Genomic DNA, 56,423 nt, shown 5'->3' with positions numbered 1-56,423 from the left:
ACGATCTTCGGCGGGGTCGGCGCACTCGTGGTGCTGGCGTTGGTGTTCGGATCGTTCCTGGCGGTCATGCCGATCGTCGTCGCGGCGGCGTCGATCCTCACCACGTTCCTCATCCTGTGGGGTCTCACGGCGGTCACCGACGTGTCCTTCATCGTGCAGTACCTGTTGGCGCTCATCGGTCTCGGCGTCGCGATCGACTACTCGTTGCTCATCGTCACGCGATGGCGGGAAGCGCGCGGAGACGGCCTCGACGACGTCGCCGCCGTCCGGTTCGCCATCGTCACCGCCGGGCGGTCGGTGCTGTTCTCCGGGCTCACCGTCGCGGTCAGCCTGGCCGCCCTCATCGCCCTGCCCGTGCCGTTCCTGCGGTCGATCGGGTTCACCGGCCTGCTGATCCCGCTCATCAGTGTCGCGACGTCGCTGACGCTGTTGCCTGCTCTGTTGGTCCTCGCCGGTCGACGGCTCGAGTGGCCGCACCGGCGCACGACGAGCCCCGACAGCCGGCTGTGGCGCGTCGTCGGCACGGCGGTCGTGCGGCGACGGTGGCTCGCGGCGATCGCCGCCACCGCGGTCCTCGTCGCGCTCGCCGCACCGCTGTCGGGCCTGAACCTGGCCGACCCGACGAACGACTCCCTGGCCTCGCGCGGCGGACCGGCGGCCACGGCGTTCACCGCGATCCGGGACTCCGGGCTCGGTCAGGGCATCACCGCACCCGTCGAGGTGGTCACCACCTCGCCGCAGCAGCTCGAGACCGCACTCCGGCCGGTGCCCGGGGTGGCGGCCGTCATCGCCCCCGCGCAGTGGACGCGCGGCGAGCAGCACGTCGTCGACGTGTGGACCCGGGACGACGTCTCGACGTCCGCGGGTGCGCAGGTGGCGGCTGATGTGCGCTCGGCGGCGCAGCGAACCGGGGCGTCCGTGGGCGGACTCGCCGCACAGAACGACGACTTCATCTCGGCTGTCTACGGGAACGCCTGGTGGATCATCGGTCTCATCGTCCTGGTGACCTTCGCGCTCCTCGCCCGCGCGCTGCGATCGGTCATCCTGCCGCTGAAGGCGTTGCTGCTCAACGTGATCTCTCTGGCCGCGGCCTACGGGATCACGGTGTTCATCTGGCAGGACGGGTTCCTGACCGAGGTCCTCTTCGGTCAGGAGCCGTCGGGGTCGATCACGGTCTGGATCCCGATCGCGGTGTTCGCGTTCCTCTTCGGCCTGTCGATGGACTACGAGGTATTCCTGCTGGGGCGTATCCGTGAGGAGTACGACGCGGGGGCCGACACCGACTCGGCCACCGTCACCGGGGTCACCCGCACCGGACGACTGGTGACCTCGGCTGCGCTGATCCTGTTCCTGGCGTTCATCTCGCTGTCGCGGGTCCCGGCCACCGACGTCAAGATCCTCGCGACGGCGCTGGCCCTGGGGATCATCATCGACGCCACGATCGTGCGCGGGGTCCTCGCGCCCGCCCTCGTCGCCGGGTTCGGACGGGCGAACTGGTGGGCGCCGTGGTCGCACACGGCCCGGGTGACGGCCGTCGACCAGACCGATGCGTCGGAGCCGGAGGGACGTCACCGGCAGGGGAGCGGGAAGGTCGACTTCGAGCAGTGGCGCGACACCACCGGCGACGTGGTGCCGGGTGGGGATCAGACCTCGTGACACGGTCCACCGCCGAACCGACTCCCGTCACGATCTCCTACCCGGGTGGGGAGCCCACCGATGTCTTCGCCACGGCCCTGGACTGTCTGATCCGCGAGACGCGGATGCCGTCGGACGTGGAGTTCCGTGTCCAGGAGGGCACCCGCGCACGGGACGCGGCGCAGTGGCCGGGCTGGGACGCCGAGTGGACCTACACCGAGTCGGCCGGGCTGCGCCTTGTCCTCCGCATCAGATGACGACGGTGTGCGCGACGCACTGTCGGCGTCCGGAAACGGACAACGCCCCATCCGCCGACCGGCGGATGAGGCGCTGTTCCTCGTGGGGTGGATGACGGGACTCGAACCCGCGACAGCCAGGATCACAACCTGGTGCTCTACCAACTGAACTACATCCACCATCGATCCCGGTTGCCCGGAACCAGGGTCACACTCTATCCGCAGTCGCGCGCGCAAGACCAATCGGTTTCGCCCGCGCGTGTCCTCACGCCCCGCCGAGCTCCGCTGCGGCGGTCTCTATGCATCGCCGAGGTCGGTGACGACCTGCTGGATCTGCGTGGAGTCCGGTCCGGGGGCCGGGACGAACACCGTCTGCCGGTAGTACTTCAGCTCGCGGATCGACTCGCGGATGTCGGCGAGAGCGCGGTGGGCGAGGCCCTTCTCCGGCTGTCCGAAGTAGATCTTCGGGTACCACCGGCGCGACAGTTCCTTGATCGAGCTGACGTCGATCATGCGGTAGTGCAGGTAGGCGTCGAGGGTGGGCATGTCCCGGGCGATGAAACCGCGGTCGGTGGCGATGGAGTTGCCGGCCAGCGGCGCCGCACCCGACGACGTCACGTGCTCGCGGATGTAGTCGAGGACCATCTTCTCGGCGTCGGCGATCGAGACCGTCGACTGCCGGACCTCGGTGGTGAGACCGGAGTGCGAGTGCATCTTCTTGACCACATCGGGCATGGCGTCGAGGTCGGCGTCCTCGGCGTGGATCACGACGTCCACGCCGTCGCCGAGGATGTTCAGGTCGCTGTCGGTGACGAGCGCCGCGATCTCGATCAGCTTGTCGGAGTCGAGTCGCAGACCGGTCATCTCGCAGTCGATCCACACCAGTTTGTCCTGCACCCGACAACCTTAGCGGGCCGTTAGTGTTGTCCCCGGTCGAGTTCGTGGCGGGACGAGGGACGGGGCAGCGCGATGACACAGGCAGACGCCGGCGGGGCGCGGACCCCGGCGCAGGAGATCGGTGCCGGCTACGCGTTCGACGGTCCGGCACTGCAGGTCGGCGCGGTCAGCGTCGACGGTGTCGTCGATGCGCAGGCGCAGGTCCGGATCCCGCTGGCGATGATGAACCGACACGGGCTCGTCGCGGGTGCGACCGGCACCGGCAAGACCAAGACCCTGCAGGTCATCGCCGAACAGCTCTCCGCAGCCGGGGTCCCGGTGGTGATGGCCGACATCAAGGGTGATCTGTCCGGGCTGAGCAGGCCGGGGGAGAACAGCGACCGGATCGCGGCGCGGGTCGCCGAGATCGGTGACGACTGGGCACCCGCCGCGGCGCCCGTCGAGTTCCTGTCACTGGGCACCGGCGGCGTGGGCATCCCGGTGCGCGCCACCATCACCTCGTTCGGTCCCATCCTGCTGAGCAAGGTCCTGGGGCTCAACGACACCCAGGAGTCGACGCTCCGGCTGATCTTCCACTGGGCCGACACCCGGGGACTGGCGCTGCTGGACCTCAAGGACCTGCGGGCGGTCATCGCCCACCTCACGAGTGCCGAGGGCAAAGCCGACCTCGCGGAGCTCGGTGGCGTGTCGAAGGCGACGGCCGGGGTCATCCTGCGCGCGTTGACCACCCTCGAGGCCGACGGTGGTGACACGTTCTTCGGCGAGACCGAGATCGACCCCGCCGACCTGCTGCGGACCACGGCCGGGGGCGCCGGTGTGGTGACCCTGTTCGAACTCGGTGACCAGTCCGCGCGGCCCGCGCTCTTCTCCACCTTCCTCATGTGGATCCTGGCCGACCTCTTCGAGTTCCTCCCCGAGATCGGCGACACCGACAAGCCCAAGCTGGTCTTCATCTTCGACGAGGCGCACCTGCTGTTCGCCGACTCGTCGAAGGCGTTCGTCGAACAGGTGGAGCAGACGGTCAAGCTGATCCGGTCCAAGGGCGTCGGGGTCTTCTTCTGCTCGCAGCTGCCCACCGACATCCCGAATCAGGTGCTGTCGCAACTCGGTGCGCGGATCCAGCACGCGCTGCGGGCGTTCACCCCGGACGACCAGAAGGCGCTGTCGAAGACGGTGAAGACCTATCCGACATCGACGGCCTACGACGTCGAGAAGGCGCTGACATCCCTGGGTATCGGCGAGGCCATCGTCACCGTCCTGTCCGAACGCGGCGCGCCGACCCCCGTCGCGTGGACCGTCGTCCGCCCTCCGCGCTCGCTGATGGCGGGCATCGGGGCCGAGGCGATCACCGCCGCCGCGACGGCGAGCCCCCTGCATGCCAGGTACGCCGAGACCATCGACCGGGAATCGGCCTACGAGAAGCTGAACGCCAAGGTGCTCGCTCCCGCGGACACACCTGCGCCCCCTACGGCTCCGGCCCCGCCCACGCCCGCCCCGTCGCAGGCTCCCGCGCCGGCGCCGAAGCCGCCCAGGTCGGAACCCGGTGCAGTACAGGAGATCCTGGGCAACCCGGCGGTGAAGAGCTTCATGCGGTCCGCCGGGAGCGCGCTGGGCCGGGAGATCACCCGGTCGTTGTTCGGGACGGGTCGACGGCGTCGGTAGCCGTCGGCCGGTAGGTCACCGAGCTGGGTCTCAGCCGCCGAGCTTGCGGTAGAAGCCACCGACGATGGGAGCGACGATCGCGCGCGGGGTGTACCCACCGGCCACCGACATCGCCTTCGACAGCGCCCCCGGCACGACGCGCATCTTGTTGCGCGCCAACGCGTCCAGGCTGAGACGGGCGACGCCTGCGCTGTCGTCCCAGAGGAACCCGGGGACCATCTTGTCGACGATGCTCGCGTCCTCCGGTGACGGCTCCTCGGTGCGGACCGGCCCCGGCGCGAGCAGCGTCACGTGGACGCCGGCGGAGGAGACCTCGCCGCGCACCGATTCACTGAACGTGTTCACGAACGCCTTCGACGCCGCATAGGTGGCGTTGTTCGGGATGGGCATGTTCCCCGCCGCGGACCCGACCATGAGGATGCCGCCGGACCCGCGCCGCACCATCTGCGGCAGCACCGCGAGCGTCAGGTCGTGCACCGCGCCGACGTTCAGGCGCACCTGAGCGCGCTCGTAGTCGGCGTCGAGGTCGACGAGCGCACCGAAGGTCGCGATGCCGGCGTTGTTGCACAGGATCGCGATCTCACGTTCGGCGAACTCGGCGCACAACACCTCGACGGCGGCGGGGTCGGACAGGTCGGTCGGCCGGACCTCGACGTCGATGCCGTGGGCCGCCCGAAGCTCGGCGGCTGTGGCCTCGAGGATCTCGCCGCGGCGGGCGACGAGGATCAGGGAGTAGCCGCGACGGGCCAGCTCCCGGGCGAGCGCGTCGCCGATGCCGGACGAGGCGCCCGTGACGACGGCGCGGTTGGACTGCGTCGGTGCGGTCAGTGCCATGGCGCCGATCGTATCGGGGACCTACAGGGCCGCGGCCACCTCGGTGCCCTGCCGGATCGCGCGCTTCGCGTCGAGTTCGGCGGCGAGGTCCGCGCCGCCGATGACGTGCGTGGCGACGCCGGCGACCGTCAGCGGGTCGACGAGATCGCGGACGGACTCCTGGCCGGCACAGACCACCACCGTGTCCACGGCCAGGACGCGGGGGTCCTTCTCCGAGTCGGGGAAGCTCAGGTGCACGCCGTCGTCGTCGATCCGGTCGTAGCGGGCGCCCGAGATCTGCTCGACGCCTTTCATCTTCACGGTCGCGCGGTGCACCCAGCCGGTCGTCTTTCCGAGTGACTTCCCCTGCGAGCCGGTCTTGCGCTGCACGAGGTAGACGGTGCGGGCCGCCGCTGTCGGGCGGGGCTTCGTCACGAATCCCGGGGTGTCGAGATCGTCGGTGACACCCCACTCCTGGTCCCACTCCTTGGCGTCGAGGGTGGGGGAGTCGGTGACGGTGAGGAACTCGGTGAGGTCGAACCCGATGCCGCCGGCGCCGATGACCGCGACCCGGTCCCCGATCTCGCGGTCGCCGAGGACGGCGTCGGCGTAGGTCATGACCGACGGGTGGTCGATCCCGGGGATGCTCGGCATCCGGGGTGTCACACCGGTGGCGATCACCACGTCGTCGAACTTCTCGGCGACGAGCCGGTCCGCGTCGACCCGGGTGTCGAGATGCACCGTGACACCGAGGATCTCGAGCCGGCGGGTGAAGTAGCGGATCGTCTCGGAGAACTCCTCCTTGCCGGGGATCCGGGCTGCGATGGAGAACTGGCCGCCGATGCTCGGTCCGGCCTCGAACAGGGTCACCCGGTGACCGCGTTCGGCCGCCGACACCGCCGCGGCGAGTCCGGCGGGGCCGGCCCCGATCACGGCGACGCGGCGAGCGCTGCGCGTCGGGGACAGCACGAGCACCGTCTCGTGACCCGCGCGCGGGTTGACGAGGCAGGAGACCTTCTTGCCGACGAACGCGTGATCGAGGCAGGCCTGGTTGCAGCCGATGCAGGTGTTGATCTCGTCGGCGCGCCCGGCCTGCGCCTTGGCCGGCAGGTGCGGGTCGGCGAGCAGGGGACGCGCCATCGACACGGCGTCGACGCGTCCACCGCTGAGCACCTCCTCGGCGACCTCGGGGGTGTTGATGCGGTTGGACGCGATCAGCGGGATCGACACCTCGTCGCGGAGCCGTTCGGTGAACCGCACGAACGCGGCGCGCGGGACCGACGTCGCGATGGTCGGGATCTTCGCCTCGTGCCATCCGATGTCGGTGTTGATCGCGTTCACACCGTGCGCCTCGAGGGTGCGGGCCAGCAGGGCGATCTCGTCCCAGGTCTGTCCTCCCTCGACGAGGTCGGCGATGGACTGCCGCATGATGATCGGGAAGTCGGCGCCGACCCGCGACCGGATCTCGTCGACGATCGCGACGACGATCCGCTGCCGGTTCTCCGTCGAGCCACCCCACCGGTCGGTGCGACGGTTGGTGCGGGGACACAGGAAGGTGTTGAGCAGGTACCCCTCGCCACCCATGATCTCGACCGCGTCGTACCCGGCGTCGCGCGCCAGCACGGCCGTGCGCCCGTAGGACCGGATGACGTGGCGGATCATCGCGTCGGTCATCTTGATCGGTCGGAACGGGTGGATGGGCGACTTCTCCCACTCGACGGACCACTTGAACGGGGTGTAGCCGTAGCGGCCCGCGTGCAGGATCTGCATGGCGATGTGGCCGCCCTCGGCGTGCACGGCTGCGGTGGCGCGACGGTGCCGGCGGGCGTCGAACCGGTTCGTGAGCTTGGCCCCGAACGGCAGCAACAGACCGGTGCGCGTCGGCGCGATGCCGCCGGTGATGATGAGCCCGACGCCACCGCGCGCCCGCTCGGCGTAGTACGCGGCGAGGCGCTTGCCGTCGAAGAAGCGTTCCTCGAGGCCGGTGTGCATCGATCCCATGACGATGCGGTTGCGGATGGTCATCCCGCCGATCGCCAAGGGCTCGAACAGGTTCGGGTAGGTGTCGGTCATCGTGGGGCCTCCGCTGTCGGGGTGGTGGGCTGGAGCTGGGGGTTCTGGTTCTGGTCGGCGATCTCCGCCTCGAGGGCGTCGACGACCTCGTCGCACCAGGCGATGAGGCCCTCCTCGATCCGGATGCCACCCCGCAGCACCAGTCGCTGGTGCAGCCGGCGGCCGCGCGTCGCGGACCCCTCGGTGAGGTCGGTCTCGGCGAAGCGTCGATACAGGTCGAGCTGTGCGGCGTGCGCGTCGCGGTGGCGGCGGAACTCCGTGGACAGGGCTGCGAGATCGCCGTGTTCGGCTGCTCGCAGACGCACGCTCAGCTCGTCGCGGAGCCGGGGGACGGGTGCGGGCTCGGAGATCCACGCGCGCAGCGCATCCCGCCCCGAGGCGGACAGCGTGTAGACCTTCTTGTCCGGTCGGCCGTCCTGGGCGACGTCCTCCATGTCCACCAGGCCGTCGGCGTGCAGCTTCTTCAGTGTCCGATAGATCTGCTGGTGCGTGGCCGACCAGAAGTAGCCGATCGAGCGCTCGAACTGCCGGCCGATCTCGTATCCCGTCCCGGGACGTTCGGCGAGCGACACCATGATCGCGTGCTCGAGGGCCATGGACGCACGGTAATACGCAACCGCGCACTGTGCAACAAGGTGCATATGCGGCCGAGTGGACGGGATTTGTACGCTTCCGTCATGACCGACACCGAGCCGCCGGGCCGCGTCGAACCGCCGTTCGCTGCCGACGAGGTCACCACCCTGCGCGCATTCCTCGACTACCAGCGGGCGACCTTCGCGTGGAAGTGCGAGGGACTCGACGCCCATGGCCTCGCCACCACCGTCGCCGCGTCCTCGATGACGCTCGGCGGCATGCTCAAACACCTCGCGTTCGTCGAGACGCAGTGGGTGGTGCAGCGGCTGGTCGGTCGGGACCTCCCCGAGCCCTGGGCGAGCGCGGACTGGGGTGCCGACGCGGACTGGGACTGGCATTCCGCGGCCGATGACAGCCCCGACGATCTGTGGGCGCTGTGGCGGGAGTCGGTCGCCGTCGCGGACGCCGAGCTGACGGCTGTCGTGGACGCCGACGGACTCGAGCGCGTCGCCCGCCGACCGCGCGGTGACGGTGCGCTCGTCAGCGCACGTTGGGTCCTGGTCCATCTCATCGAGGAGTACGCCCGCCACAACGGGCACGCCGACCTCATCCGTGAGGCGATCGACGGTCGCGTCGGGGAGTGATCGCCCCGGGGCGCCGGTGATGTGCCCCCGGCAGGACTCGAACCTGCGACCTAGGGATTAGAAGGCCCTTGCTCTATCCACCTGAGCTACGGAGGCGCGCGGGCAAGTGTAACGACGACGCCGATCGACGCCATCTCCCGCGACACGGGTCCACCTCGCGACTGTGATCACCGTCGCGGGAGCGGATCGGTATCGCAGGAGGCCGGGCCTACGATGGGCGATCATGAGCACGCCTCCCGTCGACACCATCGACCTCCGACGCAGTGCCGCCGGCGCAGTCGCGTGGGCTGTCACGTGGGGCGCCGTGGCTGTCGCAGTCATCGTCACCGCGGTGTCCGCGTCGACGGCGGTCGAGTTGCTCGGCATCCCCGATCCCGGATGGGTGACCACGTACGGCATCGCCGCGGTGCAGGGGATCGGTGAGGTCGCCGCGGCATTGGCCGTCGGATCGGTGCTCTTCGCGGCGTTCTTCGTCCCCCCACAGCGCGACGGTGTCCTCGACGTGGGCGGGTATCGCGCGATGCGATGGGCCGCGGTGTCGGCGTTGGTGTGGGCGGTCGCGTCGGTGCTGATGATCCCGCTGTCGCTCTCGAACGTGTCGGGACTGCCGCTGTCGGAGACGCTGTCGCCCGGCCGGTGGGCCGACGCCCTCGACCAGGTCGCCGACGCCCGCAGCTGGCTGTGGACGGCGGTGTTCGCCGTCCTCGCCGCGATCGTCGCCCGCGTGGGTCTGCGCTGGTGGACCACGCTGGTGGCGCTCGCCATCGCGGTGCTGAGCCTGATGCCCCTCGCGCTGGGCGGCCACTCCTCTGCCGGGGGCGACCACGACCTCGCCACCAACAGCCTCATCCTGCACATCGTGGGGGCGTCGGTCTGGATGGGCGGGCTGTTCGCGGTGCTGGCCTACGCACGCGGGCTCGGGGGCCACACGGCGCTCGCGGTCCAGCGGTTCTCCCGCGTGGCCCTGTGGTGCATCGTCGTCGTCGGGGTGAGCGGCGTCATCAACGCACTGATCCGTGTACACCTCGACGAGCTGTTCACCACGACCTACGGCCGGGTCGTCCTGCTCAAGGTGCTCGCGCTCGTCGTCCTGGGGGCGCTCGGGGCCGTGCACCGTCGTCGGACGGTGACGGCGCTGTCGGCCGACCCCGGCGACCGCGGTGCGTTCATGCGGTTCGCCCTCGTCGAGCTGGGTGTGTTCGCGGCGACGTTCGGTCTCGCCGTCGGGTTGGCGCGCACCCCGCCGCCGGCGCGCGACACCTCGTCGATCTCGGTGACGGCGGTCGAACTCGGGTACGACCTGCCCGGCAAGCCGACGCTGGAGACCATCGCGACCTTCTGGCGCCCCGACCTCATCCTCGGGCTGGCCGCGATCGTCCTCGGCGCCACCTACCTGCGCGGCGTCCTGCGTCTCCGGCGGCGCGGCGACGCGTGGCCGGTGGGGCGGACCGTCTCGTTCACGCTGGGCGCGGTGCTGTTGCTGGTCACCACGTCGTCCGGACTGGGTGCCTACTCGCCGGCGATGTTCAGCATCCACATGATCGCCCACATGCTGCTGTCGATGCTGATCCCGGTGCTCTTCGTGCTCGGCGGCCCCGTCACCCTCGCGCTGCGCGCCCTCACCCCGGCGGGTTCGGCGTCCCCGCCGGGCCCGCGCGAGTGGATCCTCGCGGCGTTGCACAGTCCCGTCTCGCGCTTCCTGACCCACCCCCTGGTGGCGTTCGCCCAGTTCGTCGGCAGCTTCTACATCCTCTACTTCAGCGGCCTGCTCGACGCGGTCGCGACGTACCACGCGGCGCACATCCTGATGAACATCCACTTCCTCGTCAGCGGCTACCTCTTCTACTGGGTCGTCATCGGCATCGACCCGTCACCCCGTGCGGTGCAGCCGCTGATCAAGGTGGCCATGGTGTTCGCGGCGCTGCCCTTCCACGCGTTCTTCGGCGTCATCCTGATGTCGCAGGACACGGTGATCGCACGGGACTGGTTCGGCGAGCTGCGCCTGCCGTGGAACACCGATCTCCTCGCCGACCAGCGCGTCGGTGGCTCCATCGCGTGGGCCGCGGGCGAGGTGCCGCTCGTGATCGTCCTCATCGCCCTGTTCATCCAGTGGACCCGGCACGACCAGCGGGTCGCCCGCCGGCTGGATCGTCGCGCCGACCGCGACGACGACGCCGAACTCACCGAGTACAACGCCATGCTCGCCGGCCTGGCCACCCGAGGTGACGGGTCGCGTGCCCCGGCGCCGGCGTCGTCCACCACCGCCGGTGACGACGAGCGGTGACCTCGTGGCGGTGTTCCCGGAGGCCCCGGGCGGACCGCTAAGCTCGGTGACGACCTCTGCTCCAGTCGACGCGTGCGCCGCGCGCCCGACGCACCGGCCGCAGCGACGACGGCAGACCCTCGAGCACTCGCGCATGACTCGCGCGCACGGAAGGTGAGACCCATGGCCGAATTCATCTACACCATGAAGCTCGCTGTCATCCTGCACACGATCTAGAGAACCGTCAAGGTCGGGCTCGTTTCTGCAGTTCAACCCGCGTGTCTCTCGCCTCGGAGCGGTAGTCGTCTGCGGCGCTGAGAGCGGTCAGATTCGGCAGTGGTGGGGAGGAACGGGGGAGCCTCCCACACCCTGACGCGCTAGTCTCCGAAGCGTGAGCATTCAGAAGCGGACATGGAGCGAGGGCAAGAGGCCCCGCTACATCGCCCGTATACGGGTGGGTGGCAAGCAGCGGTCCAAGTCGTTCGCAACCCTCCGTGAAGCCCGCGACTGGGAGCAGGAACAACAGGGGCGGAAGCCCGCAGGGAGCCGCACCGACAACAAGATCATGTCCGTGGCCGTCGAGTCGTGGTCGGACCAGGCGGACGGGTCCACAGGTGTGGGCCGCAAGCATCTGCACTCGAACCTAGGTCCGCTCGCGGACATGAAGGTCGGGAACGTCGACACCGACGATGTGCGCGCGTGGAGGCGGGTCCTAGTCGAGGGTCGCCCTTGGGCGGATGGTCAACCGTTCAAGTCATCGACCGTCTCCACACTGACTCGTCACCTGAGCGCGTTCTTCAACGACCTTGTCTCTCGCGACCAGATCGCCCGTAATCCGGTTCTGGGTGCACGGTCGGGGGCCGGGAGGGTCGACGGCACAGCGGAGGTTGTGGACCCCGCCAAGTTGATGACGACTGACGAGGTCGGCGCGCTGATCCGGTCTGCTGATGATGACTCGGTGAGCGTCGCCCTGGAACTCATCGCCACTACGGGCCTTCGCCCCAACGAGATGGCTGGCTTACGGGTGAATTCCGTCGATTTCGACGCCGGAACTCTGCACGTGCAGGAGCAGGCGGCGGGACTCTACGGCGACTGGGCATGGAAGCCGCTGAAGTCCGTCAAGGCGCGACGGTCAATACCGCTCCCGTCGTCCACTGTGGCCCGTCTCCGGGAGCACGTCGAGGCCCACCCCGACTATGCGCCCGGAACTCCGCTGTTCCGTACCGAGCGGGGGTATCAGTGGTCCTCGGCGCACTTCTACCGGGCGTTCTCGAAAGCAGCGGACAAGGCCGGGGTGACGGGCCAGTCACCGAAGTCCCTACGTCACTTCTACGCATCCCGACTGATCCGTGCGGGTGAGTCCGTGGCCGTCGTGCAGGCTCGTCTAGGACATGCCTCCCCGATGGTCACGCTGTCGGTCTATACCCATCTGTGGGAGGACGCGGGAGATACGACTAGGGCGGCGGTCGAGGGTCTGTTCTAGATCGGCATCGCGGTCGTCTACTTCTCGACGGTGTCGGAGAACGCGCGCGAAGATCAAGCCGAAGGGCGGCATCGACGCAGGGACCTAGGCGAGAAGAAGTTCGGCTTGCCGACATCAACCATGAGCGCGAGTTCGTGCAGCACGGTCACGAGAACGCAGGGACATCTTCGGCAAGCTCGTCCCGCTGATCAAGAAAGATAGAAGTCGTTCGGGTTCTACTGCGCGACAGCCAGCTAGGGGAAGCTATACCTCGACAAGTTCGACGTTCCCGAGCACAAGGTCAGAAGGGCCGACGACCCGTCCCGTGGTCTCACAAACCTGCCGGTGGTCGGCGTCGAGCAGCACAACACACCCGATCTGATCCGCCTATCTGACGGTCTTCGGGGTGCGTGAATGGCCGTTCGTGACCGTTGATGTGTCGGTTCAACGGCTTATCGTTCTCGTTGGCTCCTAGGAACCGAGGTTGAGCGCCACGACCGCGAGGCGCGCGCTCCCCGTCCAGGACGCCGATCCCCATGAACGTCGGGTACTCGTGTGCCCGCAGGACGAAGGCAAGCAGATGGACAACGAGCAGAAGTTTCTGACCGCTGAGCAGGTCGCGCAGCGTTGGCAGATGGCGGCGCGGACGGTGCGGGAGATGGCTCAGGCGGGGGAGGTGCCGGCGGCGCGGTTTGGTCGCCTGTGGCGGTTCCCGCTGGATCGCCTGGAGAAGTTCGAGCGGGCGGCGATCGCGTGAGCGGCAACAAGCGCAAGAACGGAAACGTCGGCCTACAGCAGTTTGCAACAATTGCCATGAACGACCACGAGGGGGTGAATCGGCATGACCTACATGACATTACGGGAGGCGTCGGTAGCGACCGGCCTCTCGATCGGCACGCTTCGAAACTACATCCGAAGCGGTCGACTCCCGGCCAGTCGTCGCGGCCCGAAGATCCTCGTGGTCTCGACCACCGACGTAGAGAACCTGACAGTTCCGAGGACGTAGACGACCGTTCGGCGGTAGTCGCGGCGCTGGCGGGTGACGCGGACATGGCGCGGTCTCTGGTCTCAGTGGCCGGGGCCGGAACCGCCGTTCTGGAGATCAATTTCGCGGCACGGCCCAACGTGGGGACCGATCGATTACGCGCAGTTGCGGTAGACATTCGTCGCCGTGTCATCACGGGCGAGCTGACTGCCTCTGAGGGTTACCGGGTTCTCCTACGACTCACCGAGAAGGACTGAGGACAGCATGAGCAAGTACCTGCGCACAGGCGTCACGGTGACGTGCCCCGAATGTGGCGCGACAGGTGTCCCGATGGGATGGGGTGCCGGACCCGACGAGTCGGTGAAGCTGTACCGGCATCCGCGTGGTCTGGTGTACCGGGGTGGCACTCGGGGGCTGCCTCGGTGTGAGGGGCCTACGGACCTGTTCTCGGTGCTGCTGCGGGGCGCGGGTCTCGCAGTCGGCGGGGATGTGCGGACGCCTGACGACGGGATGCTGTTCTGATGGCGGCGGTGCAGAACCCGTGGCTGAGGGTGTACCAGAAGGCGTGTCTTGAAGATGCGCTGAACGCTGACTTACCGGCGGTCTGGTTGCGGGTGTTCTACCTGGCCTGCGGGAAGGCGGAGGCCAATCGCCACGCGACGTTCCAGCCGGGGGAGATCGCTGAGACACTGGGCATCTCGCAAAGCCGGGTCTCTGATGCGATCCGAGATGCGAAGAAGTACCGGCATCTGGACGACGACTCGTGTGCGGCGTGTCTCGTCATACCGGCGCGGAAGTTTGGTGGCGGGATCGGGGACCCGTGGAAGCCCTGCCGTGTTCATCAGCGGAAGGCTCGGGCCGAGGTGGACCGACTGATCAAGTCCGTGCAGCACGGCGAGATTCTTCCGGAAATACCGGAAACGGTTTCCGGATAATCCGGAAAGCCAAACTCTCTGACCAGGGCGTTTGATCGCGCCCTTTTAGAATCTCATGTCGGGGGTTGGGTTGCGGATGGTTCTGGGTCTGCGTCGTCCGGGAGTCTGGTGCCTCATCTGAGGGCGCTCTGGGTTGGACGGGTTCCGCCTCCCGTCGCGGGAGCAGCGGCCTGCGGTGGTCGAGCAGCTTGCGCAGAACATGAGCAACGTCGGTGTCGCTGAGGCCATCGGCGTCAGCGAGTGGACAGTGCGCAATGACCTGAAGTCGACAACTTCGAGGGATCTCGATGTTGACCCCGAACGCCGTACGCAAGGCAGGGATGGAAGATCGCGTCCCGCAACGCGTCCCAGTAGCCAGCCGACCGCCACGCCCCGATCCAAGTTCCAGTGCGATGGGGATGACGGATTCGACCAGGGCAGTACGACGAGCAGAGGCGGAGGTCGCCTGGCACCGTCAGGGAGGAGTACGCGTGCTCGTCCGCGAAGCGGCCCCGCCAGAGTCGGTGTGGGACATCTCGTGCGTGGCCTGCGGTGTGGGGCCGGGGCGCTGGTGCAAGAGCCGTGACGCCGTCTGTCGTCCACGCCTTCACAGGTGGACTGCGATCCGCCTCCATCCAGAACGATACCGGAACAGGGTGCTCTGACGCCCTGAGATCGACGCTGGCGCAACGGGAGACGTTGGTTCGACAAGTTTACCCACGAGCGGGGGTTTAGCCGCTCGGAAGCGAAGCCAGGCCCTATTACGCGGGTTTGTGCAGTACAGAGCCGGACCAGTCCGGTATTACCTTACCGGGGACAGGCCGAGGAACGAGAACTGTAGTGACAGAATTCATTTGGTCCGTGATCGCGTGCGCGATCTTGACGGGCAGGGTTCGGCCATGAGCGCGAAAGTCGAGATCGCGGTCTCGGGTAACCACCATCCCGTGAGGGTGTCGCGCTCGTCTCGGCGCGGCGTGGACGGGGTTCTGGTGTGCCAGGGAGCTAGTTGGGTCTGGTTGGACGAGGAAGGGTTCGAGTCGCTGGTCGACGTAGTGGACCTGCTGATGGACGGTGACCCAAGACTGGGTCGAGTCGAGCAGTTCCCGCGCCCCGACGTCGTTCGCCCGAGCCAATGGCAGCGGGCGTGACCGCACCGCGGCCGGTCGGCACTCACCACTCGGGCGACTTCCAGGTCACCGTGGACCTCCGCACGCGGTCGGGCAAGGGCGGGCACGTGAAGGTGATTACTCGCAGCCGGGACGGTGACGAGCGGTTCGTCCGCATCCCCTGGCCCCTCGTGGTGCCCCTCGCGGATGCGTTGGTCGATCGGGCGGAACTACGCGAGCAGCGCCGCGCCTGGCATCAGGCGGAAGCGCAGTGATCGTCTCAACCCCCGCCGGCGACCCTGTCCTAGAGATCGTGCGCGACCGACATCCCGTGATGGGCGTCGTCGTTCGCGTCCGGCAGAACCCTCGATCGTCGGTCCTGGTGCCGGTCGACTCCCTGACGGCTCTCGCCGATGCACTTGTCGATGCCGCTGAGCGATTGGAGGGCCGATGACCACACCACTCGCAACCATCGACGCCCTAGCTGCTCGTCTGGGCCGCACGTTCGACCCTGAGACCCCTGACTACGTCCGCGCGGAATCAGCGCTAGTCGATGTGTCCGCTCGTGCGCGATCGGTCGCCGAGCAGGCGTGGACGGACCCTACGAAGGTTCCCGACGCTGTGGTCACCGTGGTTCTCGCCGCTGCCCGTCGCATCTTCACCAACCCTGATCGCTACCTCTCGAACATGGCCGGAACCTTCCAGGCCACGCTGGTGAACGGTGATTTCAACGGGGACATCTTCCTGCCGGGTGAACTGGACGAACTTCGCAAACACCAACCCGCACCGGGTATTTGGGTGCTGAGCACCCACCAGACTTCCGAGGAAACATCATGATCCTGAACACCATCACTCATACTGACGACAAGACTCGGCGGTTCATCGAGGACTACGCGGACGAGTTCGCGGCCCTCGGCGTCATCGCGTCCGAGGACTACCAATCGCTTCAGGAGCACATGGCGCAGGCCGAGGAGGCCAACGTCACGGTCGCGGGCATCGAGGCGCGCCGCGCGGACGCCATCGCCACGTCCGCCGCCACGATCGCGCACGGTGACGTGACATCGGAGAAGCTCACCGCCGCCGCGACGAAGCTCGCCGCCGACAAGGATGTTCATGACCTGGCACTCGCCGTCTGGCGACTGCACGTCGCCGCCGCGAAGGCCATCGTCCTCGACGGAGTTCGTTCTATTCCGGAAGTCCTCACCGATGCACTCGCGCGGGTCGCTGCTGACGGTATCGCCGCCGCTGACGCACTCACCGGGATCACGAACGCCGAGGAGGCAATCGCTGCCAGTCGAGTGGGCGAGTGGTCGGCCCTGCGGTCCGCTGCCGCCGAGTACGCCGCTATCGATCGCCTTGTGTCGGCCCTTCGGGCAGACAACTTGCTCGCCGGTCCCAAACCCACGGACACGGACCGATGGGCGTTCAGGTTCCGGCGACCGCCGAACAAGGTGGTGCGCGGTGGGTTCCGGCAGACGCCGTCGAGCGACACCGAGAAGCGCACGGTCCTGGTGGAGGAGCTGCGTTCCGAGCCGTACGTCCCCGCCAGCCGCGACGAAGTCCAGGCCGTGATCGCCGCCCATCGTGCCGGAGAGCTGGTGTTCGCGTGACCCGCGTCGATGACGCCGTGGCCGAGGCCGACGCCCGGATCGCCGAGCGCGACGAAGTTTCCGAGGGCGAGTCACTCGACCGCGTCATCCACACGTTGACGGCTCAAGAAGTCGCAGAAATCGACGCCGAAGTCGCTGCGATCGACCGGCACACCATCAAGGCGCCCAATACGCCCCGATCGCGGACTGCACGTCCACCACATGTGCAGGAGTGGCGCGAGCGACATCCGGACTCGCGGGCCTGAGTGGGTGGGTGGAGGGGCGGAGAAGGCCCGCACCTGACGAATGCCGCACAACCGTCGTCATCTGTCGGCTTCTCAGCGGGCAGCTATCGCAGTCGAGTACGAGAAGGTGTTCGCGGAAGAAGCGAAGAAGCGACAGGGTGCGCGGACCGACATTCAGGAAACTTTGCCTGAATGTAAGCCGCAAGCGTCGGACGAGGCTGGCGACCTGTTCCAGGTTTCCGGGCGCTCCGTGCGTGACGCCAAGTTCGTCGCGGAGAACGACCCGGAGACGTTCGAGAACCCACCGACCCCTGACAACCTGACCCCCGCTCAGCTCACCGCTGGCGGGGGTCTCGTCGTCTATCTGGAGATGAGCATGACCGAACAGTGGGCAACCGTGCCCAACTTCCCCCGCTACGAGGTCTCGACTCGTGGCCGGGTCCGTAGAGGCGACCGAATCCTGACTCCACGATGCCGTAACGGGGGACGGGCCGAAGTCTGTCTGTCTCGCGACAGCGGGGGACGCAGCTTCCAGGCCGTGGCCCGCCTCGTACTGACCGCACACACAGGACCATGCCCGTCAGGCAGGCTCGCCCTGCACCTCGACGGCGACCCGACCAACAACGACCACAACAACCTCCGATGGGGCACCCACGCTGATCGCGAGCGCTTGAAGTCACGCCACGGTCGCAGCCTTGCGCAACAGACCCGTTGTCGAAGCGGGCGACACGAGATGACACCCGAAAACACCTACTGGACACCACAACTGACCCGGTTATGCCGTGCATGCCAGGACGACCGGAAACGCCCTCAGATCGATTCTCCCGAACCGGGGCGAACCAATACACCAGACGCCCCCAAACGGCCCGCAGGAAGCAACTGAGAGCCAGCAATCGGCCATTTACCCCGTACAGATTTCGGGCCGTGAGAAAAGGGTGCTGGTGGTGTGGATATGGACCGCTTTCCCGGCGAAGGGATACCCCCCAGGGTGGGGCGTAGAATTCTGTGTGGAACCTCGAAATACGTTGTTGGACAACGCTTGACGTTGTGCTCCCGTGTCTGTGACGATGAGTGTTATCGGGTCGTTGGGTGAGTCAGAGGAGTTCGTCATGGTGTTCCTGTTCTGGATGTTCGTCGGTGGCGTTGTGGCGTTCATCGCCCTGGGTCTGTACGGGATGCGCCTTGCGGGGAGGCCGGCGACTGCGACGCCGTACGGGCGCACTGTGGTGAAGCAATACGAGCGGGAGCGCGAGCAGATCATCGCGCGGGAGCTGGCTGAGGCTGTTGAGTCGATGCGCGACGAGTTCTATCTGGTCCCGAAGTCGTCGCGGCGATGACTGGGGTCGGGGTGGTCAGGTCGCGATGACGGCACGGGTGTCTCAGACCCTCTGTGCGCGTCGCGAAGATGCGTAGTGAAACGCGCATCAACTCTGTGCGAGGACGGGCAAGCGGGAACGGCACGGCTGGCCAGTGGTGGTCCTGTACCTCCGGATGGGGTGGACGACTCGGGTGGTGTCAGTGACCACTCATCGGCGTGCGATTGGGCCGATGGGCATCAGGTTCGCTCGCTTCCGTTACCCCGGGCAGGCGGCGACATCCTCGCCGTCCACGTTGAGGGTGGCCGACCAGTGCCAGTTATCGCCGAGGGCCTCCACATCACCCGAAGGAAGAACCCCGGACACCTCGTTGGGGACGCGGGTGTCGGGGTAACCGTCCAGTGAGCGTTGGGTGTAGCTCTCGAACACGAAGTAGGAGACCTGCTGCCCGTTCTGCGTCTTCCAACCGAGCTGCCGTGTAGTCGAGCCGTCCTGGCTTGCGGCGAGCAGCGACAGCAGGACTGTGCCGTTCGTCGGTAGGGGTGTGGTGACCTTCCAGGTGACGCGCGCGGCGGTTCCCGCGTAACCCGCCACACCGAGGTGAACGTCGACTCCTGTCAGGGCCACTCCAGCAGTCGACCCAGTTGTGCTCCTGCAGGAGGAATCGACCCCTCGGACGACGACCTTGCCGGGGATGTCTTGCGCTGGGGCGGGCGTGTAGGTGTCGCTGAACGGGTCAGCTGTCGTTGTGGACGCTCGGCTGGTCGCGCTCGATGAGCTGTCATTGGCGCATCCTGCAGCCGCCGTGCTGACGGTGGCCGCGAGGACGGCAACGACCAATGTCCGTTTCATGGCCGGACAGTAGATGACGCGGCGGGTAGCGGTCTGTCGGTCCAGCGAGCTACACGGGGCGAACAGCGCGCTGTGCCGTCCATACGGTCGTACGATTTCCCACGTTGTGTAGCTCCAGCGCGGGAGGTCGTCAGTGACGGGTCGGTATCGGAAGAGCATCAACCTCGGGGGCGGGTTCAAGCTGAACCTGAATGCGAAGTCGGCGAGCATCTCGGGCGGGGTGCCTGGGGCACGAGTCACTCTGAATACGAAGGGCCAGCGGACCACGTCGGTTGGCGTTCCCGGGACGGGGCTGTCGTACCGCACCACGTCGTCGTCTCGCGGGCGACAGTCCACCGCTGCGCAGCCGGCAGTCGGTCCGAGCGCACCCGGGTCGACGGGTAGCCCGGTCACCTCGGGGCCTTTTCTCGATCCTGCCGCCTACCCGACTAGCAGCGATGAGAAGAAGTTCGCGAAGGTTGTCGAGAGGTCGGCGAAGAAGCCTGACGTGCTCGCTGACTGGCTTCAGCACCCGGAGCTCGGCCAGGCCGCGCATGTCGTTCTTGGTGTCCGCCGCGACATCGCGGGCAACGAGGCGATGGCGTTCAACCTGCTGTCCGCCGTGGTGCGGTCAGCGCCGAGCCCCCATTCCGAGGGCTACTTCGCCCGCCACCCGTTCGTGCTGACACTGGACATCCTGGGCGTGCCTCAGCATGTGGTGGTGTCCCGCGCCGCCGCTGCCGTGTTCGTGGCGAGCGTGCACAACCGCCGCCACGAATGGCAACCCATGCGCGAGGCCCTGGCCCACGCCGGGGACAGTCCCCTGACGGTGGCTCTGGAAGCGCTCTGTCTGATCAACCTGGATGACTACGACGGTGTCCTGCACGCCACCCGGTGGCTGTCTGGACCGATCAACGATCCCGTGGAGGCGCTGGCCGCGATCTTGCGAGGTGTCGCCTTCCGGGAGCAGGGCAAGGCCCATGAGGCGCGAATGGCGTTCGATATGGCTGTTCACGCCTCGATCGGTCACCCCGTGTTGTGGAACCTGTACGAATTCGAGAGAGGCCGCACCGAGGCCGTCACCCCGTATGGGGCGTCAGCCGCGCGCATGTACTTCCGCAATGTGTATCAGCGTGACCGGAACTATCCCGGCTTGGAGGAGGCCATGGATGAGCTGCCGCCAGAGTGAGGTCGTTCATTCTCGGACTGTCGACACCGGGGCCAACCCCGCATGACTGACGCGGTCGCCCCACTCGTCGTCCATTTCGGCGGCGTGGTCCACCCGCAATCAGGAAGCTGGCGGTTCTACGGCCCTGTGAACGTCCGGCGCGACACCACGGACCTGCGGATCGCAGTGATGAATTCGACCTTCAGCGTTCGAGCCGTAGTCAAGGAACCCCCGGAGGTCGGTTCAGACGTCGCGGGTTTCGTATCCAGGCTTTGGTACGACACGGACGCAGTCGTCATGAGCGTCCTGGACGCCCTCGGGTTCTGTCTCGCTGCCCCGCTGACCATTCAGCTCATAACCGGATCGATTGACGGCCGCGACGCACTCATCATGGGGAAGCCGTCCATGCCCGACTTGTCAATCGCCGACAACGATGAAGTCAGCGGCGACCAGCTCGGGCAGTACCTCGGTCATGCTGTTACCAACGCTCACGTGAGACACGCCCTAGCCGACCTCAGGATGGCGATGGGATTCACCGACGACTGCTTCTTCTACTGCTACAGGGCGGTCGAAAGTATGAGGCACCACTTCCTTGACGACGCGCAGGCAACCGACGACGGTGCTGCACGTAAGAAGTCGTGGGAGCGTCTGCGAGCGGCGCTAGACGTAGACCAGGCGACTCTTGAGGCCCTGCACGTCCAGGCGAACGCTCGCCGACACGGCGGGGACACGGCGAGCGAGTTCAGGGAAAGACACGAGGCGGTCGGACTCACCCGAGGCCTGCTCACGAAGTTCGTCGCGACGTTGCCCGCGCCACCACCAATGCCCGAGTTCGACGTGTAGTTCGTTCCGTCCTGACCCCTCCACCGGGCATTCGCCCCTACCCGTCCCCACGGTGGTCAACCCGCGCCGCATCGCCGCACCTGGCAGGGGTGCGGTGGGATGCGCTATGCCCAACACGTCACTGATCAGGTGACGCGTTGGGTGACCACGTGCCGGATGGTCGATGAGTTGGGGGACTGTGGTGACGGCACGTCAGCCGGTTTCCGTCGGGCTGTGCAGGAGCGACGTCGTGCGGGGGCTAGTGGCCGCGTATCACCCCCTGAGAGCGCCGGATACGGCCCAGAAGTCGTTCCGCGACAACGGGTGTGGCAACTACGGGGGCGGCTCTCTGCGAGGCGCTCATGCGCACAGTGCCCGCAACAGGATGAGGGCTTCTTCGACGGCACCAGCCCACTGCTGCACCGTCCACCCGGCGCCCTCCAGGACTACGCACTCCTCGATCGACCGCGCCTCGTCGTCCAGGCGGGCCATCACAACGCACGAGACCGGGACGACGGCACTCCTCGGACCCCACCCACACGTCGATGCCGTCGTGCGTGCGGGTGGTGATGATCTCGCCACGGGGAAGCGGGTCCCAGAGAAGACCAGTGCGCAAGGTCAGGTCGTCCACGACTTCGTTGCTGATCCTCATGCGTGGAAGCCCAGCACGACGAGCAGCGCCGCGAGACCGTACGTGCCTCCGTACAGGGCGACGCAGAACGTGACGGTGAGGACCGCGCCCGCCACCTGGCGACGCTTGGCGACCTGCTCGTGGCTGGGCGAGCAGACGCCGGCCAACGACTCGCAGACGCGCCGATAGAGTGGTGGACGATGCATGCGCGTAGCTCCCTGACCTCGGAGTGTTCCCGCCTCCCATTGGTGGGAGGTCTGGGGGAGCTACAGGCGCAGATAGCCGCAAACAGCCAGGTTAGGACGGGCGATGTCTGAGCAATTTATCTACACCATGAAGAAGGTGCGGAAAGCGCACGGCGACAAGGTGATCCTGGACGACGTCACCATGTCGTTCTACCCCGGGGCCAAGATCGGCGTCGTCGGACCCAACGGCGCCGGCAAGTCGTCGATCCTCAAGATCATGGCCGGCATCGACCAGCCGTCCAACGGTGAGGCGTTCCTCGACCCCAACGCCACCGTCGGCATCCTCATGCAGGAGCCGCGCCTCAACGAGGAGAAGACGGTCCGTCAGAACGTCGAGGAGGGGATGGGCAAGGTCAAGGAGGACCTCGACCGTTTCAACGAGATCGCCGAATTGATGGCGACCGATTACTCCGACGAGCTGATGGAGGAGATGGGCAAGCTCCAGGAGGCGCTCGACCACGCCGACGCCTGGGACCTCGACTCCCAGCTCGAACAGGCCATGGACGCGCTGCGCTGCCCGCCCGCCGACGAGCCCGTCACCCACCTCTCCGGCGGTGAGAAGCGTCGCGTCGCGCTGTGCAAGCTGCTGCTGCAGAAGCCCGACCTGCTGCTGCTCGACGAGCCCACCAACCACCTCGACGCGGAGAGCGTCCTGTGGCTCGAGCAGTTCCTCGCCGCCTACCCCGGCGCCGTCCTCGCCGTCACCCACGACCGGTACTTCCTCGACCACGTCGCCGGCTGGATCTGCGAGGTCGACCGCGGCAAGCTGCACCCCTACGAGGGCAACTACTCCACCTACCTCGAGAAGAAGGCCGAGCGTCTCGAGGTCCAGGGCAAGAAAGACCAGAAGCTGCAGCGCCGCCTGAAGGAGGAGCTCGCCTGGGTCCGCTCGGGGTCCAAGGCCCGGCAGACGAAAAACAAGGCGCGCCTCGGACGCTACGAGGAGATGGCTGCCGAGGCCGACAAGATGCGCAAGCTCGACTTCGAGGAGATCCAGATCCCGACGCCGCCCCGCCTGGGCGACGTGGTGGTCGAGGTCAAGAACCTCGACAAGGGTTTCGACGGCCGCGTGCTCATCAAGGACCTGTCGTTCACGTTGCCCCGCAACGGCATCGTCGGCGTCATCGGCCCCAACGGCGTCGGCAAGACCACGCTGTTCAAGACCATCGTCGGCCTCGAGTCGCCGGACTCCGGGACGGTCAAGGTCGGTGACACGGTCAAGCTGAGCTACGTCGACCAGAACCGCGCCAACATCGACCCGAAGAAGAACGTCTGGGAGGTCGTCTCCGACGGGCTGGACTTCATCGAGGTCGGCCAGAACGAGATGCCGTCGCGCGCCTACGTGAGCGCTTTCGGGTTCAAGGGCCCCGACCAGCAGAAGAAGGCCGAGGTGCTCTCCGGTGGTGAGCGCAACCGGCTGAACCTGGCGCTGACCCTCAAGGAGGGCGGCAACCTGATCCTGCTCGACGAGCCCACCAACGACCTCGACGTCGAGACCCTCAGCTCGCTGGAGAACGCGCTCGACACGTTCCCCGGCTGCGCCGTGGTGATCTCGCACGACCGGTGGTTCCTCGACCGCACCTGCACCCACATCCTCGCGTGGGAGGGCAACGTCTCCGAGGGGCAGTGGTTCTGGTTCGAGGGCAACTTCGAGGCCTACGAGGCCAACAAGGTCGAGCGCCTCGGCGCCGACGCCGCCCGTCCGCACTCGGTGACCCACCGCAAGCTCACCCGGGACTGACGCCATGAGCCGCGCGCCCGGGGAGGTCGGTACGACGGTCAGCCCCGCGGAGGTGGCGCGCAGCTACGACGCGCGTGCGTCCCGGCGTGCGGACTCGACGTCGTCGTTCGACCGGGACCGCGTGCGCGAACACCTCGCGGTGGCGCAGACGCGGGCACCGGGCGAGCAGGTGGTCGAGGTCGTCGCCACACCCGGCGGCGGCTGCGCGGTCCTGATCGTGGTGGAGGACCAACCGTTCCTGGTCGAGGCCGCCGTCGGTGCGGTGGAGCGCGGCGGCCACACGGTCGACCGCGTCGACCACCCGATCCTGTGGGTACGCCGCGACGCCGACGGGACGCTGCGCTTCGTGAGTGCCGACGGCCCCGGCGACGGGTCGGCCATCCGCGAGTCGTGGATCTGCCTGGAGGTGGGAGGGGTCGAGGTCGAGGAGGCCGCGCCGCTCCGGGACGCCACGCGCGCGGTGATCGCTCGTGTGGTCGCCGTGCACGACGACTCCCGCGCGATGGCGGACGCGCTCGGTGCGGCGACGCAGGGACTCCCGGCCGACGACGAGAACTCCGCACTCCTGCACTGGCTGCAGGACAGGCACTTCCAGCCCCTGGGCGTCGTGTTCTCGTACGCCGACGACGAGGGATGGACGACGGCACTCGGCGTCTTCGCCGATCCCGACGTGCCCCGTCCAGGCGCTCGACCGGACGGGGCGCCGGGTGTCACGGTCGGGTGGATGCATCTCCCGGCCGGCGTCCACCGGACCGACTACCCCACGGTCGTCCGTATGGTGACCGGTGAGTCCGGACACCGGACGAGACTGGCCGTGGTCGGTGTGTTCACGACGGCGGGGGTCAGCGCCGACGTGACGACGATCCCGGTGGTGCGTGCCGTGGTTCGCCGCACCCTGGAACACGCCGCGGTGCAACCTGACTCGTATTCGGGCGCCACGATGGTGGAGTTGCTCCAGAACCATCCCCGTACCGATCTCTTCTCGGCCGACCCGGCGGCGCTGGCACACGACCTCGCCGAGGCGCTCGAGGCGGTGACCGCGCGTGAGGTACGGGTGTTCCTGCGGTCCGACCCGGACTCGGGGATCGTGAGCGCGCAGATCCACCTCCCGCGGGACCGGTACACCACCCGGCTCCGGGCCACCATGCAGCACCACCTCGCCGACCGGCTCGGCGGACAGGATGTGGAGTACTCCGCGCGGATCACCGATGCCCCACTGGCCGCCATCCACGTCCTGATGCGCACCGGCGGTGACGGCACCGATGCGGCGCAGGTCGAGATCGACGCCGACCTCCGCCGCGCCATCGAATCCGAACTCGCCGACGCCGCCCGCAGTTGGGACGAGAACCTTTGCGCTGTCGCGGGTCTCGGGGAGACGGCTGTCGACGCCCCTACCGCTGCGGCGTACGCGGCGGTGCTGTCGCAGGCGTACAAGGACCAGCGCGATCCGCGCACCGCGCTCGCCGATGCTGCCGTGCTGTCGGCGCTCGAGCCGGGCGGTTTCGACGTCCGTCTGGCACGCCACGCGGACAGCGCCGAGCGGTGGACGTTCGACCTCTACCTCTGTGGGCGGTCGGCGTCGTTGACCGCAGTGTTGCCGATGATCCAGAGTCTGGGCGTCGACGTGCTCGACGAGCAGCCTCTCGCGGTGACCCGTCCGGACGGGATCGACTGCTGGATCTACGAGTTCACGTTGGTACCGGCCGGTGGGCTGACCGTCAGCGAGCGCGGTCGGGACGATCTGCAGCACCGCTTCACCGATGCGTTCGCGCACCTGTGGTCGGGGATCGCCGAGGTCGACGAGTTCAACGAGCTCGTCGTCCGGACCCGGCTGGACTGGCGGTCCATCGTCATGTTCCGCGCGTACGCGAACTACCTGCGCCAGTGCGGCTTCGCCTACAGCGCGCGCCGTGTCGCGACGGTGCTCGGTGACCACGCCGACTTGGCGGAGGCGTTGATCGAGCTGCTCGAGACCACGTTCGACCCCGCCCGGGCCGACGACGCGGCACGCGACGCGGCGACCGAACGGGTCACGGCCCTGTCCGGTGAGGTGATCAGCCTCGACGCCGACCGCATCGTGTCGGCCTTCGTCGACCTCATCGGGGCGACCGTGCGCACCAACTTCTTCACCGAGGGCGTGTTGCGACGGGCGCTGGCGGTCAAACTCGTCCCGGACGAGTTGCCCCAGGCCCCGCAGCCGCGGCCGCACCGCGAGATCTACGTGTACTCGCCCCGCGTGGAGGGCGTGCATCTGCGGTTCGGTGCAGTGGCGCGCGGCGGGATCCGCTGGTCGGACCGCGCCGAGGACTTCCGCACCGAGATCCTCGGTCTCGTCAAGGCGCAGGCCGTGAAGAACGCCGTCATCGTCCCCGTCGGGGCCAAAGGTGGCTTCGTCGTGCGTCGTCCGCCCGTCCCGACCGGTGACCCGGCGGCCGACCGGGAGGCGACGCGCGCCGCGGGCGTCGCCTGCTATCGCGAGTTCATCTCCGCCCTGCTCGACCTCACCGACGACGTCGCACCCGACGGGTCCGTCCGTCCCGCAGCCGGTCTCGTTCGTCGGGACGGCGACGACACGTACCTCGTGGTCGCCGCCGACAAGGGCACAGCGCAGTTCTCCGACATCGCCAACGAGGTCGCCGCGGACCACGGCTTCTGGCTGGGCGACGCCTTCGCCTCCGGTGGATCCGTCGGGTACGACCACAAGGCGATGGGGATCACCGCCCGCGGCGCGTGGGAATCGGTGCGCCGTCACTTCCGGGAGATCGAGATCGACGTCGACATTGACGATTTCACGGTCGTCGGGATCGGTGACATGTCCGGCGACGTGTTCGGCAACGGCATGCTGCTCTCCGACCACATCGGGCTGGTCGCCGCATTCGACCACCGCCACGTGTTCGTCGACCCGACACCGGACCGCGCCGCCGCGACAGCGCAGCGGCGACGTCTGTTCGCGCTGGCACGGTCCTCATGGGCGGACTACGACACCTCCACCATCTCCGACGGCGGCGGTGTCTGGTCTCGGGAGGCCAAGACCATCCCCGTCAGCGTGCAGATGCGGGCCGCGCTGGGGATCGACAACGGCGTCGAGACGCTGAGCCCGCCCGAGCTGATCACAGCCATCCTCTCGGCGCCGGTCGATCTGCTGTGGAACGGCGGCATCGGGACCTACGTCAAGGCGAGCACCGAGAGCCACGCGGATGTGGGAGACAAGGCGAACGACCCGATCCGCGTGGATGCGCCGGCCGTGCGTGCGCGGGTGATCGGCGAGGGCGGCAACCTCGGCGTCACCGAACGGGGTCGGGTCGAGTTCGACCTGCACGGGGGCCGCATCAACAGCGACGCCCTCGACAACTCGGCCGGCGTCGACTGCTCCGACCACGAGGTGAACATCAAGATCCTGCTCGACGCGGCTGTCGCAGCGGGCGATCTCGACACCGACGACCGGGACACGTTGCTCGCGTCGATGACCGATGAGGTCGCGCGACTGGTGTTGGCGGACAACATCGCCCAGAACACGGCGGTGGGCATCGCGCGGGCACAGGCCGCCGACATGGCCGAGGTCCACGTGCGGCTGCTGCGGCACCTCGCCCGGCACCACGGGGTCGATCTCGAGCTCGAGGTGCTGCCGACCGCGCGCTCGCTGGCGCGCCGCGGTCCCGACCGCACCCGCACCGGGCTCACGTCACCGGAACTCGCGACCACCATGGCGCACGTCAAGCTGGCCGTGAAATCCGAACTGCTGACCGGTGATCTGCCCGACAACGACGTCTTCGACGAACGACTGTCGTCCTATTTCCCGGAGCCGCTGCGCAACCGGTTCGCCGAGGGCATCCGGCGGCATCGCCTGCGACGCCAGATCGTCGTGACCACCCTCGTCAACGACATCGTGGATTCGGCGGGCCTGGAACACATCTTCTCGCTCACCGAGGGGTCGGGGGCATCGGAGACCGACGCCGTCCGCGCGTTCGTGGTGGTGTCGGAGATCTTCGGACTCGACGACCTGTGGCAGGACATCGTCACCGCGGACGCCCCGATCGCGGCCGTCGACGAGATGGTCGTCCGATGGCGGCGGCTGCTCTTCCGGGCGTCCCGGTGGTTCCTCGCCACCCGTCCGCAACCGCTGGCCGTCTCCGCCGAGATCACCCGGTACGCACGGCGGGTGGAGGCGCTGCGGCCCCACCTGGCGTCGTGGCTCGGCGAGGGATCCCGCGGCGAGGTCGACGAGGCCGCGCGGCACCTCTCCGAGATGGGGGCGTCCGGACCGGTGGTCGACACCGTGGCCGGGTGCCTGCACTGGTTCTGCCTGCTCGACATCGTCGACGCGGCCGAGATCGCAGACCGGGACGAACGGGAGGTGGGGGAGCTCTACTTCGCGGTCATGGACTTCCTCGGTGTCGAGGAACTGCTGACGGCGGTGTCGGGGCTCGACTCCGGGGATCGCTGGCAGTCGCTGGCGCGTCTCGCGCTGCGGGACGACCTGTTCGCCGTGATGCGGTCGATCACCCTCACGGTGGCGGAGATCGGTGAACCCGACGAGACCGCAGAGGAGAAGATCGCGGAGTGGCGGGTGCACACGGCGAGCCGTCTGACCCGTGCGCAGAGCACGCTGGAGGAGATCGCGGCGTCGGGCCATCACGACCTCGCGACGTTGTCCGTCGCGGCACGTGCCCTCCGGAGCATCCTCCGATGAGCGAGGACCAGGGACGGCGCACCGATCGAGGGTTCGTCGTGTCCGTGCCGATCCGCTGGTCGGACATGGACGTCTTCGCACACGTCAACCACGCCCGGATGGTGACGTTGCTCGAGGAGGCGCGGATCCCGTGGCTGTTCGTCGAGGGCCGGCCCACCCGGGACATGCGCGCCGGATGCCTGCTGGCCGATCTCCACGTCCGCTACCAGGGACAGATCCGGCACGAGGACACGCCCATCGACGTCACGATGTTCACCACCGCGGTCCGCGCCGCCGACTTCACGGTCGGGTATGAGGTCCGCCCGGCGGCGGGTCCGCCGGACGCGAAACCGTCCGTCGTGGCGACCACGCAGCTCGTGTCGTTCGACATCGACACCCAGGCTCCCCGTCGGATGACCGACGCCGAGAAGGACTACCTCCGCGAGTTCCTCCGCCCCGACGCGCGCACCCCCGGTCTGCGGGCCCGATGATCGACCTCCCGGACCTCATGGACCGCTACGACCTCTCGGCGTTCGTGTCCCGCGCGCGATCGCTGGACGAGACGTGCGTCGTCCGTCTCCGCCGCCGGCCCGACGGGGCTGTCGGTGTGTGGGTACGCACCCCGTTCGACGTCCTCGCCACCCGGTCGGTGCGCATCGGACTCGACGACCCCGACGTCGTCCACGACGCCACGGCCCTGGTCACCGCGTTGCGCACGCCACCACCGCCGCGATCGCCCCTCGACGGTCCGGCGGGTCCGGCCCGCATCGACCCGGGGTTCTCCATGCCGAGCGCGTGGGAGTGGGGTGCGCTGCCGCCCGACACGGGCTTCGTCCACGTCGACGACGTCCCCGCGCGGACCGTCGTCGCACTGTCCCGGGAAGGGGCGGAGGTGGCGCGGACCGAGAGCGGGCCGCAGGGTCCGCCACCGTCCCTGCTGGAGCAGACCGTCCTCGACGTGACGGGGGGCGGTGACGACGGAGTCGTCGTCGGGGTGCCCATGCGCGCGGTGTTCGCGGTCACGGCGATGGGCTTCGTCACCGACGCCGACGGCCGGATGGTCACCGGCACCACACCGGTCGAGTCGATCGACCCCGCCGAGCCGGTGCGGGTCCGCGCGACGGCCACGTGGGCACGCCTCGACGCCCGCTTCGGGTCGGTGTGCTTCCGCCGTGCGGCGTCCATCCCGCTCACCCCGATCTGATTCCCGCCGACTACCGATCACCGACTCTGGTCCACCTCGCCGAGTGGGCCGAAACCACTTGCCGAGCGGGCCGAACCCGCCGCCGAGCGTGCCGAGACCATTCGTCGAGGGTGCAGTAGATCCCGTCGACCGTGCAGTAGATCCCGTCGACCGTGCAGTAGATCCCGTCGACCGTGCAGTGAATACCGCCGAACGAGCAGTTCTGACCCGTCGCCGGCATCGTCCGCACGTTCGACGCGAACAAGTGCACGTTCGGCGCGAACAAGTGCACGCTCGGCGGTGGGTTCCCGCACGCTCGACGCGAACAAGTGCACGCTCGGCGGTGGGTTTCCGCCCGCTCGGCGGTGGGTTTCAGCCCACTCGGCGCCGGTCGCGCGGGTCGACTCAGACGAGCCAGGCCGCGGCGTTCGCCGGGAGCCGACCGTCCTGCAGCGGGGCACTGGAGATGAGGACCTCGCCACCGGGCAGTCCGACAGGCGCGTCGGTGGTGTTCAGGGCGCACACGAGTCGTCCCTCGGACCGACGGAACGCCAGGCAACCGGGAGGCGCGCCGTACCACTCGACCTCCTCGCCCGCGAACTCCGGGCGGGTCTTGCGCAGCTCGATGGCCAGGCGGTACAGCGACAACGTCGAGTCGACGTCCTCGAGCTGGTGTTCGGCGGTGAGGACGTCCCAGTCCTTCGGCATGGGCAGCCACGTGTCCTCGGTGGTGCTGAAGCCGTAGGGCGGGGTGTCGCCGAGCCAGGGCACCGGGATCCGGCAGCCGTCGCGGCCACGGATGGTGTGCCCGGAGCGTTCCCACACAGGGTCCTGCAGGGCCTCCTCGGGGAGGTCGACGTTGGGGAGGCCGAGTTCGGACCCGTTGTAGAGGAACACCGCGCCCGGCAGGGCGAGCTCGACCAACACCATCGCCCGCGCCCGGTCGAGACCCACCGCCTCGGTGGTGTCGGCGGCGTACCGGGTCACCTCGCGTTCGACGTCGTGGTTCGACAGCGTCCACGTGGGGACACCCTGGACGGAGTCGACCGCGGCCAGGGAGTTCTCGATCGCGTCGCGGACGGACTCGGCGGTGAAGTCGGCCTCGGCGAGACGGAAGTTGAACCCCAGGTGCAATTCGTCGGGGCGGACGTACTCGGCGAAGCGGGCGTTGTCGCGCACCCAGATCTCGCCGACGGTGACGGCGTCGGGGTACTCGTCCATCACGGCACGGATGCGTCGGTGGATCGGGTGGACCCCGGGGTTGTTGAACCGCGGGTCGTCGTCGTCGTTGATGAGCAGCCCGGTCTGCAACTCCTCGGGCATGTCCGGCAGACCCGGGGGCTTTGCCATGCCGTGCGCCACGTCGATGCGGAAACCGTCGACACCACGGTCCAGCCAGAACCGCAGGGTGGTGGCGAGATCCTCGAAGACCTCGTCGTTCTCCCAGTTCAGGTCGGGTTGTTCCGCTGCGAAGATGTGGAGGTACCACTGGCCGGGGGTGCCGTCGGGTTCGGTGACGCGGGTCCATGCCGGACCGCCGAAGATGCTCGGCCAGTTGTTCGGCGGCTGGTCACCGTCCTCCCCGAGACCGTCGCGGAAGATGTAGCGCTCACGAGCTGCGCTGCCGGGCTCCGCGGCGAGCGCCTCGACGAACCACGGGTGCTGGTCACTCGTGTGGTTCGGGACGAGGTCCATGGTGACCTTGATGTCGCGGGCGTGGGCCTCCTCGATGAGCGCGTCGAGGGCCTCGATCCCGCCGAACAGCGGGTCGATGTCGCGGGGATCGGACACGTCGTAGCCGTGGTCGGCCATGGGGGAGCGCATCACCGGGCTGATCCACAGCGCGTCGACGCCCAGCAGTTCGAGGTATCCGAGCTTCTCCAGGACGCCGGGCAGGTCGCCGACGCCGTCGCCGTCGCTGTCGGCGAACGAGCGGGGGTAGATCTGATAGAAGACGGCGGTCGCCCACCACGGCACGTCCGCGCCGGGTCCGGCGCCCTCGGGGCGGGAGGCGGCGATCGTCGTCGGCGCGGCCTGCGCGTCGGGGCTGTCCGGGGAACCGTCGGAGACGGAGACGTCCGGTGACTCGTCGTTCACGTCGCCCATCTTGCCTCACCCGACCCACCTGGCACGGTGTCCACGCCCGCCCGGCGTGGTGGCGCTCACACCGGCGTCGACGGGCCCCGATCCGTCTCAGGAGAGGCCGGCGCCGACGATTCCCGTTGTCACAGAGGGCTGTTCACCATCGACTGTGCCGCCATCTCCATGTACTCGACGAGGGCTCGACGGTGCTGCGCATCGAGTCGGTCCTCGCCGATGGAGCCGATGGCGATGTGCATGCACCGCAACCACGCGTCCCGCTCGAGCTCACCGATGCGGAAGGGCTGGTGACGCATCCGCAATCGCGGATGGCCCCGCTGATCGGAATAGGTGCGCGGACCACCCCAGTACTGCTCGAGGAACATCCGCAGCCGCACCTCGGCACCCTCGAGATCGTCCTCGGGGTAGAGCGGACGCAGGATCTCGTCCAGGCGCACCTCCGCGTAGAAGCGGTGCGTCAGGTCGGCGAAGGTGGCGGCACCACCGACCGCGTCGTAGAACGTCTCGCTGGCCTCGGTCACCGCTCCAGTGTCGCGCACACCGCCCGGGCCGACGCCACCCGGCCGTCGTCGACACGAGGTCACCGCGCCGTCACCCGCCGGCCATCCGCGTCACCGTCCCGACACCGTGTCCATGCATTAATGCCATGCACAGGGACCGTCTTCGTGGTGCACTGGTGTGCCGAGGGCATCGACACCCTCGGACGCTCGGAGGACGGATGGCGCGCACGCGGTCGCAACAGTCGGAGGTCGTGACCTCCCTCGTGGGCGCCGCGCGCCACCACGCGGGTGCGCCTCCCGCCGACGACGCGCCGCATCGGCCCGACGTCGGACGCGGTGGCCCCGTCTGGGGCAAGCACCGGGTGCTGCTGTTGAACGCGACGTACGAGCCGCTGACGGCCATATCCATCCGCCGTGCGGTCGTGCTCGTGCTGCGGGAACGCGCCGATGTCGTCCACTCCGACGAGCGCGGGTCGCAGATCCACTCCGCCGACGTCAGCATGGCGGTCCCCTCGGTGATCCGCCTCCGCACCTACGTCCGTGTCCCGTATCGCGCCAAGATCCCCATGACGCGTGCCGCGCTGATGCACCGGGACCGCTTCCGGTGCGGGTACTGCGGTGCCAAGGCCGACACCATCGACCATGTGGTCCCACGCAGCCGCGGCGGGGCACACAACTGGGAGAACTGCGTCGCCTGCTGCGCGTCCTGCAACCACAAGAAGGCCGACCGCCTGCTGTCGGAACTGGGGTGGACGCTGCGCGCATCCCTCACCCCGCCCAAGGGACGGCACTGGCGACTGCTCGCGACGGTCAAGGAGATCGACCCCGCCTGGTCGCAGTACATCGACGTCGGCGCGGCCTGACCTCTGTCACCGCCATCGCCCGGGCCACCGGTCCCGGAGACCAACGACACGGCGTCGTACCCGCCTGGGCCCTCGGGGTCCGCTTCGGATAGATTTCCCCGCAGAACACTCCCGGAGAAGGGTCACGAGGCTGATGGAAGATCTCATCATCGCGATCGGGCTGCCCGTCACGATCATCTGCATCGTCGCGGTCATCGGTTGCGTCCTGTCCATGGCGTGGGCCTTCGGATCGGGACACCAGCGCACCGTCCGTTACACGCTGGACAAGCAGTGGGACCGCGGTCCTCTGCTGCTGAGCGCCGTCGACGTCGCGCCGGTGGCGCCGCCCGTCCACGACGACCTGTCCACCGACGAGTTGACCGGAGGGTCCGCACATGGCAAGTGGTGACATCAAGCCGGTCGTGACCGACCCCGACGCGCTGCCGTTGGGTGCCGTCGTCACCACCAGCGGTCGGATCTCCGCCGCGCGGACACCCGGTGCCGCGCCCGAGACGCCGCCGTTCGACCGCGACGAACTCGTCGCCCTCGACGACGCCCTCACCCACGCGACCGAGGTCGCGGGTGTGCGGTTCTCGATCTACATCGGTGATCTCGGCGGCGACGCGGTCGCGGAGGCCGGCAAGATCCTCCCGCAGGTCCCCGAGCCCGAGCACGCGGCGTTGATCGCCGTGTCGCCGAACTCCCACGAGATCGTCGTGGTGTCCGGCCGCGGCGTCGCGGGTCGCGTCAACGACCGGGTCGCGCAGCTCGGTGTGACCGCCGCCATCGCGGGCTTCCGCGAGAACGACCTGATCGACGGCCTGATCGCGGCGCTGCGTGTGATGGCGACCGCCATCGCGCGTTCCTGATCCGCACCAGCCCACAGACGCCTCCGGCGCCCGACGTGATCGTCGGGCGCCGGAGGCGTCTGTGGGGGTCGGCGTCAGGCTCCCGAGGCGTCCTCGTGCCGCACCCGCAGCGAGCGCGCGACGGTGTCGCGGCCCTCGAGGACCAGTCGGCGCAGTGCCGGCGGGTGATCCGCCGAGAGGAAGTCGTCTGCGCGGGCCAGTGACGCGTCGTCGATGGCCCACTGCGGATACAGACCCACCACCACGCTCTGCGCCACCTCGCTGGACCGGCGCCGCCACACGTCGGGCACCGCGTCGAAGTACTTCTCCACGTACGGCGCCAACAACTCCTGCTGGCCCGGCCGCGCGAAGCCCGCGATGACCGCGCGCCCCAGCGTGTTCGACAACGAGTCGTCCTCCACCACCTGAGCCCACGCGTGGGCCTTGGCCTCGGCGAGGGGCCGCGCCGCGCGCGCCGTGGCGGCCTTGCGCGCTCCCGCTGCACTGTTGTCGCGCCGGGCCTCGGCGTCGATCACCGGGGTGGAGTCGGGATCGGGGTCGACGGCACCGGCGGTGGCCAGCGCGGTCAGGATCGACCACCGCAGGTCGGTGTCGACCACCAGTCCCGGCAACCCGACGGTCGCGGGGTCGTCACCGTCGAGCAGGGAGCGCAGCACCGCAAGGGTGTCCTCGTCCCCGACGAGCCCGGCCAGCAGGGCGCCCGTGAACGCCAGCTGATGGTCCGACCCGGCGTCGGCCTCACGCGCCAGCTCCAGCATCCGGGCGGTGAACCGCGGCCACCCGGTCTCGACGGCCCACTGCGGGTCGGCGTATCGGTCGACCGCCGTCTGCGTCTGCATCAGGATGCGCTGCAGCACACCGATCTCGGTCTCCGCGCCCACTCCGCGCAGGACGAACTCGACGAAGTCACGGGCCCGCATGCGGGCGTCGCGGGTGTTCTCCCACGCGGTCGACCACACGAGCGTGCGGGGCAGCGACTCGCTGATGTCGCCGACGCGGTCGGTGGCCACGCGCCACGAGTCGTCGTCGAAACCGATGGTGCAGTAGGTCAGGTCGTCGTCGTTCACCAGGACGATCTGGCCGCGCGCGACGCCGACCAGATCGGCGACGTCGGTCCGCTCGCCCTCCACGTCGAGCTCCACCCGATGCGTACGGACCAGCTTGCCGTCGTCGTCGTCGTAGATGCCGACCGCGATCCGGTGTGTCCTGGTCTCACCCGCGCCGGGCTGCGCGCCGCCCTGCACGATCGCGAACGAGGTGAACCGGCCGTCGTCGTCGGTCTCGAACTCGGCGCGCAGCGGGGTGATCCCGGTGGTGCGCAGCCACTGGTCGCCCCAGTCGGACAGGTCCCGACCCGACGACCGCTCCAGTGCGCCGAGCAGATCCGAGAAGGTCGCGTTGCCGAAACGGTGATCGACGAAGTACTCGCGCAGACCGGCGAGGAAGTCCTCGAGACCGACGTAGGCGACGAGCTGCTTGAGGACCGACGCGCCCTTGGCGTAGGTGATCCCGTCGAAGTTGACCTCCACCGCGGCGATGTCGGGGATGTCGGCGGCGACGGGGTGGGTCGAGGGGAGCTGGTCCTGGCGATAGGCCCACGACTTGTCGACGGTGGCGAAGGTGGTCCACGCGGTCGTGTACTCGGTGGCCTCCGACTGGCACAGCACCGACGCGAACGTCGCGAAGGACTCGTTGAGCCACAGGTCGTCCCACCACTTCATGGTCACGAGGTCGCCGAACCACATGTGCGCCATCTCGTGCAGCACCGTCTCCGCACGACGCTCGTAGAGCGCCTTGGTGACCTTCGACCGGAAGACGTAGTCCTCGAGGTAGGTCACCGCGCCGGCGTTCTCCATCGCGCCCGCGTTGAACTCGGGCACGAACAGCTGGTCGTACTTGCCGAAGGCGTAGGGCGTCCCGAAGTTCTGGTGGTAGAAACCGAAGCCCTGCTTGGTCTCTGTGAACAGGCGCTCGGGGTCCATGTGCTCGGCCAGCGATGCGCGGCAGTAGATCCCGAGCGGGATGGTGCCGTGATCGTCGGAGTACGAGTCCTCCCACTTCGCGTACGGCCCGGCGATCAACGCGACGAGGTAGGTGCTCATCGGCTCGGTGGTGGCGAACCGGTGCACCCCGGCCTCGTCGGAGCCGGAGTCCTGCGCGGCGGCGTTGGAGATGACCTCCCAGTCGGCCGGTGCGGTCACCGACACGGTGAACGTGGACTTGAGGTCCGGCTGGTCGAAGCACGCGAACATCCGCTTGGCATCGGCGGTCTCGAACTGCGAGTACAGGTACACCGCGTCGTCGGTGGGATCGACGAAGCGGTGCAACCCCTCGCCGGTGTTCGAGTAGAGGCACTGCGCGACCACGGTGAGTTCGTTGTGCTCGCGCAACCCCGTCAGCGCGATGCCGTCGGCGGGGGAGTAGTCCGACACGTCGACGTCGGTGCCGTTCAGCGTCGCCGACTCGATGGTGTCGGCGACGATGTCGACGAAGGTGTCGGCGCCGTCGGTGGCGTCGAAGGTGATGGTGGACGTCGATCGGAACGTCCGTTCGCCGGGAGCGCCGTTGCCGTCGGTGAGGTCGAGATCCACGGTGTAGCCGGAGATCGAGAGGATCTGTGAGCGCGCGACGGCGTCGTCACGGGTCAGGTTGGGTGCGGTCACGGGGGTCCCATCGAGAGGCGTCGGGTGGAGCGGGTTGTGTCCTACCGCACCACGTCGTGGCGATCGGCCCGCGGCCGGGTGTCCGCGGGACCGGCTCCGGGGAATGTCGGGGACGCACCGGGGTTGTCATCATGGGGACCGCGGTCGCCCGTGTGCGTACCGCACCGGCCCGCAGACCGAGAAGATGAGGAGCTCACCATGACAGCCACCGACGTCGCCCCGTCCGCGACCGGGGACACCACCCGCGACCGCGTCGACTTCTGGCTCGACCCGCTCTGCCCGTGGTGCTGGATCACCTCGCGCTGGATCCTCGAGGTGGAGAAGGTGCGCGACATCGACGTCACCTTCCACATCATGAGCCTCGCGGTGCTGAACGAGGGCAAGGACATCCCCGCCGAGTACGCGGAGAAGCTCAAGGACGCGTGGCGGCCGGTCCGCGTCCTGCAGGCCGCGGTGAACGCGCACGGCCACGAGGTCCTCGACCCGCTCTACACCGCCATGGGCACCCAGATCCACAACCGCGGCGTCTCCGACTTCGACGCCGCGATCGCCGCGTCGCTCGCGGACGCCGGGCTGCCGACCGACCTGGCGTCGGCGGCGGACTCCGACGAGTACGACGAGACCATCCGGGCGAGTCACCACGAGGGCATGGACAAGGTCGGCGACGACGTCGGCACACCCACGATCCACATCAACGGGATCGCGTTCTTCGGTCCCGTGCTGTCGCGCATCCCGCGCGGCGACGACGCCGGACGGGTCTGGGACGGGGCTGTCGCCCTGGCCAGCTACCCGCACTTCTTCGAGCTGAAGCGGTCGCGGGACGAAGGCCCCCAGTTCGACTGACCGCACCCGCCCCGCCGGCGCGCCGACCATCCGGACGTCGTCGGCGGGGCACCTGTCAGACTGGTCGCCATGCGCGTCTACCTGGGTGCCGACCACGCCGGCTTCGATCTGAAGAACACCATCGCCGACCATCTCCGGTCCGGCGGACACGATGTCGTCGACTGCGGCGCTCATGCCTACGACGCGGCCGATGACTACCCGGCCTTCTGCATCGCGGCCGCAGAGCGCACCGTCGCCGATCCGGGCAGTCTCGGCATCGTGTTGGGCGGCAGCGGCAACGGTGAGCAGATCGCCGCGAACAAGGTCCCCGGTGCGCGGTGCGCACTGGCGTGGAGCGTCGAGACGGCGCAGCTCGCGCGGCAGCACAACAACGCCCAGCTGATCGGCATCGGCGGCCGCATGCACTCCACCGAGGACGCGCTCGCGATCGTCGACGCGTTCGTCGCGACGGCCTGGTCCGACGAACCGCGCCACCAGCGTCGGATCGACATCCTCGCCGAGTACGAGACCACCCACGAGGCCCCGCCGGTCCCGCAGGCCTGACGGCGGCCCCCGCCGTCGCAGTCGGCGGTCCGAGGCGGGGGACCAGGAGGAGCGATGCCCGAGGGGCACACCGTGCACCGCCTCGCGCGCCTGCACACACGCCGGTTCCGCAAGTCGCCCGTGCGGGTCTCGAGCCCGCAGGGCCGGTTCGTCGCCGAGGCCGAGCGCCTCGACGGTCAGGTGTTCACCCGTGCGCAGGCGTGGGGGAAACACCTCATCCACGAGTACGCCTCGGGCGACATGGTGCACGTCCATCTCGGGCTGTACGGGAAGTTCAGCGACGTCCCCGCCCCGATGGACCCACCGGTCGGGCAGGTGCGGATGCGTATCGAGAGCGACACGCGAGGCGCCGACCTGCGTGGTCCCACGGCATGCGAGTACTTCACCCCCGCGGATCTGGACCTCCTCGTCGCCCGCCTCGGACCGGATCCGCTGCGCCCCGACGCCGACCCTGATCAGGCGTTCGCGAGGATCCACAAGTCGAAGCGAGCGCTCGGCGCGATGCTCATGGACCAGAAGGTCATCGCCGGGGTCGGCAACGTCTACCGGGCCGAGGTGTTGTTCCGCGCCGGGGTCCACCCGATGCGACCCGGGACCGCCGTCGACGAGGCGGTGTGGCAGGACATGTGGGACGACATCGTCGACCTGATGGCCGTCGGGGTGCGGAAGGGGAAGATCATCACCATCCGCCCCCAGGACGACCACGGCCCCGTCGGAACCCGCGGCCGTCCCCGCAGCTACGTCTACCGCCGGCGCGGCGAACCGTGCCGCATCTGCGACACCACCGTCCTCGGTGAGGTCATGGAGGGTCGGAACCTGTTCTGGTGCCCCACCTGTCAGCCCGACTGATCCTCACCGCGGCGTCAGGCGTTCCTTGGCGTTCTCTCACGAACGCGGCGCATCATCGACGCATGGAGAAGATCGCGGTGTTCGTCGTCGGGGGAACCGGTGAGGCGACATCCTCCGACCCGGCGCTGCCGGTGCGTGGCCTGCTGCGGTGCGTCGTCGACGACCTCGACCCGCGGTTCGTCGCCCGATGGGTCGCGTACCCCGCGAGCTACGGACCGGTGCCCGTGCCCGACGGGCCCAGTTTCGCCGACAGCGTCGCCGCCGGCGTCGCGTCGCTGCGGGCCGCCGTCTCCCACATCGACGGGCCGTGGGCCGCCATCGGGTACTCGCAGGGGTGCGTGGTGATCCGGGAGATGCTGGCCGACAACGCCTCCCGGCCGCCCGTCGCGATCGGACTCGTGGCCGACCCGCACCAACCCGCCGGATGCGTCCGCGGATGCGACGGGCACGGTGTCGCCGGCCCGGGACGACCGCTGCCCGACGTCCCGACCATGTGGATCGGCGACCGCGCCGACGTGATCTGCAATGCCAGTCCGGACTCGCTCGTGCGCGACATCGCCGATCTCACACGGACGCTGACGACCACGCATCCCGGGTCCTGGGTGACGATGATGCTGCGGGCCGTGCGCACCGGCGCCCTGCAGAACGCGCGCGCCACGTCGTTCCGCCCGGCCCAGTGGCGCCGCGACGTCACGCGACTCGCCGTCGCCGCGCGCGAGATCCGCGGCTACCTGCCGTGCACGCTGCGGATCGGCCCGCTCACCCTGCCCAACCCGACCGGTGGTCGGCACGTGGCCTACGCCAGTGACCGCAGCGACGACGCCGCCGGCCTCACGGGCTGCGCCGCGCTCGCCGCGTGGCTGCAGGTCATCGCGACAGCGCATCTGGGGCCCATCGCCGCCGTGGAACCCGGGGACACACTCCCGGCTGCGTTCTCGCCGTCGTCATCCGCTCGACACGCGCGACAGGCCGGACTGGGCGAGACTGGGTGAGCCGCCGCCCCGGTGGCGATCGTCCTTGCCCGAGCAGCGGGAGCGTGCACGTGGACCATTACGACCTCGTGGTCATCGGATCCGGGCCGGCGGGCCAGAAGGCCGCCATCGCCGCGGCGAAGCTGGGTCGGCGGGCAGCCGTCGTCGAACGCCGCGACATGGTCGGTGGGGTGTGCACCAACACCGGCACCGTCCCGTCGAAGACGATGCGCGAAGCGGTCATGTACCTGACCGGACTCAACCAGCGCGAGCTCTACGGACAGTCGTACCGGCTCAAGTCCGACATCACCGTGGCCGATCTGTCGTCACGGACCCAGCACGTGGTGGGCCGCGAGGTCGACGTGATCCAGAACCAGTTGGCGCGCAACCGCGTCGCCCTGCTCATCGGGGACGCAAAGTTCGTCGACAGCCACCAGATCGCCGTCCACGGACCCGACGGGGACATGAAGACCGTCACGGCCGACCACGTGGTGATCGCCGTCGGCACCCGCCCGGCGCGGCCGTCGAGTGTCGACTTCGACGGCGCCACGATCGTCGACTCGGATCAGATCCTCGGGATGGACCACGTCCCGCAGTCCATGGTGGTCGTCGGGGCGGGCGTCATCGGCATCGAGTACGCGTCCATGTTCGCCGCTCTCGGCACCAAGGTCACGGTCGTGGAGAAGCGCCACACGATGCTCGACTTCTGCGACCGCGAGATCATCGAGGCCCTGCAGTACCAGTTGCGCGAGCGCGGGGTGACGTTCCGGTTCTCCGAGTCGGTGAAGACCGTCGAACGCCATCCGTCCGGCACGTTGACGATCCTCGAGTCGGGCAAGAAGATCCCCGCCGACACCGTCCTCTACTCCGCCGGGCGTCAGGGTGTCACCGACGAACTCGACGTCGCCGCAGCGGGTCTCGAGACCGGCGAGCGCGGACGGCTCGTCGTCGACGAGCACTTCCGCACGTCGGTGGAACACATCTACGCGGTCGGCGACGTCATCGGGTTCCCCGCCCTGGCGGCGACGTCGATGGAGCAGGGGCGACGGGCCGCGTACCACGCCTTCGGTGAGCCGGTCGGCAACGGCGAGGGGATCCAGCCCATCGGCATCTACTCGATCCCCGAGGTGTCCTACGTCGGCCGGACCGAGGAGGAGTTGACCGTCGACACCGTCCCGTTCGAGGTGGGCGTCGCGCGCTATCGCGAACTCGCGCGGGGCGCAATCATGGGCGACTCGTACGGGATGCTGAAACTCCTCGTCCACGCGCACGACCGGACGTTGCTCGGGGTGCACGTCTTCGGCAGCAACGCGGCCGAGCTCGTGCACATCGGTCAGACCGTCATGGGGTGCGGTGGCACCGTCGACTACCTCGTCGACGCCGTGTTCAACTACCCGACCCTGGCCGAGGGGTACAAGGTCGCCGCGCTCGACGCGGTCAACAAGATGCGCGCGATCTCCCGCGTCACCGGGTCGGGCGACGGCCACGAACTGGGCACCGAATGAGACATCCCCCGCCGGCCGAGGCCGACGGGGGATGTCTGCGGTACTGAGGCGTCGTGCGGGTCAGCTGCCCTGTACGTACTGGCCGCCGACGGTGCCGCGGACCACGATCGGTGTCCCCTCGGGGAAGTTCTCGTAGGCCCACTTGCCGTTGTCGGTGCTCACGTTGATGCAGCCGTGGCTGACGTTGGTCTTGCCCTGCTGGGCGACCGACCACGGGGCGGCGTGCAGGAAGATGCCGTCCCAGCTCATGCGGATCGCGTACTCGACGTAGGTCCGGTAGCCACCGGGGGAGTCGACCGGGACGCCGTACGTGGACGAGTCCATGTACATGTCGCGGTACTTCTCCTTGGTGAAGTACACGCCGTTGGGCGTCGGGTGCGCGTTGGAGCCCATCGAGATGGGGATGTCCTTGCGCGCGATCTTGCCGTCGTGCCACACGGTCATCGTGTGGGTGGCGTCGTCGGCGAGGGCGACCCAGCCGGTCTTGGTGGCCACCGGCGGAGCCGGATCGGCCGGGGCCGGGGCGGGTTCGGTGGCGGGCGGTGCCTGCGGTGCCGGCGCCGTGGACGACGGCGGCAGGAACGGCTTGAGGAAGTCGGGGGCGACGACGCCGGGGAGACCGGGGATCGTCGGCTGCGGGGCGACGGGAGCTGCGCCCGCGGTCGCGGGGATCGCGAACAACGCGATCGCTGCACCGGCGACGACCGTCACGAGACGGGCGCGCGTGGCGCCGCGGCGGGTGGACGTGGGAGTCGGCACGAGTTCGGACCTGACCTTCGGTGTCGGTGCCCTGTCGGGCAGAACGGTGGCGGTTGGGCGTGTGCGATGGCTGCGCGAGACCCCCGCCGCGCGTCGTCATCGTCGCACGCGAGGGCGGTGTGTCCAACACGGACACCCTGGTGGTTGTGAACTCTGCCAACGCATGTGGCTGGAGTGACGCATGTGACGACGATCGCGTCGGCGCACTGCCTTGCCGGCGGGTGGCGGGCGTCCGGTGACCGCAGATTCGGTGGCACGCGACCAGCACGGTAGAGTCGCCGCTGCATGCGACGTCGGGAGGCGATCCCCCCTGGCGTGGTGTGCTCGCGGGTGTAGCTCAATGGTAGAGCCCCAGTCTTCCAAACTGGCTACGCGGGTTCGATTCCCGTCACCCGCTCCACCGCTCCCGTCGCGGAGTGGCGGTGGCGTCGTCACCGAGACCGGGATGTGGCGCAGCTTGGTAGCGCATCCGCTTTGGGAGCGGAGGGTCGCAGGTTCGAATCCTGTCATCCCGACGGAGGCGGAGACGCCGCATCACCCACGGCGGTGGTGGTCGGCAGACGACTGCCGGCGCCCCACCGCGAACCGGGGCACCACCGCAATCAGGGCACATGTCCACCACGCAAGGAGTCGAGTTTCGTGAAGAGCACCGTCGAGCAGCTGAGCCCGACGCGGGTCAAACTCAACGTCGAGGTCCCGTTCGAGGAACTCGAGGGAGACTTCGCCCGCGCCTACAAGTCGCTCGCGCAGCAGGTCCGCATCCCCGGCTTCCGACCGGGCAAGGCGCCGGCCAAGCTGATCGAGGCACGCGTCGGCCGTGACTCCGTGCTCGCGCAGGTCGTCAACGACGCGCTGCCCGCCAAGTACTCGCAGGCGATCGCCGAGACCGAGACCACGCCCATCGGCCAGCCCGAGATCGATCTCGCCGAGCTGGAGTACGGCAAGTCGATCACCTTCACCGCCGAGGTCGACGTCCGTCCCGAGATCACCCTGCCCGACTACTCGTCGCTGACGGTCGAGGTCGACCCGGTCGAGGTCGACGACGCCGCCGTCGACGAGCAGTTCGAGGCCCTGCGCGCCCGCTTCGGCACGCTGACCGGTGTCGAGCGTCCCGCGAAGGACGGCGACTTCGTCTCCATCGACCTCGCGGCCACCGTCGACGGCGCCCCCGTCGAGGAGGCCTCCACGGAGGGCCTGTCGCACGAGGTCGGCTCCGGCCAGCTCATCGACGGTCTCGACGAGGCACTCGTCGGCATGAGCACCGGCGAGGAGAAGACCTTCACCACCACGCTGGTGGCGGGCGAGCACTCCGGCGAGCAGGCGGACGTCACCGTCACCGTGAAGTCGGTCAAGGAGCGCGAGCTGCCCGAGGCCGACGACGACTTCGCCCAGATGGCCAGCGAGTTCGACACCGTCGACGAGCTGCGCGCCGACCTGCGTGAGCGCGTCGGTCGCTCCAAGCGCGCCGAGCAGGCGTCCGCGGTGCGCGACGCCGTGCTCGAGAAGCTCCTCGCCGCCGTCGAGATCCCGGTGCCCGAGAAGGTCGTGGAGGCCGAGGCCGACGGTCAGATGCACCAGGTCGTCCACGCCTTCGACCACGACGACGCCAAGGTCGACGAGTTCCTCGCCGCCCAGGGGACCACCCGTGAGGACTGGGAGGGCGAGGCCCGGGCGGCCGCGGAGACAGCGGTCAAGACCCAGCTCCTGCTCGACGCCGTCGCCGAGCAGCAGGAGACCACCGTCGGCCAGGACGAGCTCACGCAGCAGATCATCTTCCAGGCCCAGCGCTACGGCATGCAGCCGCAGGACTTCATCCAGCAGCTGCAGCAGGCCGACCAGCTCGGCGCCATCTACGCCGACATCCGGCGCAGCAAGGCACTCGCCGGGATCGTCGGACAGGTGACGGTCACCGACACCACGGGTGCGAGCGTGGACACCTCCGAGTTCTTCGGCACCGGTGAGGCCGAGGACGGGGACGCGACGAGCACCGACGACTGAGTCGTCTCGAGCGGGACATGTTTCCGCTGTCAGCGAATGCGGGTGGCACCGAGGGTCGGTGGCCACCCGCATTCGTTAGTGTCGGAGTCAGCACATGAGCAGTGGACCCGGCCCGGGTCCCCTGGACACGATCTTGGTGAAAGTAGGAACCGTGACCGACCCGAAGAACCTCCTGACCGCGAGCGGTTCGCCGATCAGCGCGAGCTCCGGCGTCGCGGGTCTGAACCTCAGCGATTCGGTCTTCGAGCGGCTGCTCCGTGAGCGGATCATCTTCCTCGGCACGCAGGTCGACGACGACATCGCCAACCGGCTGTGCGCGCAGATCCTCCTGCTGTCCGCCGAGGACAGCACCAAGGACATCAACCTCTACATCAACTCGCCCGGCGGGTCGGTGACGGCGGGCATGGCCATCTTCGACACCATGCAGCTCGCCCAGTGCGACGTCGCGACCTACGCGATGGGGATGGCGGCCTCCATGGGGCAGTTCCTGCTCGCGGCCGGCGCCAAGGGCAAGCGCCACGCGCTGCCGCACGCGCGGATCATGATGCACCAGCCGTCGGCGGGCATCGGGGGCACCGCGGCCGACATCGCGATCCAGGCCGAGCAGTTCGCGCTGACCAAGAAGGAGATGAACCGGCTCAACGCCGAGTTCACCGGCCAGCCGCTGGAGAAGATCGAGGCCGACGCCGACCGTGACAAGTGGTTCACCGCCGACGCGGCCAAGGAGTACGGCTTCGTCGACCACGTGATCACCCGCTCCTGAGCGACCCCTCGGCCCGCGAGGGCCACGAGCCCATCCCTTCCCCGGCCGCGTCGCGGCCCACAGCCTTCGGAGAGACCACATGAGCATGTTCGGTTCGTCCAGTCAGACACCCGCGGGCATCGCCCCCGCGGGCGCCCAGAGTCGGTACATCCTGCCGTCGTTCATCGAGCACACGCCCAACGGCATGCGGGAGTACAACCCCTACGCGAAGCTCTTCGAGGAGCGCATCGTCTTCCTCGGCACCCCCATCGACGAGACGGTCGCCAACGACATCATGGCGCAGCTGCTGGTGTTGGAGTCCCAGGATCCCGACCGCGACATCATCATGTACGTCAACTCCCCGGGCGGCAGCGTCCCGGCGATGCTGGCCATCTACGACACGATGCAGTACGTCCACTGCGACATCGCGACGGTCTGCCTCGGTGAGGCGGCCTCGGCAGCGGCGATCGTGCTGGCCGCCGGCACGCCGGGCAAGCGCGCGGCGCTGCCGAACGCGACCGTCCTGATCCACCAGCCGCGGACCGGCGGCGCCTACCAGGGCCAGGTCTCGGACCTGGAGATCCAGGCCGCCGAGATCGAGCGCATCCGTCGTCGTCTCGACGAGATCCTCTCGACCCACACCGGCCAGGACACCGACAAGATCCGCCGCGACACCGATCGCGACAACATCCTCACCGCGGCCCAGGCCAAGGAGTACGGGATCATCGACGAGGTCTTCGAGTACCGCAAGAAGTCCGCCCGTCGCTCGAGCTGAGCCGACACGCCCGGGCGCACGGATGCGCCCGGTGCGGGAGGGCAGGGGCGATCCTGTACGTCCGGGCCGGCGGGGCCCCGACGACAGTGTCGTGACACCACGGACGACGGATCGCCACCACCGGTGGCGGGCCCGCACGACATCGTGGTTATCGGTCGAAGTTCGGACGACCCGCGGGTACGGTCAGGGATACTGGCCACCGGGTCGGTCCGCCTGTCGCGAGGTCCCTCACGGCAGTGCACGAGGAAGAGGTACAGCACACGATGGCGCGAATCGGTGACGGCGGCGACCTGTTGAAGTGCTCGTTCTGCGGTAAGAGCCAGAAGCAGGTCAAGAAGCTCATCGCGGGACCCGGCGTGTACATCTGCGACGAGTGCATCGACCTCTGCAACGAGATCATCGAGGAGGAACTCGCCGAGTCGAGCGAGGTCAAGCTCGACGAGCTGCCGAAGCCCTCCGAGATCCGCGACTTCCTCGAGAACTACGTCATAGGACAGGACACGGCCAAGCGCACGCTGGCCGTCGCCGTCTACAACCACTACAAGCGGATCCAGGCGGGCGACCGCAAGGACGTCCGCGGTGGCGAGGCCGTCGAGCTGGCGAAGTCGAACATCCTGATGCTCGGCCCCACCGGCTGCGGCAAGACCTACCTCGCGCAGACGTTGGCCAAGATGCTCAACGTCCCGTTCGCGATCGCCGACGCCACCGCCCTGACCGAGGCCGGGTATGTCGGTGAGGACGTCGAGAACATCCTCCTCAAGCTCATCCAGGCCGCCGACTACGACGTCAAGCGCGCCGAGACCGGGATCATCTACATCGACGAGGTCGACAAGATCGCCCGCAAGAGCGAGAACCCGTCGATCACCCGCGACGTCAGCGGCGAGGGTGTGCAGCAGGCACTGCTGAAGATCCTCGAGGGCACCCAGGCATCCGTCCCGCCGCAGGGTGGGCGCAAGCACCCGCACCAGGAATTCATCCAGATCGACACCACCAACGTGCTGTTCATCGTGGCCGGTGCGTTCGCGGGCCTCGAGCGGATCGTCTCCGACCGCATCGGCAAGCGCGGCATCGGTTTCGGCACCGAGGTGGCGAAGAAGAACGACGACGAGATGACCGACGCCTTCGCCGAGGTCATGCCCGAGGACCTCATCAAGTTCGGGCTGATCCCGGAGTTCATCGGTCGTCTGCCGGTCGTCGCGTCGGTGACGAACCTGGACAAGGAGTCGTTGGTCTCGATCCTGTCGACGCCGAAGAACGCGCTGGTGAAGCAGTACGTGCGCCTGTTCGAGATGGACGGCGTCGAACTCGAGTTCACCGGTGAGGCCCTCGAGGCTGTCGCCGACCAGGCGATCCACCGTGGCACCGGTGCTCGTGGCCTGCGCGCCATCATGGAGGAGGTCCTCCTCCCGGTCATGTACGACATCCCCAGCCGCGACGACGTCGCCAAGGTCGTCGTCACCGGGGAGACCGTGCGCGACAACGTGCTCCCGACGATCGTCCCGCGCAAGCCGCGCCGCGACGAGCGTCGCGACAAGACCGCCTGAGCCTCAGACGACGCGGTCCCCGCCGGCGTAGACGTTCATCGACTCGCCGCGGAGGAACCCGACCACGGTCATGCCCAGCTGGTCGCCGAGCGACACCGCCAGGGACGACGGCGCCGACACCGCGGCGATGACGGGGATCCCGGCCATCGCGGCCTTCTGGACGAGCTCGAACGACACCCGACTCGACACCATCAGGACGACCTCACGCAGGGGGAGCAGGCGCTCCCGGACCGCCCACCCGATGACCTTGTCGACCGCGTTGTGGCGGCCCACGTCCTCCCGCGCCACGAGGAGCGTGCCGTCCGTGCGGAACAGGCCCGCACCGTGGATGCCCCCGGTGGTCGCGAACGTCTTCTGCGCCGCGCGCAAGGTGTCCGGCAGGCCCGCCAGCACCTGGGTGGTCACCCGGCAGTCGTCGCTGGTCAGATCCCACGGCGTGGACGTGGTGATCCGGTCGATCTCAGCGGTGCCGCACACACCGCACGCCGACGTCGTCCCGAAGGCGCGCGGGACCATGTCGACCGCACTGTCCCCGGCGGTGGTGATGTCCAGGACGTTGTAGGTGTTCGCGCCCGCAGCGTCGACGCCGTCGCAGTAGCGCACCTCGGCGATGTCCGCCCCGCCGGCGATGAGCCCTTCGGCCAGGAGGAAACCGTGCACGAGATCCACGTCCGCGCCGGGGGTGCGCATCGTGACCGTGAGCGCGCGCCCGTCGACCCGCATCTCCAACGGCTCCTCGACCGCGAGGGTGTCGGGGCGGGTCACCTCGCCCGTCGGGCGGATCCTGCGGACCGGGGCCCGCGTGGTGACGCGTCCCATCAGGCGGCGACGAGTCGGACGGTGATCCCCTTGGACACCGGGGTGTTGGACTTCGTGGCGACGAAGTCCAACGGCACCAACGGGTTCGTCTCGGGGTAGTACGCGGCGGCGTTGCCCCGGGGTGTCGGGAAGGACACCACGGTGAAGTCGTCGACGCGACGCTCCTCCAGGCGGCCGTCGTTCTCGAACTCCGAGATGATCGAGACCCGTTGTCCCGCCGTCAGTCCCAGGCTCGCGATGTCGTCCGGGTTCACCATCACCACCCGGCGGTTGCCCTTGATGCCGCGGTAGCGGTCATCGTGGCCGTAGATGGTGGTGTTGTACTGGTCGTGGCTGCGCAGGGTCTGCATGATGAGTCGTCCCTCCGGTGTCGGCAGCCAGATCAGCTCGTTGGTGGTGAGCTGTGCGCGGCCGGATTCGGTGGGGAACTCGCGGGCGTCGCGGGGCGGGTGCGGCAGCAAGAACCCGTCGGGCTGGCGGACGCGGGTGTTGAAGTCCTCGCATCCCGGCACGATCCGCGAGACGTGATCGCGGATGCGGTCGTAGTCGGCGGCGAGCCCCGCCCAGTCGACCGGGTGACCGCTCCCGAACATCACCTCGGCGAGCTCGCAGACGATACCGACCTCGCTGCGCATCTGGTCGCTCGACGGACGCAGCGATCCTCGCGACAGGTGGACCGACCCCATCGAGTCCTCCACCGACACCTGCTGCTTCTTGCCGTCGCGGATGTCGCGGTCGGTGCGTCCCAGGGTCGGGAGGATGAGGTTGGTCGTCCCGGTGTGCAGATGGGAGGCGTTCAGCTTCGTGCTGACCTGCACGGTGAGACGGCACTTCTCGAGCGCTGCACGGGTCGCCGCGGTGTCCGGGGTGGCGGAGACGAAGTTGCCGCCCATCGACATGAAGACGTCGACCTTGCCGTCCCGCATCGCGCGGATGGCGTCGACGACGTCCCATCCGTGATCGCGCGGGCTGGTGATGCCCATCTCGTCGTCGAGAGCGGACAGGAACGACTCGGGCATCTGCTCCCAGATGCCCATCGTGCGGTCGCCCTGGACGTTGGAGTGGCCGCGGACGGGACAGACGCCGGCGCCGGGCTTGCCGATCATCCCGCGCAGCAGCAGGACGTTCGACACCTCCTCGATGGTCGCGACGGCGTGCTTGTGCTGGGTGAGGCCCATCGCCCAGCAGACGATGGTGCGCTCCGAGCGCTCCCACAGACGCGCGAAGGTCTCGAGCTGGTCCATCGACAGCCCCGTGGCCTCGCAGACCTCGTCGAGATCGGTCTCGGCCACAGCGGCGAGGTAGTCGTCGAGTCCGTCGCAGTACTCGGAGAGGAACGCGTGGTCGAACACGGTTCCGGGAGCACGCTTCTCGTCGCGCAGCAGGAGTGCGGCGAGTCCACGGAACAGTGCCATGTCCCCGCCGAGGCGGACCTGGAGGAACTCGTCGGAGATCTGCGTGCCGTCGGACAGGATGTCCCCGACGCGCTGCGGGTCGCGGAAGCGCATGAGCCCGGCCTCGGGCATGGGGTTCACCGCGACGATGGTGGCGCCGTTGCGTTTCGCGTCGCCGAGGATCGAGAGCATCCGCGGGTGGTTCGTGCCGGGGTTCTGTCCGGCGATGACGATGAGATCGGCGTTCTCGACGTCGAGGACCGTCACCGATCCCTTGCCGATGCCGATGGTCGTCGTCAGCGCGTGGCCTGAGGACTCGTGGCACATGTTCGAGCAGTCGGGCAGGTTGTTCGTGCCCAGGGACCGCGCGAGCAGCTGATAGACGAACGCGGCCTCGTTGCTGGTGCGCCCGGATGTGTAGAAGACGGCGCGGTCGGGGTCGTCGAGCCCGGTGAGCTCGTCGGCGATCAGGCGGTAGGCGCTGTCCCAGTCGATCGGCTCGTAGTGCGTCGCCCCCTCCCGCAGGATCACCGGGTGCGTGATGCGCCCCTGTTGGCTCAACCAGTACTCGCTACGCTCGCGCAGCGCGTCGACCGGATGGGCCGCGAAGAACGCCGGGGTGACGGTGCGCCGGGTGGCCTCCTCGGCGACGGCCTTGGCGCCGTTCTCACAGAACTCGGCGGGCTTGCGACCGCCCGGCTTCTCCGGCCACGCGCATCCCGGGCAGTCGAACCCATGGCGCTGGTTCAGCTCCAGGAACGTCTTCGCCGTGCGGAACGGGCCCATCTGGGTGAAGCCCCGCTGCATCGACACCGCGACCGCGGGTATGCCCGCCGCATGCGACTTGATGTCGTGCACCGACGTCACCTCCGGCTCGCGCACAGGTGTCTCCGGGTCGATCGCCCGCGGGGTGGTCTGGGGGGTGTAGCCGTCCCCGGGGATGTCCTGCCGGGAACCGGTTGTCGTCATGTTCCCCATAGTGGCCTCACCGGGGGGTCCCGTCACGCGATACTCGAGCGATGTCGCAACCACTGGCCGGGATCGTGCTCGCAGGAGGCGCATCGCGCCGGATGGGGGAGGACAAAGCGGCGCTCGACCTGGGCGGACAGCCGATGCTCACGCGCATCGTGACCGAACTGCGACGACGCTGCGATCCGATCACGGTCGTCGCCACGACCGACTCCGCGGCCTACGCGGCGTTCGCCGAGCAGGACGGACTGCGGTGGGTCACCGACGAGGACCCCGGCACGGGGCCGCTCGGCGCCCTCGCCGCCGGACTGACCGACGCCGCCGCGCACGACGTCCCCGTCGCGTTCGTGTGTGCCACCGACATGCCGCTGCTGCGCGCGGACCTGGTCGACGAGCTCCTCGCGGGACTGGGTGCCGACGACGACGCGGTGATCGCGGTGGACGCCCAGCGCCAGCACCCGCTGGCCGCGATCTACCGGTCGTCGTGCGCCGCGCGCCTGACCGAACTCGTGGCCGGCGGCGAACGTCGCCTGCTCGCCGCGCTCGACGAGATGGTCGTGCACCGGGTCAGCGTCACCGACCCCACCTGGCTCACGAACGTCAACGCGCCGGAGGACGTGCACCGGCTGCGCAGGGACAAGATCGCCGTTCCCTAGACTCGAACGGTGAGTTCGCCCACCGAGACCGCCGGAAACACTCCCGCCGCACCTGCGCTGCCCGCGACCTGGGAGCCCGGCGCGCACGAGTCCCGCCTCTACCAGGGGTGGGTCGAGCGCGGGTGCTTCACCGCCGACCCCGGGAGCGGTAAGCCGCCGTACTCGATCGTCATCCCTCCGCCCAACGTCAACGGGTCCCTGCACATGGGCCACGCGTTCGAACACGTCCTGATGGACGCGTTGAGCCGACGCAAGCGGATGCAGGGGTACGAGGTGCTGTGGCTGCCCGGCATGGACCACGCGGCTATCGCCATGCAGGCCATGGTGGAGAAGCGACTGGCCGCCGAGGGCACCGATCGTCATGCGCTCGGCCGTGAGGCGTTCCTGGACCGCGTGTGGCAGGCCAAGGAGGAGATCAGCGGCGACATCGGCGGACAGATGCGTCGCCTCGGCGACGGCGTCGACTGGTCGCGGGAGCGGTTCACGATGGACGACGGCCTGTCGCGCGCGGTGCACACGGTGTTCAAGCGCATGTACGACGACGGTCTGATCTACCGCGCCGAGCGCCTCGTCAACTGGTCGCCGGTTCTGCAGACCGCCATCAGCGACATCGAGGTGTCCTACAGCGACATCGAGGGCGAGCTCGTCAGCTTCCGGTACGGCTCGACCGACGACGCGCAGCCGCACATCGTGGTGGCGACGACGCGGTTGGAGACGATGCTGGGCGACACCGCAATCGCGGTCCACCCCGACGACGAGCGCTACCGCGGCCTCGTCGGCACCGAGCTCCCGCACCCGTTCCTCGAGACCTCCGTGCCGGTGATCGCCGACGAGCACGTCGACCCCGAGTTCGGCACCGGCGCGGTCAAGATCACGCCCGCCCACGACCCGAACGACTTCGCGATCGGCCAGCGTCACGGCCTGCCGATGCCGACGATCATGGACGCCACCGGCCGGATCGCCGACACCGGAACACGTTTCGACGGGATGGATAGGTTCGAGGCGCGGGTCGCGGTGCGCGAGGCGCTCGCCGAGCAGGGGCGGATCGTCAAGGAGATCCGACCGTACGTCCACAGCGTCGGACACTCCGAGCGCAGCGGGGAGCCCATCGAGCCGCGTCTGAGCATGCAGTGGTGGGTGCGGGTGGAGTCGCTGGCGAAGGCCGCGGGTGACGCCGTGCGTGACGGGTCGACGCAGATCCACCCCGCGTCCATGGAGTCCCGCTGGTTCGCCTGGGTCGACGACATGCACGACTGGTGCATCTCTCGGCAGCTGTGGTGGGGCCACCGCATCCCGATCTGGTACGGCCCCGACGGGGACGTCGTCTGCGTGGGCCCCGACGAACAGCCCCCGGTCGGCTACGAGCAGGACCCCGACGTCCTCGACACCTGGTTCTCGTCCGGGCTGTGGCCCTTCTCCACCCTCGGGTGGCCGGACGACACCGCGGACCTGCGCACCTTCTATCCCACCAGCGTCCTGGTGACCGGGTACGACATCCTGTTCTTCTGGGTCGCGCGGATGATGATGTTCGGCACCTACGTCGGCCGCACCCTCGACTTCGACGCCCCCGTGCCGTTCCGACACCTGTTCCTGCACGGCCTCGTCCGCGATGAGCACGGTCGCAAGATGTCGAAGTCGAAGGGCAACGGGATCGACCCGCTGGACTGGGTCGACCGCTTCGGCGCCGACGCCCTGCGGTTCACCCTGGCCCGGGGTGCGCGTCCGGGTGCGGACCTGTCGGTGGGGGAGACCAACGCCCAGGACAGCCGCAACTTCGCGACCAAGCTGTTCAACGCGACGAAGTTCGCGCTGATGAACGGCGCACGGGTCGGTGAGATCCCGGCCGACGCGGAGCTGACCGACGCCGACCGGTGGATCCTGCGGCGCCTCGACGAGGTCCTCGCCGACGCCGACGGGGGATTCGAGACCTACGAGTTCTCCCGGGCGTGCGAGGCGCTGTACCACTTCGCCTGGGACGAGTTCTGCGACTGGTATCTCGAACTGTCCAAGGTGCAGGTGGCGCAGGGCGGTTCGGCCGCCGATGTCACCGCGCTCGTGCTCGGCACCGTCCTCGACTCGCTGCTGCGGGCACTGCACCCGGTCATGCCGTTCGTCACCGAGGTGCTCTGGACCGCGCTCACCGGGCAGGAGACGGTGACGCTGGCCGCGTGGCCGCAGCCGTCCGGGGACCACGACGTCGCCGACACCGCAGCGGCGCAGAGGATCTCGGCCGTGCAGCAGCTGGTCACGGAGATCCGGCGCTTCCGCAGCGACCAGGGTCTGCCGCCGGGCAAGCGTGTCCCGGCCGACATCGACGGCCTCGACGACGCCGGCATCGCGACGTTGCGCCCGTACGTCGACACGTTGGCGCGCCTCGAACCCCGTGGCGAGGACTTCACCGCCTCGGCGACCGTCGAGGTGCGGGCCGGCTCGGGGACCGTCCGCGTCGCGCTCGACACCTCGGGTGCGGTGGACGTCGAGGCCGAGAAGCGCCGTCTCGCCAAGGATCTCGCCGCGGCCGAGAAGGAGCGCGACCAGACCCGCGGCAAGCTCGACAACGAGCAGTTCGTCGCCAAGGCGCCCGACCACGTCGTCGCACGTATCCGTGAACGCAACGTGCTCGCGCTGGAGGAGATCGACCGGTTGTCCGCGGCACTGGCAGCGCTGGGCGACTCGTGACCGTCCCGTCGTCCACCCCGACCCCGGAAGACCTCGCGGAGTTCGCCGAGGTCGAGAACGAACTCGACGGCCGGTGGCCGGAGACGCGTATCGAGCCGTCGCTGAGCCGGATCTCGGCACTCATGGACCTGTTGGGGTCCCCGCATCGCGGATATCCCTCGATCCACATCGCCGGCACCAACGGCAAGACGTCGGTGACCCGGATGATCGACGCGCTGCTGACCGCGCTGCACCGACGGACCGGTCGCATCACGAGCCCGCACCTGCAGTTGGCGACCGAGCGGATCGCGCTCGACGGGAGGCCGATCACGCCCCGGCAGTACGTCGACGCGTTCCGTGACCTCGAGCCCTACGTGACGATGGTCGACGACTCGTCGGTCGCGGCGGGCGGACCCCGGATGAGCAAGTTCGAGGTCCTCACGGCGATGGCGTACGCAGTGTTCGCCGAGGCCCCGGTCGACGTCGCCGTCGTGGAGACCGGTCTCGGTGGTACGTGGGACGCCACCAACGTCATCGAGCCGTCGGTCGCGGTGATCACCCCGATCGCGATGGACCACGCCGACTACCTCGGGGACACGCTGACGGCCATCGCGGGGGAGAAGGCCGGGATCATCAAGCCCGCCGTCGACGATCTCGTCCCGGTCGACCCCGTCGTCGTGCTCGCCGCGCAGGAGCCCGAGGCGGCTGCTGTCCTCATGGCCCGTGTCGCCGAGACCGACGTCGTGGTCGCGCGACAGGACTCGGAGTTCCGCGTCGTCGAACGGCGCACCGCCGTCGGCGGTCAGATGGTGGTGCTGCAGGGACTCGGCGGCGTCTACGACGAGATCTTCCTGCCGCTGCACGGTGCCCACCAGGCGGCGAACGCGGCCGTCGCCCTCGCGGCGGTCGAGGCGTTCTTCGGTGCCGGCGCGGATCGACAGCTCGACATCGACGCCGTCCGCGCGGGATTCGCCGCGGTCACCGTCCCCGGGCGGCTCGAACGGGTGCGCAGCGCCCCGGCGGTCTTCCTCGACGCCGCCCACAACCCGCACGGAGCCGCGGCGCTCGCGCGGGGGATCTCCGAGGAGTTCGACTTCCGTCGCCTCGTGGGGGTCGTCGGCGTGATGGGGGACAAGGACGTGACGGGTGTGCTGACCGCGCTCGAACCCGTGCTCGACGAGGTGATCGTGACCACGAACGGTTCACCCCGCGCGCTGGACGCGGACACACTCGGTGATGTGGCGGCAACGGTGTTCGGCGAGGACAGGGTGCAGGTGCGCGAGTTCCTGCCCGACGCGGTCGAGGCGGCGATCATCTCGGCGGAGGAGGTCGACGACGACTCCGACGCCGGACTGTCGGGGGTGGGTGTGGTGATCACCGGATCGGTCGTGACGGCCGGCGCGGCGCGCACCCTGTTCGGGAAGGATCCGGCATGACCTCGTCGGACGCGGGTTCAGCCTCGGGGAGCGCGCCCCGGTTCTCGCCGCCGGTCAACGACCCGTGGCGCGGTCTGCGCGGCGTGATGGCGGGGACGCTCATCCTCGAGGCGATCGTGGTGCTGCTCGCGCTCCCCATCGTCGCCAAGGTCGGAGGGGGCCTCACGGCCGCGTCGACGACCTTCCTCCTCGTCGTCACCGTCGCGATGATCCTGGGCTCCGGTCTGCAGGGCCGGTCGTGGGCGCTCGGCTACGACCTCCTGCTCCAGGTGCTCCTGATCGCCGGGTTCGTCCTGCACTGGTCCATCGGCGCCGTCGGGATCGTGTTCGCGCTGGTGTGGGTCTACATCGCCTACATCCGGCGCGACGTGGCCCGCCGGATCGAGGAGGGGCGGCTCCCCGGCCAGGTCCGTCTCGACGGGTCCGGGACACCTGAGGACGCCGGAGACGTGTCCGATTCGTGACCTCGCGGCACGCCCGTGCGGATGACGGCGCCCGCGGGTTGCTGACACCATCTCCGACAACCGCCCTCGCATCCGCCGGGGGCGTCGTCAGCGAGAGGACCCCCCACCCCATGCAGTCGGCGCGCACCACCGTCCCCGCCCTCGTCCGCACCGCCGGGATCGCCCTGGCGATGGCCGCGACAGCGGCCACCGGCCTGGGAGCGGGTACCGCAGGGGCGGACACCGACGTCGTGGTCGTACCCGCCGGCCCGCCGGTGCCGGTCTCGTCGCAGGAGTACTCCTACACCGCCACCCACGACCTGACCGTCCGAGCCGACTCGATCGACCTGGCCCGCTTCGTCGCCGACATCCCGGTGCCCGCGCAGTACCGGGCGGCGAACCTGGCGCTCGCGGCCCGCTTCGACGCGACCGTCGACGCAGCGCTGGCGTCACCCGGCGGCTGTGTGCAGGTCGTCGTCGATCCGCGGTCGCGCGACGGCAACCTCTTCAACTACGGGTTCTTCCCCGTGGCGGGCGAGTACTGCTCCTGAACCCCGCGTCACGTCGCGCAGCCCCCACCGCCGGGGAGTGACGGATCCGACACGGCCGCTAGGGTGACGCCGTGACTGAACGGACTCTGGTTCTCATCAAGCCCGACGGTGTGGCCCGCGGCCTCGTCGGCGAGATCATCTCCCGCATCGAGCGCAAGGGGCTGACGATCGTCGCCCTCGACCTGCGCACCGCGACCGACGAGGTGGCCCGGGGCCACTACGCCGAGCACGAGGACAAGCCGTTTTTCGGCTCCCTCCTCGAGTTCATCACGTCGGGTCCGCTCGTTGCCG

General features: G+C 68.8%; 53 protein-coding genes, 4 tRNA genes and 1 pseudogene (2 of these 58 cut by a window edge). 43 read left to right on the top strand and 15 right to left on the bottom strand.

The genetic code is table 11. The features are described from left to right. Both LX14_RS16960 and LX14_RS16955 read left to right on the top strand, forming a co-directional pair. Positions 1-1,656, top strand: the 3' portion of a protein-coding gene (locus tag LX14_RS16960) for an MMPL family transporter (protein ID WP_253648494.1). It extends 528 nt beyond the left edge of the window; 1,656 of the gene's 2,184 nt are visible here — the last part of the coding sequence; its start codon lies beyond the left edge, outside the window; it ends in the stop codon at positions 1,654-1,656. Next, positions 1,653-1,892, top strand: coding sequence for a hypothetical protein (locus LX14_RS16955; protein WP_253648493.1), 240 nt, complete (start codon positions 1,653-1,655; stop codon positions 1,890-1,892). Before LX14_RS16960 ends, LX14_RS16955 begins: the two co-directional genes overlap by 4 nt. A gap of 83 nt (positions 1,893-1,975) precedes the next feature. Here the strand turns inward: LX14_RS16955 and LX14_RS16950 are convergent. Further along, positions 1,976-2,051: transfer RNA gene (locus LX14_RS16950), tRNA-His, on the bottom strand. 117 nt (positions 2,052-2,168) lie between these two features. Beyond that, positions 2,169-2,768: an oligoribonuclease gene (orn, locus tag LX14_RS16945; protein WP_253648492.1), complete on the bottom strand. Its 600-nt coding sequence runs from the start codon at positions 2,766-2,768 to the stop codon at positions 2,169-2,171. A gap of 72 nt (positions 2,769-2,840) precedes the next feature. On the opposite strand from orn, the gene LX14_RS16940 reads away from it, so the two are divergent. Beyond that, positions 2,841-4,430 carry a helicase HerA-like domain-containing protein gene (locus LX14_RS16940; protein ID WP_253648491.1) on the top strand — a complete coding sequence of 530 codons (1,590 nt, stop codon included), beginning with the start codon at positions 2,841-2,843 and terminating at the stop codon, positions 4,428-4,430. A 30-nt stretch (positions 4,431-4,460) separates the two neighbouring features. On the opposite strand, the gene cmrA is transcribed toward LX14_RS16940, so the two are convergent. From cmrA to LX14_RS16925, 3 genes are read right to left on the bottom strand one after another with little or no spacing between them, the layout of a single operon-like run. Then, positions 4,461-5,264, bottom strand: a complete 804-nt coding sequence (cmrA, locus tag LX14_RS16935) for a mycolate reductase (RefSeq protein ID WP_253648490.1) — start codon at positions 5,262-5,264, stop codon at positions 4,461-4,463. A 21-nt stretch (positions 5,265-5,285) separates the two neighbouring features. Beyond that, entirely contained in the window at positions 5,286-7,316 is a 2,031-nt protein-coding gene (locus tag LX14_RS16930) for an NADPH-dependent 2,4-dienoyl-CoA reductase (protein ID WP_253648489.1), read from the bottom strand. Continuing rightward, entirely contained in the window at positions 7,313-7,912 is a 600-nt protein-coding gene (locus tag LX14_RS16925) for a PadR family transcriptional regulator (RefSeq protein WP_253648488.1), read from the bottom strand. The genes LX14_RS16930 and LX14_RS16925 overlap by 4 nt, the downstream gene beginning before the upstream one ends. Before the next feature lie 81 nt (positions 7,913-7,993). Between LX14_RS16925 and LX14_RS16920 the strand changes: the two genes are divergently transcribed. Continuing rightward, positions 7,994-8,533 (top strand): DinB family protein, encoded by a 540-nt coding sequence (locus tag LX14_RS16920; RefSeq protein ID WP_253648487.1) that lies wholly within the window; start codon positions 7,994-7,996, stop codon positions 8,531-8,533. 22 nt (positions 8,534-8,555) lie between these two features. On the opposite strand, the gene LX14_RS16915 is transcribed toward LX14_RS16920, so the two are convergent. Continuing rightward, positions 8,556-8,629: transfer RNA gene (locus LX14_RS16915), tRNA-Arg, on the bottom strand. Between the two features lie 127 nt (positions 8,630-8,756). Here LX14_RS16915 and LX14_RS16910 point away from each other — a divergent pair. The 12 genes from LX14_RS16910 to LX14_RS16860 all read left to right on the top strand — a co-directional run bounded on the left by LX14_RS16910 (position 8,757) and on the right by LX14_RS16860 (position 18,434). Then, positions 8,757-10,817 (top strand): bifunctional copper resistance protein CopD/cytochrome c oxidase assembly protein, encoded by a 2,061-nt coding sequence (locus LX14_RS16910; RefSeq protein ID WP_253648486.1) that lies wholly within the window; start codon positions 8,757-8,759, stop codon positions 10,815-10,817. Positions 10,818-11,187: 370 nt separating this feature from the next. Beyond that, entirely contained in the window at positions 11,188-12,279 is a 1,092-nt protein-coding gene (locus tag LX14_RS21000; RefSeq protein ID WP_253648485.1) for a tyrosine-type recombinase/integrase, read from the top strand. Positions 12,280-12,742: 463 nt separating this feature from the next. Further along, positions 12,743-13,015, top strand: coding sequence for a helix-turn-helix domain-containing protein (locus LX14_RS16900; protein WP_253648484.1), 273 nt, complete (start codon positions 12,743-12,745; stop codon positions 13,013-13,015). 84 nt (positions 13,016-13,099) lie between these two features. After that, a complete protein-coding gene (locus tag LX14_RS21070; protein WP_372505416.1) occupies positions 13,100-13,264 on the top strand; it encodes a helix-turn-helix domain-containing protein in 165 nt (54 codons plus the stop codon). 243 nt (positions 13,265-13,507) lie between these two features. Further along, positions 13,508-13,765, top strand: a complete 258-nt coding sequence (locus LX14_RS16895; RefSeq protein WP_253648483.1) for a hypothetical protein — start codon at positions 13,508-13,510, stop codon at positions 13,763-13,765. Next, positions 13,765-14,178, top strand: coding sequence for a hypothetical protein (locus tag LX14_RS16890; protein WP_253648482.1), 414 nt, complete (start codon positions 13,765-13,767; stop codon positions 14,176-14,178). Before LX14_RS16895 ends, LX14_RS16890 begins: the two co-directional genes overlap by 1 nt. A gap of 1,123 nt (positions 14,179-15,301) precedes the next feature. Next, entirely contained in the window at positions 15,302-15,538 is a 237-nt protein-coding gene (locus LX14_RS16885; protein WP_253648481.1) for a hypothetical protein, read from the top strand. Between the two features lie 175 nt (positions 15,539-15,713). Then, positions 15,714-16,100: a hypothetical protein gene (locus tag LX14_RS16880; protein ID WP_253648480.1), complete on the top strand. Its 387-nt coding sequence runs from the start codon at positions 15,714-15,716 to the stop codon at positions 16,098-16,100. A 119-nt stretch (positions 16,101-16,219) separates the two neighbouring features. Next, a complete protein-coding gene (locus LX14_RS16875; protein ID WP_253648479.1) occupies positions 16,220-16,873 on the top strand; it encodes a hypothetical protein in 654 nt (217 codons plus the stop codon). Next, complete coding sequence (locus LX14_RS16870) at positions 16,870-17,118, top strand: hypothetical protein (protein WP_253648478.1); 249 nt, start codon at positions 16,870-16,872, stop codon at positions 17,116-17,118. The genes LX14_RS16875 and LX14_RS16870 overlap by 4 nt, the downstream gene beginning before the upstream one ends. Positions 17,119-17,158: 40 nt before the next feature. Continuing rightward, entirely contained in the window at positions 17,159-17,980 is an 822-nt protein-coding gene (locus tag LX14_RS16865) for an NUMOD4 motif-containing HNH endonuclease (protein ID WP_253648477.1), read from the top strand. 226 nt (positions 17,981-18,206) lie between these two features. Next, a complete protein-coding gene (locus LX14_RS16860; RefSeq protein WP_253648476.1) occupies positions 18,207-18,434 on the top strand; it encodes a hypothetical protein in 228 nt (75 codons plus the stop codon). A 237-nt stretch (positions 18,435-18,671) separates the two neighbouring features. Here the strand turns inward: LX14_RS16860 and LX14_RS16855 are convergent, their stop codons facing one another. Further along, complete coding sequence (locus LX14_RS16855; protein ID WP_253648475.1) at positions 18,672-19,265, bottom strand: hypothetical protein; 594 nt, start codon at positions 19,263-19,265, stop codon at positions 18,672-18,674. A 133-nt stretch (positions 19,266-19,398) separates the two neighbouring features. Here LX14_RS16855 and LX14_RS21065 point away from each other — a divergent pair. The 3 genes and pseudogenes from LX14_RS21065 to LX14_RS16845 form a co-directional block, all read left to right on the top strand. Further along, positions 19,399-19,557: pseudogene (locus tag LX14_RS21065) on the top strand (DUF4236 domain-containing protein); the annotation flags it as partial. 195 nt (positions 19,558-19,752) lie between these two features. After that, a complete protein-coding gene (locus tag LX14_RS16850; RefSeq protein WP_253648474.1) occupies positions 19,753-20,433 on the top strand; it encodes a YfgM family protein in 681 nt (226 codons plus the stop codon). Between the two features lie 42 nt (positions 20,434-20,475). Next, positions 20,476-21,255, top strand: coding sequence for a DUF8168 domain-containing protein (locus LX14_RS16845; RefSeq protein ID WP_253648473.1), 780 nt, complete (start codon positions 20,476-20,478; stop codon positions 21,253-21,255). Positions 21,256-21,594: 339 nt separating this feature from the next. Here LX14_RS16845 and LX14_RS20750 read toward each other — a convergent pair whose 3' ends face one another. Both LX14_RS20750 and LX14_RS16840 read right to left on the bottom strand, forming a co-directional pair. Next, a complete protein-coding gene (locus tag LX14_RS20750) occupies positions 21,595-21,726 on the bottom strand; it encodes a hypothetical protein (protein ID WP_301283732.1) in 132 nt (43 codons plus the stop codon). Between the two features lie 156 nt (positions 21,727-21,882). Further along, positions 21,883-22,071 (bottom strand): hypothetical protein, encoded by a 189-nt coding sequence (locus LX14_RS16840; protein WP_253648472.1) that lies wholly within the window; start codon positions 22,069-22,071, stop codon positions 21,883-21,885. A 103-nt stretch (positions 22,072-22,174) separates the two neighbouring features. Here LX14_RS16840 and ettA point away from each other — a divergent pair, with 103 nt between their 5' ends. Genes ettA through LX14_RS16820 form a run of 4 tightly spaced genes read left to right on the top strand, consistent with a single transcriptional unit; the run spans position 22,175 to position 29,724 of the window. After that, the gene (ettA, locus tag LX14_RS16835; protein ID WP_253648471.1) at positions 22,175-23,851 is read left to right on the top strand and encodes an energy-dependent translational throttle protein EttA; all 1,677 of its coding nucleotides are present in this window, start codon (positions 22,175-22,177) and stop codon (positions 23,849-23,851) included. 4 nt (positions 23,852-23,855) lie between these two features. After that, positions 23,856-28,541: an NAD-glutamate dehydrogenase gene (locus tag LX14_RS16830; protein WP_253648470.1), complete on the top strand. Its 4,686-nt coding sequence runs from the start codon at positions 23,856-23,858 to the stop codon at positions 28,539-28,541. Then, on the top strand, positions 28,538-29,011 hold the full coding sequence (locus LX14_RS16825) for an acyl-CoA thioesterase (RefSeq protein ID WP_253648469.1): 474 nt from the start codon (positions 28,538-28,540) through the stop codon (positions 29,009-29,011). The genes LX14_RS16830 and LX14_RS16825 overlap by 4 nt, the downstream gene beginning before the upstream one ends. After that, positions 29,008-29,724, top strand: coding sequence for a DUF8185 domain-containing protein (locus LX14_RS16820; RefSeq protein ID WP_253648468.1), 717 nt, complete (start codon positions 29,008-29,010; stop codon positions 29,722-29,724). Before LX14_RS16825 ends, LX14_RS16820 begins: the two co-directional genes overlap by 4 nt. A gap of 384 nt (positions 29,725-30,108) precedes the next feature. Here the strand turns inward: LX14_RS16820 and LX14_RS16815 are convergent, their stop codons facing one another. Beyond that, entirely contained in the window at positions 30,109-31,809 is a 1,701-nt protein-coding gene (locus tag LX14_RS16815; RefSeq protein ID WP_301283731.1) for a glycoside hydrolase family 13 protein, read from the bottom strand. 119 nt (positions 31,810-31,928) lie between these two features. After that, positions 31,929-32,324 carry a globin gene (locus LX14_RS16810; RefSeq protein WP_253648467.1) on the bottom strand — a complete coding sequence of 132 codons (396 nt, stop codon included), beginning with the start codon at positions 32,322-32,324 and terminating at the stop codon, positions 31,929-31,931. Between the two features lie 197 nt (positions 32,325-32,521). Here LX14_RS16810 and LX14_RS16805 point away from each other — a divergent pair, with 197 nt between their 5' ends. The 3 genes from LX14_RS16805 to LX14_RS16795 all read left to right on the top strand — a co-directional run bounded on the left by LX14_RS16805 (position 32,522) and on the right by LX14_RS16795 (position 34,014). Then, positions 32,522-33,166, top strand: a complete 645-nt coding sequence (locus tag LX14_RS16805) for an HNH endonuclease (RefSeq protein ID WP_372505415.1) — start codon at positions 32,522-32,524, stop codon at positions 33,164-33,166. A 133-nt stretch (positions 33,167-33,299) separates the two neighbouring features. Further along, complete coding sequence (gene ctaJ / locus LX14_RS16800; RefSeq protein WP_253648465.1) at positions 33,300-33,554, top strand: aa3-type cytochrome oxidase subunit CtaJ; 255 nt, start codon at positions 33,300-33,302, stop codon at positions 33,552-33,554. Next, positions 33,541-34,014, top strand: a complete 474-nt coding sequence (locus LX14_RS16795; RefSeq protein WP_253648464.1) for a DUF5130 domain-containing protein — start codon at positions 33,541-33,543, stop codon at positions 34,012-34,014. Before ctaJ ends, LX14_RS16795 begins: the two co-directional genes overlap by 14 nt. A gap of 74 nt (positions 34,015-34,088) precedes the next feature. Here LX14_RS16795 and pepN read toward each other — a convergent pair whose 3' ends face one another. Then, a complete protein-coding gene (gene pepN, locus LX14_RS16790) occupies positions 34,089-36,677 on the bottom strand; it encodes an aminopeptidase N (protein ID WP_253648463.1) in 2,589 nt (862 codons plus the stop codon). 198 nt (positions 36,678-36,875) lie between these two features. Here pepN and LX14_RS16785 point away from each other — a divergent pair, with 198 nt between their 5' ends. The 5 genes from LX14_RS16785 (at position 36,876) to sthA (ending at position 41,388) form a co-directional block, all read left to right on the top strand. Next, positions 36,876-37,520: a DsbA family protein gene (locus LX14_RS16785; protein WP_253648462.1), complete on the top strand. Its 645-nt coding sequence runs from the start codon at positions 36,876-36,878 to the stop codon at positions 37,518-37,520. A gap of 69 nt (positions 37,521-37,589) precedes the next feature. After that, positions 37,590-38,063, top strand: a complete 474-nt coding sequence (locus LX14_RS16780; RefSeq protein ID WP_253648461.1) for a ribose-5-phosphate isomerase — start codon at positions 37,590-37,592, stop codon at positions 38,061-38,063. 54 nt (positions 38,064-38,117) lie between these two features. After that, a complete protein-coding gene (locus LX14_RS16775) occupies positions 38,118-38,912 on the top strand; it encodes an Fpg/Nei family DNA glycosylase (RefSeq protein WP_253648460.1) in 795 nt (264 codons plus the stop codon). A 62-nt stretch (positions 38,913-38,974) separates the two neighbouring features. Further along, positions 38,975-39,904 carry a PE-PPE domain-containing protein gene (locus LX14_RS16770; RefSeq protein WP_253648459.1) on the top strand — a complete coding sequence of 310 codons (930 nt, stop codon included), beginning with the start codon at positions 38,975-38,977 and terminating at the stop codon, positions 39,902-39,904. 50 nt (positions 39,905-39,954) lie between these two features. Further along, on the top strand, positions 39,955-41,388 hold the full coding sequence (gene sthA / locus LX14_RS16765) for a Si-specific NAD(P)(+) transhydrogenase (RefSeq protein ID WP_253648458.1): 1,434 nt from the start codon (positions 39,955-39,957) through the stop codon (positions 41,386-41,388). A 60-nt stretch (positions 41,389-41,448) separates the two neighbouring features. On the opposite strand, the gene LX14_RS16760 is transcribed toward sthA, so the two are convergent. Further along, complete coding sequence (locus LX14_RS16760) at positions 41,449-42,147, bottom strand: L,D-transpeptidase (protein WP_253648457.1); 699 nt, start codon at positions 42,145-42,147, stop codon at positions 41,449-41,451. A gap of 326 nt (positions 42,148-42,473) precedes the next feature. Here LX14_RS16760 and LX14_RS16755 point away from each other — a divergent pair. From LX14_RS16755 to clpX, 6 genes are all read left to right on the top strand, one after another. After that, positions 42,474-42,547: transfer RNA gene (locus LX14_RS16755), tRNA-Gly, on the top strand. A 41-nt stretch (positions 42,548-42,588) separates the two neighbouring features. After that, positions 42,589-42,662 (top strand) — tRNA-Pro (locus tag LX14_RS16750). Between the two features lie 124 nt (positions 42,663-42,786). Further along, positions 42,787-44,145 (top strand): trigger factor, encoded by a 1,359-nt coding sequence (tig, locus tag LX14_RS16745; RefSeq protein WP_253648456.1) that lies wholly within the window; start codon positions 42,787-42,789, stop codon positions 44,143-44,145. Between the two features lie 133 nt (positions 44,146-44,278). Continuing rightward, positions 44,279-44,908: an ATP-dependent Clp protease proteolytic subunit gene (locus tag LX14_RS16740; protein ID WP_372505423.1), complete on the top strand. Its 630-nt coding sequence runs from the start codon at positions 44,279-44,281 to the stop codon at positions 44,906-44,908. 79 nt (positions 44,909-44,987) lie between these two features. Further along, complete coding sequence (locus LX14_RS16735; protein ID WP_301283730.1) at positions 44,988-45,662, top strand: ATP-dependent Clp protease proteolytic subunit; 675 nt, start codon at positions 44,988-44,990, stop codon at positions 45,660-45,662. A gap of 263 nt (positions 45,663-45,925) precedes the next feature. Continuing rightward, a complete protein-coding gene (clpX, locus tag LX14_RS16730) occupies positions 45,926-47,206 on the top strand; it encodes an ATP-dependent Clp protease ATP-binding subunit ClpX (protein ID WP_253648455.1) in 1,281 nt (426 codons plus the stop codon). A 3-nt stretch (positions 47,207-47,209) separates the two neighbouring features. Here clpX and fdhD read toward each other — a convergent pair whose 3' ends face one another. Together fdhD and LX14_RS16720 are read right to left on the bottom strand one after the other, a co-directional pair. Further along, a complete protein-coding gene (gene fdhD, locus LX14_RS16725; RefSeq protein WP_253648454.1) occupies positions 47,210-48,025 on the bottom strand; it encodes a formate dehydrogenase accessory sulfurtransferase FdhD in 816 nt (271 codons plus the stop codon). Further along, positions 48,025-50,388 (bottom strand): FdhF/YdeP family oxidoreductase, encoded by a 2,364-nt coding sequence (locus LX14_RS16720; RefSeq protein WP_253648453.1) that lies wholly within the window; start codon positions 50,386-50,388, stop codon positions 48,025-48,027. Before LX14_RS16720 ends, fdhD begins: the two co-directional genes overlap by 1 nt. A 50-nt stretch (positions 50,389-50,438) precedes the next feature. On the opposite strand from LX14_RS16720, the gene mobA reads away from it, so the two are divergent. The 6 genes from mobA to ndk form a co-directional block, all read left to right on the top strand. Beyond that, the gene (gene mobA / locus LX14_RS16715) at positions 50,439-51,044 is read left to right on the top strand and encodes a molybdenum cofactor guanylyltransferase (protein ID WP_253648452.1); all 606 of its coding nucleotides are present in this window, start codon (positions 50,439-50,441) and stop codon (positions 51,042-51,044) included. 9 nt (positions 51,045-51,053) lie between these two features. Then, positions 51,054-53,723: a valine--tRNA ligase gene (locus LX14_RS16710; RefSeq protein ID WP_253648451.1), complete on the top strand. Its 2,670-nt coding sequence runs from the start codon at positions 51,054-51,056 to the stop codon at positions 53,721-53,723. After that, positions 53,720-55,138 carry a bifunctional tetrahydrofolate synthase/dihydrofolate synthase gene (gene folC / locus LX14_RS16705; protein WP_253648450.1) on the top strand — a complete coding sequence of 473 codons (1,419 nt, stop codon included), beginning with the start codon at positions 53,720-53,722 and terminating at the stop codon, positions 55,136-55,138. The genes LX14_RS16710 and folC overlap by 4 nt, the downstream gene beginning before the upstream one ends. Continuing rightward, positions 55,135-55,602 carry a DUF4233 domain-containing protein gene (locus LX14_RS16700; protein WP_253648449.1) on the top strand — a complete coding sequence of 156 codons (468 nt, stop codon included), beginning with the start codon at positions 55,135-55,137 and terminating at the stop codon, positions 55,600-55,602. The genes folC and LX14_RS16700 overlap by 4 nt, the downstream gene beginning before the upstream one ends. A 110-nt stretch (positions 55,603-55,712) precedes the next feature. Next, positions 55,713-56,132, top strand: coding sequence for a hypothetical protein (locus LX14_RS16695; protein WP_253648448.1), 420 nt, complete (start codon positions 55,713-55,715; stop codon positions 56,130-56,132). Positions 56,133-56,203: 71 nt separating this feature from the next. Then, positions 56,204-56,423, top strand: the 5' portion of a protein-coding gene (ndk, locus tag LX14_RS16690; protein ID WP_253648447.1) for a nucleoside-diphosphate kinase. It continues 194 nt past the right edge of the window; 220 of the gene's 414 nt are visible here — the first part of the coding sequence; its start codon is at positions 56,204-56,206; its stop codon lies beyond the right edge, outside the window.

Source organism: Williamsia deligens (genome assembly GCF_024171765.1).
In the GTDB taxonomy this organism is placed as follows: Bacteria; Actinomycetota; Actinomycetes; order Mycobacteriales; family Mycobacteriaceae; genus Williamsia_A; species Williamsia_A deligens.
Note: the sequence above shows the minus strand (reverse complement) of the source record. Positions and strands in the feature narration are given on the sequence as shown.

What these genes read in the sequence shown, in the direction of transcription:
- LX14_RS16860 (WP_253648476.1), top strand. Translation starts at nt 18,207, where the DNA reads ATGGTGTTCCTGTTCTGGATGTTCGTCGGTGGCGTTGTGGCGTTCATC.
- LX14_RS16880 (WP_253648480.1), top strand. Translation starts at nt 15,714, where the DNA reads ATGACCACACCACTCGCAACCATCGACGCCCTAGCTGCTCGTCTGGGC.
- LX14_RS16735 (WP_301283730.1), top strand. Translation starts at nt 44,988, where the DNA reads ATGAGCATGTTCGGTTCGTCCAGTCAGACACCCGCGGGCATCGCCCCC.
- LX14_RS16855 (WP_253648475.1), bottom strand. Translation starts at nt 19,265, where the DNA reads ATGAAACGGACATTGGTCGTTGCCGTCCTCGCGGCCACCGTCAGCACG.
- LX14_RS21070 (WP_372505416.1), top strand. Translation starts at nt 13,100, where the DNA reads ATGACCTACATGACATTACGGGAGGCGTCGGTAGCGACCGGCCTCTCG.
- LX14_RS16895 (WP_253648483.1), top strand. Translation starts at nt 13,508, where the DNA reads ATGAGCAAGTACCTGCGCACAGGCGTCACGGTGACGTGCCCCGAATGT.
- LX14_RS16770 (WP_253648459.1), top strand. Translation starts at nt 38,975, where the DNA reads ATGGAGAAGATCGCGGTGTTCGTCGTCGGGGGAACCGGTGAGGCGACA.
- cmrA (WP_253648490.1), bottom strand. Translation starts at nt 5,264, where the DNA reads ATGGCACTGACCGCACCGACGCAGTCCAACCGCGCCGTCGTCACGGGC.
- LX14_RS20750 (WP_301283732.1), bottom strand. Translation starts at nt 21,726, where the DNA reads ATGGCCCGCCTGGACGACGAGGCGCGGTCGATCGAGGAGTGCGTAGTC.
- LX14_RS16820 (WP_253648468.1), top strand. Translation starts at nt 29,008, where the DNA reads ATGATCGACCTCCCGGACCTCATGGACCGCTACGACCTCTCGGCGTTC.
- LX14_RS16700 (WP_253648449.1), top strand. Translation starts at nt 55,135, where the DNA reads ATGACCTCGTCGGACGCGGGTTCAGCCTCGGGGAGCGCGCCCCGGTTC.
- LX14_RS16780 (WP_253648461.1), top strand. Translation starts at nt 37,590, where the DNA reads ATGCGCGTCTACCTGGGTGCCGACCACGCCGGCTTCGATCTGAAGAAC.
- LX14_RS16925 (WP_253648488.1), bottom strand. Translation starts at nt 7,912, where the DNA reads ATGGCCCTCGAGCACGCGATCATGGTGTCGCTCGCCGAACGTCCCGGG.
- LX14_RS16795 (WP_253648464.1), top strand. Translation starts at nt 33,541, where the DNA reads ATGGCAAGTGGTGACATCAAGCCGGTCGTGACCGACCCCGACGCGCTG.
- LX14_RS16805 (WP_372505415.1), top strand. Translation starts at nt 32,522, where the DNA reads ATGGCGCGCACGCGGTCGCAACAGTCGGAGGTCGTGACCTCCCTCGTG.
- LX14_RS16865 (WP_253648477.1), top strand. Translation starts at nt 17,159, where the DNA reads ATGCCGCACAACCGTCGTCATCTGTCGGCTTCTCAGCGGGCAGCTATC.
- LX14_RS16830 (WP_253648470.1), top strand. Translation starts at nt 23,856, where the DNA reads ATGAGCCGCGCGCCCGGGGAGGTCGGTACGACGGTCAGCCCCGCGGAG.
- ettA (WP_253648471.1), top strand. Translation starts at nt 22,175, where the DNA reads ATGTCTGAGCAATTTATCTACACCATGAAGAAGGTGCGGAAAGCGCAC.
- LX14_RS16940 (WP_253648491.1), top strand. Translation starts at nt 2,841, where the DNA reads ATGACACAGGCAGACGCCGGCGGGGCGCGGACCCCGGCGCAGGAGATC.
- LX14_RS16920 (WP_253648487.1), top strand. Translation starts at nt 7,994, where the DNA reads ATGACCGACACCGAGCCGCCGGGCCGCGTCGAACCGCCGTTCGCTGCC.
- LX14_RS16890 (WP_253648482.1), top strand. Translation starts at nt 13,765, where the DNA reads ATGGCGGCGGTGCAGAACCCGTGGCTGAGGGTGTACCAGAAGGCGTGT.
- LX14_RS16720 (WP_253648453.1), bottom strand. Translation starts at nt 50,388, where the DNA reads ATGACGACAACCGGTTCCCGGCAGGACATCCCCGGGGACGGCTACACC.
- ctaJ (WP_253648465.1), top strand. Translation starts at nt 33,300, where the DNA reads ATGGAAGATCTCATCATCGCGATCGGGCTGCCCGTCACGATCATCTGC.
- LX14_RS16840 (WP_253648472.1), bottom strand. Translation starts at nt 22,071, where the DNA reads ATGCATCGTCCACCACTCTATCGGCGCGTCTGCGAGTCGTTGGCCGGC.
- LX14_RS16695 (WP_253648448.1), top strand. Translation starts at nt 55,713, where the DNA reads ATGCAGTCGGCGCGCACCACCGTCCCCGCCCTCGTCCGCACCGCCGGG.
- LX14_RS16785 (WP_253648462.1), top strand. Translation starts at nt 36,876, where the DNA reads ATGACAGCCACCGACGTCGCCCCGTCCGCGACCGGGGACACCACCCGC.
- mobA (WP_253648452.1), top strand. Translation starts at nt 50,439, where the DNA reads ATGTCGCAACCACTGGCCGGGATCGTGCTCGCAGGAGGCGCATCGCGC.
- fdhD (WP_253648454.1), bottom strand. Translation starts at nt 48,025, where the DNA reads ATGGGACGCGTCACCACGCGGGCCCCGGTCCGCAGGATCCGCCCGACG.
- LX14_RS16775 (WP_253648460.1), top strand. Translation starts at nt 38,118, where the DNA reads ATGCCCGAGGGGCACACCGTGCACCGCCTCGCGCGCCTGCACACACGC.
- LX14_RS16930 (WP_253648489.1), bottom strand. Translation starts at nt 7,316, where the DNA reads ATGACCGACACCTACCCGAACCTGTTCGAGCCCTTGGCGATCGGCGGG.
- LX14_RS16875 (WP_253648479.1), top strand. Translation starts at nt 16,220, where the DNA reads ATGGCGCAGGCCGAGGAGGCCAACGTCACGGTCGCGGGCATCGAGGCG.
- LX14_RS16845 (WP_253648473.1), top strand. Translation starts at nt 20,476, where the DNA reads ATGACTGACGCGGTCGCCCCACTCGTCGTCCATTTCGGCGGCGTGGTC.
- LX14_RS16910 (WP_253648486.1), top strand. Translation starts at nt 8,757, where the DNA reads ATGAGCACGCCTCCCGTCGACACCATCGACCTCCGACGCAGTGCCGCC.
- LX14_RS16815 (WP_301283731.1), bottom strand. Translation starts at nt 31,809, where the DNA reads ATGGGCGACGTGAACGACGAGTCACCGGACGTCTCCGTCTCCGACGGT.
- clpX (WP_253648455.1), top strand. Translation starts at nt 45,926, where the DNA reads ATGGCGCGAATCGGTGACGGCGGCGACCTGTTGAAGTGCTCGTTCTGC.
- LX14_RS16825 (WP_253648469.1), top strand. Translation starts at nt 28,538, where the DNA reads ATGAGCGAGGACCAGGGACGGCGCACCGATCGAGGGTTCGTCGTGTCC.